Annotated in this window: 36 protein-coding genes and 2 pseudogenes (1 of these 38 running past the window's edge); 16 read left to right on the top strand and 22 right to left on the bottom strand. The window is 57.3% G+C overall.

Annotated elements, in window-relative coordinates; all coding sequences use genetic code 11:
* A protein-coding gene (locus D3M70_RS03860; protein WP_120124501.1) for a hypothetical protein crosses the window boundary here: on the top strand, positions 1 to 366 show its 3' portion. Its footprint begins 30 nt before the window's first position; only the last 366 of its 396 coding nucleotides appear in the window; its start codon lies beyond the left edge, outside the window; its stop codon occupies positions 364 to 366.
* Between the two features lie 711 nt (positions 367 to 1077).
* Positions 1078 to 1773, top strand: a complete 696-nt coding sequence (locus D3M70_RS03850; protein ID WP_120124497.1) for a hypothetical protein — start codon at positions 1078 to 1080, stop codon at positions 1771 to 1773.
* 156 nt (positions 1774 to 1929) lie between these two features.
* On the opposite strand, the gene D3M70_RS03845 is transcribed toward D3M70_RS03850, so the two are convergent.
* Complete coding sequence (locus D3M70_RS03845; protein ID WP_120124496.1) at positions 1930 to 2928, bottom strand: tyrosine-type recombinase/integrase; 999 nt, start codon at positions 2926 to 2928, stop codon at positions 1930 to 1932.
* Positions 2929 to 3435: 507 nt separating this feature from the next.
* Between D3M70_RS03845 and hrpB (D3M70_RS03840) the strand changes: the two genes are divergently transcribed.
* Positions 3436 to 5958: an ATP-dependent helicase HrpB gene (gene hrpB / locus D3M70_RS03840; RefSeq protein WP_120124494.1), complete on the top strand. Its 2523-nt coding sequence runs from the start codon at positions 3436 to 3438 to the stop codon at positions 5956 to 5958.
* A 48-nt stretch (positions 5959 to 6006) separates the two neighbouring features.
* Here hrpB (D3M70_RS03840) and D3M70_RS03835 read toward each other — a convergent pair whose 3' ends face one another.
* From D3M70_RS03835 to D3M70_RS03820, 4 genes are read right to left on the bottom strand one after another with little or no spacing between them, the layout of a single operon-like run.
* Positions 6007 to 7401: a site-specific integrase gene (locus tag D3M70_RS03835; RefSeq protein ID WP_120124493.1), complete on the bottom strand. Its 1395-nt coding sequence runs from the start codon at positions 7399 to 7401 to the stop codon at positions 6007 to 6009.
* Entirely contained in the window at positions 7388 to 8002 is a 615-nt protein-coding gene (locus D3M70_RS03830) for a hypothetical protein (protein ID WP_120124491.1), read from the bottom strand. The genes D3M70_RS03835 and D3M70_RS03830 overlap by 14 nt, the downstream gene beginning before the upstream one ends.
* Entirely contained in the window at positions 7989 to 10085 is a 2097-nt protein-coding gene (locus tag D3M70_RS03825; RefSeq protein WP_120124489.1) for a site-specific recombinase, read from the bottom strand. Before D3M70_RS03825 ends, D3M70_RS03830 begins: the two co-directional genes overlap by 14 nt.
* The gene (locus D3M70_RS03820) at positions 10072 to 12375 is read right to left on the bottom strand and encodes a hypothetical protein (RefSeq protein ID WP_256659688.1); all 2304 of its coding nucleotides are present in this window, start codon (positions 12373 to 12375) and stop codon (positions 10072 to 10074) included. Before D3M70_RS03820 ends, D3M70_RS03825 begins: the two co-directional genes overlap by 14 nt.
* Positions 12376 to 12440: 65 nt before the next feature.
* On the opposite strand from D3M70_RS03820, the pseudogene hrpB (D3M70_RS03815) reads away from it, so the two are divergent.
* Positions 12441 to 14591 (top strand): annotated as a pseudogene (gene hrpB, locus D3M70_RS03815) (ATP-dependent helicase HrpB); the annotation flags it as partial.
* A 374-nt stretch (positions 14592 to 14965) separates the two neighbouring features.
* Here hrpB (D3M70_RS03815) and D3M70_RS03810 read toward each other — a convergent pair.
* Positions 14966 to 16057, bottom strand: coding sequence for an endonuclease/exonuclease/phosphatase family protein (locus D3M70_RS03810; protein ID WP_120124487.1), 1092 nt, complete (start codon positions 16055 to 16057; stop codon positions 14966 to 14968).
* Between the two features lie 9 nt (positions 16058 to 16066).
* Complete coding sequence (locus D3M70_RS03805) at positions 16067 to 16726, bottom strand: YciC family protein (protein WP_120124486.1); 660 nt, start codon at positions 16724 to 16726, stop codon at positions 16067 to 16069.
* Positions 16727 to 16916: 190 nt separating this feature from the next.
* On the opposite strand from D3M70_RS03805, the gene D3M70_RS03800 reads away from it, so the two are divergent.
* From D3M70_RS03800 to D3M70_RS03780, 5 genes are all read left to right on the top strand, one after another.
* Positions 16917 to 17717 (top strand): DUF2076 domain-containing protein, encoded by an 801-nt coding sequence (locus D3M70_RS03800; RefSeq protein WP_120124484.1) that lies wholly within the window; start codon positions 16917 to 16919, stop codon positions 17715 to 17717.
* 256 nt (positions 17718 to 17973) lie between these two features.
* Positions 17974 to 18453, top strand: a complete 480-nt coding sequence (locus D3M70_RS03795; RefSeq protein WP_120124482.1) for an NYN domain-containing protein — start codon at positions 17974 to 17976, stop codon at positions 18451 to 18453.
* Between the two features lie 136 nt (positions 18454 to 18589).
* Positions 18590 to 19204 carry a PolC-type DNA polymerase III gene (locus D3M70_RS03790; protein ID WP_120124582.1) on the top strand — a complete coding sequence of 205 codons (615 nt, stop codon included), beginning with the start codon at positions 18590 to 18592 and terminating at the stop codon, positions 19202 to 19204.
* Between the two features lie 148 nt (positions 19205 to 19352).
* Entirely contained in the window at positions 19353 to 20252 is a 900-nt protein-coding gene (yedA, locus tag D3M70_RS03785; RefSeq protein ID WP_120124481.1) for a drug/metabolite exporter YedA, read from the top strand.
* A 60-nt stretch (positions 20253 to 20312) separates the two neighbouring features.
* On the top strand, positions 20313 to 21647 hold the full coding sequence (locus D3M70_RS03780; RefSeq protein WP_120124479.1) for a DEAD/DEAH box helicase: 1335 nt from the start codon (positions 20313 to 20315) through the stop codon (positions 21645 to 21647).
* A gap of 40 nt (positions 21648 to 21687) precedes the next feature.
* On the opposite strand, the gene D3M70_RS03775 is transcribed toward D3M70_RS03780, so the two are convergent.
* Both D3M70_RS03775 and gmd read right to left on the bottom strand, forming a co-directional pair.
* Positions 21688 to 22584, bottom strand: coding sequence for a GDP-mannose 4,6-dehydratase (locus tag D3M70_RS03775; protein ID WP_120124478.1), 897 nt, complete (start codon positions 22582 to 22584; stop codon positions 21688 to 21690).
* On the bottom strand, positions 22584 to 23615 hold the full coding sequence (gmd, locus tag D3M70_RS03770) for a GDP-mannose 4,6-dehydratase (protein ID WP_120124476.1): 1032 nt from the start codon (positions 23613 to 23615) through the stop codon (positions 22584 to 22586). Before gmd ends, D3M70_RS03775 begins: the two co-directional genes overlap by 1 nt.
* A 481-nt stretch (positions 23616 to 24096) precedes the next feature.
* On the opposite strand from gmd, the gene rfbB reads away from it, so the two are divergent.
* The 5 genes and pseudogenes from rfbB to D3M70_RS32585 form a co-directional block, all read left to right on the top strand.
* Positions 24097 to 25173 carry a dTDP-glucose 4,6-dehydratase gene (rfbB, locus tag D3M70_RS03765; RefSeq protein WP_120124474.1) on the top strand — a complete coding sequence of 359 codons (1077 nt, stop codon included), beginning with the start codon at positions 24097 to 24099 and terminating at the stop codon, positions 25171 to 25173.
* A complete protein-coding gene (gene rfbD, locus D3M70_RS03760) occupies positions 25170 to 26075 on the top strand; it encodes a dTDP-4-dehydrorhamnose reductase (protein WP_120124473.1) in 906 nt (301 codons plus the stop codon). The genes rfbB and rfbD overlap by 4 nt, the downstream gene beginning before the upstream one ends.
* Positions 26072 to 26962, top strand: coding sequence for a glucose-1-phosphate thymidylyltransferase RfbA (gene rfbA / locus D3M70_RS03755; RefSeq protein WP_120124471.1), 891 nt, complete (start codon positions 26072 to 26074; stop codon positions 26960 to 26962). The genes rfbD and rfbA overlap by 4 nt, the downstream gene beginning before the upstream one ends.
* Positions 26963 to 26998: 36 nt before the next feature.
* Positions 26999 to 27120, top strand: a pseudogene (locus D3M70_RS32590) (glycosyltransferase family 2 protein); the annotation flags it as partial.
* A gap of 1 nt (position 27121) precedes the next feature.
* Positions 27122 to 27870, top strand: a 749-nt coding sequence (locus D3M70_RS32585) for a glycosyltransferase family 2 protein (RefSeq protein ID WP_256659686.1), incomplete at its 5' end; no start/stop codon positions are given.
* A 24-nt stretch (positions 27871 to 27894) separates the two neighbouring features.
* Here the strand turns inward: D3M70_RS32585 and D3M70_RS03745 are convergent.
* The 11 genes from D3M70_RS03745 to D3M70_RS03695 form a co-directional block, all read right to left on the bottom strand.
* Complete coding sequence (locus D3M70_RS03745) at positions 27895 to 28218, bottom strand: hypothetical protein (protein ID WP_120124469.1); 324 nt, start codon at positions 28216 to 28218, stop codon at positions 27895 to 27897.
* A gap of 101 nt (positions 28219 to 28319) precedes the next feature.
* A complete protein-coding gene (locus D3M70_RS03740) occupies positions 28320 to 28532 on the bottom strand; it encodes a hypothetical protein (RefSeq protein WP_120124468.1) in 213 nt (70 codons plus the stop codon).
* A gap of 89 nt (positions 28533 to 28621) precedes the next feature.
* Positions 28622 to 28939 carry a hypothetical protein gene (locus D3M70_RS03735; protein WP_120124466.1) on the bottom strand — a complete coding sequence of 106 codons (318 nt, stop codon included), beginning with the start codon at positions 28937 to 28939 and terminating at the stop codon, positions 28622 to 28624.
* Between the two features lie 241 nt (positions 28940 to 29180).
* The gene (locus tag D3M70_RS03730; protein WP_120124464.1) at positions 29181 to 30113 is read right to left on the bottom strand and encodes an NAD-dependent epimerase/dehydratase family protein; all 933 of its coding nucleotides are present in this window, start codon (positions 30111 to 30113) and stop codon (positions 29181 to 29183) included.
* Positions 30114 to 30115: 2 nt separating this feature from the next.
* Complete coding sequence (locus tag D3M70_RS03725; protein WP_120124463.1) at positions 30116 to 31522, bottom strand: glycosyltransferase; 1407 nt, start codon at positions 31520 to 31522, stop codon at positions 30116 to 30118.
* Between the two features lie 126 nt (positions 31523 to 31648).
* The gene (locus tag D3M70_RS03720; protein ID WP_120124461.1) at positions 31649 to 32980 is read right to left on the bottom strand and encodes a glycosyltransferase family 4 protein; all 1332 of its coding nucleotides are present in this window, start codon (positions 32978 to 32980) and stop codon (positions 31649 to 31651) included.
* The gene (locus D3M70_RS03715; RefSeq protein WP_165869729.1) at positions 32977 to 37470 is read right to left on the bottom strand and encodes a glycosyltransferase; all 4494 of its coding nucleotides are present in this window, start codon (positions 37468 to 37470) and stop codon (positions 32977 to 32979) included. Before D3M70_RS03715 ends, D3M70_RS03720 begins: the two co-directional genes overlap by 4 nt.
* Positions 37471 to 37525: 55 nt before the next feature.
* Positions 37526 to 38860, bottom strand: coding sequence for an ABC transporter ATP-binding protein (locus tag D3M70_RS03710; protein WP_120124458.1), 1335 nt, complete (start codon positions 38858 to 38860; stop codon positions 37526 to 37528).
* Positions 38850 to 39689: an ABC transporter permease gene (locus tag D3M70_RS03705; RefSeq protein ID WP_120124457.1), complete on the bottom strand. Its 840-nt coding sequence runs from the start codon at positions 39687 to 39689 to the stop codon at positions 38850 to 38852. The genes D3M70_RS03710 and D3M70_RS03705 overlap by 11 nt, the downstream gene beginning before the upstream one ends.
* Positions 39689 to 40231, bottom strand: coding sequence for a dTDP-4-dehydrorhamnose 3,5-epimerase (gene rfbC / locus D3M70_RS03700; RefSeq protein WP_120124580.1), 543 nt, complete (start codon positions 40229 to 40231; stop codon positions 39689 to 39691). The genes D3M70_RS03705 and rfbC overlap by 1 nt, the downstream gene beginning before the upstream one ends.
* Before the next feature lie 346 nt (positions 40232 to 40577).
* Positions 40578 to 41306 (bottom strand): glycosyltransferase family 2 protein (locus D3M70_RS03695; RefSeq protein WP_375232916.1); only part of this gene is annotated, 729 nt, incomplete at its 3' end.
* Positions 41307 to 41831: 525 nt separating this feature from the next.
* Between D3M70_RS03695 and lapG the strand changes: the two genes are divergently transcribed.
* A complete protein-coding gene (lapG, locus tag D3M70_RS03690; RefSeq protein WP_375232915.1) occupies positions 41832 to 42527 on the top strand; it encodes a cysteine protease LapG in 696 nt (231 codons plus the stop codon).
* Positions 42528 to 42535: 8 nt separating this feature from the next.
* Complete coding sequence (gene lapD, locus D3M70_RS03685; RefSeq protein ID WP_120124455.1) at positions 42536 to 44482, top strand: cyclic di-GMP receptor LapD; 1947 nt, start codon at positions 42536 to 42538, stop codon at positions 44480 to 44482.
* Positions 44483 to 44679: 197 nt separating this feature from the next.
* Here lapD and D3M70_RS03680 read toward each other — a convergent pair whose 3' ends face one another.
* Together D3M70_RS03680 and D3M70_RS03675 are read right to left on the bottom strand one after the other, a co-directional pair.
* Positions 44680 to 45018 (bottom strand): tryptophan synthase subunit beta, encoded by a 339-nt coding sequence (locus D3M70_RS03680; protein ID WP_120124454.1) that lies wholly within the window; start codon positions 45016 to 45018, stop codon positions 44680 to 44682.
* A gap of 83 nt (positions 45019 to 45101) precedes the next feature.
* Positions 45102 to 57644 carry a tandem-95 repeat protein gene (locus tag D3M70_RS03675; RefSeq protein ID WP_218568399.1) on the bottom strand — a complete coding sequence of 4181 codons (12543 nt, stop codon included), beginning with the start codon at positions 57642 to 57644 and terminating at the stop codon, positions 45102 to 45104.
* Positions 57645 to 57671 lie beyond the last annotated feature (27 nt).

The raw sequence follows: 57671 nt of genomic DNA, 5'->3' as shown, positions 1-57671 counted from the left end.
GCGCTGAGAAGGAAAGCGCTGTGGACGCTCGCTCACCTAATCCCAGGAGATCCAAGTGCCGCTCCCGTGATCGATGCACTTGACGACGTTGATACCCGAGAACGGCTCGACAATTTGTCGGTGCTATGTCTCGGGGACGTCCGCGCCAACGTTCAGTCCGAACCCCACCGTCTTGGCCGGCGCATCATTCGTGACTCAAGCATCCCACAGCCGTGGCGTGAACGCTTCCTGCGTGCGAGCGTAGGATCTACTCGTGTTGCGGAAGGAGCCTACTCAGCTGATTGGGAAAAGTTTCTGCAGGAATGGGAGGCTGAAATGCGATACCTGGAAAAGCATCGTTTAAGCCGGGCATCGGGTACTGATTAAATCAGGATTCCCAAATAGCTGGGGACAAGGGCACTGTGACCGAGGGAGTGAAAGCTATCCACTGACAGTAACTTGCGAGCTGACGAGGTAGGCAAGCGGAGCGCGCAGCCGAAGGCGAAAGACGCGAGGACAAAAGCCCGCAGGGCCAAGACCATCGGGCTTGGTTAACGATGGCCGTCCCCGTGAGGGGCGCGCAAACTATCTACGGGGCTATCGTTTAACGAATTGTTTGTACAGCTCACGCCCAGCAATGATCTGGTCTCGAATTTCTTCAGGATCGATCCTCATGCCCCCTTCTGGCGTGACGTGCAGTGTCTTAAGTGAGTTCGCAGCTGCGATGAATTTCCGCTCTTCTTCCTGCACCCAAGCTGGGCGCTTATCTCTGAAAAACCATCCCATCATCCACCTCCACAAAACCCTAGTGCCGAGTATGGATGATAGAGAATGACAAGCCTAGCTCCTCACATCCCAGGATCATCTTTAAGGCAAGCTCCTCCAAGAGCGCGCTCCGGTCAGAGGTTTGCGTTCAATTAGGCCGTATTCCGTCAACTTGGGTTGAGACAATGCGATCCCTGGTCATGATGATCGGTATTTGCTGGCTTGCTGATGGTTTAGGCTGTGGCAACGTAGCTCAAGTGACTTCCCGCACTTACTATTGAAAGCCAGGTAGGTGAGCGGTGCGGGTAATGGATTCAATACGGAGATAAGCTTTTGACGGACACGCTTAGCGAGGCGGTACCCGGTGCTGCACATTCTGGATACAGGAGGTTTCTGCGCATAGAAGCGGCGACGCTCATCGCAGCTAGCCTCGGCGCCTTCACCATGAGTGGCTACGCGCATTTGGAGAAGTATTACCAGACGCTTAACATCTCGATTGATCGGCTGAATTTTGGAGCGCAAAAGTACGCAATCTACGGTGGAGCGAGCATCGTTTCGTGGATAGCGGCCTTTCTTTTCGGCATCGCAGCAGCGCTGCTGATCGCTGTCATGCTGGCCCTACTCGAACGACCAGGTAACCAATCCCCGAAACCCCAAGCTCTGCCTTCATGGATGGCTAGGTTCGTGACTCGTGCCAGTGAGCTCAGCACGCCGTTGAAGATCACTGCAGCGGCTTTAGCTATCGCTGCCTTTTCGCTGATTTCGTGGTATCTGACTATGCAAATACCCTCCCAAACCGGTCGCAAGGCAGCGCTGACTACAGCCTCGAAATGCGCGGAACGGACGCTGATATACAAAAATCTGGATCGGATCCAGGCATGCCAAATTGCCGAATCTGATGACATGCTCTTCTTGCTCAAACGTAGTCACGTCGACAAGTCGAGTGTCTCGTTCCATACCTTAGAAGTCCCCAAAGAAGGATTGCTAAAGAGTGAAACTCAGGAAGAGGAATTGCGCTTCGATTCATGAGTGAAGGCGGTGGGCGCATTTTAGATGCTGCGAAGGGATGGATTTAACATTAAAGTCAGGGTCTTGATCTATGGTCATGCCGCCGGCGTCACCGGCGGCATGGTTCACGGCAGCCGCGTTGGAAGAACGTCGCCCCTCCCACAAGGATCAGCTTTCTTATGGGTGGCTACGGTCAGAGGGATTCTCATCGCCCGAGATGTAATAGCGCAACGTGTCCGTCGAAACATGGGCTGTCATGAACTGGATCACCTCAAAATACGAATGGTTCACCTCGAGAGACACAAGAATCCTCCGGGCTTCTGAGGCTGATTTGGCCTCGCTGTTCCACCTCGAAAGGATCCTGCGGAGCTCGGCAGTGGTCATGTGGCTTTCAGGGTTGCGCTTCGATCTGAACAAGTAGTCTCCTGGCTGCAGACTTTCCTTGAGGATATGTCCCCTAAGCCAGTAACCGATACCCACCGCTGTTGGAGAGTACCTCCAGCCGACATCCCGCTCTTTATGGATCGGAATCGAAAACAGATGGTCGACTTCAGCTGGTTTGCCGACCTTCAATCCGACGATTTCCAACATCCTGAGTCCTGTGAACAAAATAAGGCTCAACAGGCAGATATCACGGAGATCTCCTTCTTGTTTCACTAACTCCCACAGGCTTTTCCCTTCTCGGCTCAATTGCCCTTTTGCGGAAACCAAAGCGGAGCGAAGTGATCGTCCCGGTGGCATGGGCTGTTCTGGAGCCGATGGCTGATATTCGTGGGCGCCGAACTCATTGGGCTGCTCAGCTAACCGAGGCGTTGGCGCAAATGGAACAGCCTTCGAGAAGACCTTGAGCTGATTCAAGGGCAAGGACTTAACAGCCTTGTCGACATCATCAGAGGAAATGCCGGATGCAGACTCACCGTTGAGGTAGGCGAAGACAGCCGTATTGATGCCGTCAGCGACCTCAGCCAAGGTTGGAACGGATTTATGAGACGTGCCTTTTTCTGCCTCTTGCGAGAGGTCGTGATAGTCGCGATAGCCAAGCCCCTGTGACAAAACGTCTTGCAATGTCATAAGTCGAACAGGGGGCGAGGCAGGCCAGTTTTGCTGAAGCACTCGTGCGATCAGCTTGAAGCCGCGATTCTGGATCAGGTCGGATTGAGCGATAGGGACGCGCATAGCGATCTCCAGTCAGAGTGTCGGCTGCCGTCTGACCATCGTCGAAAGCTTGCGATAAAAGGAGTGTAGCTACTTGGCGTTTGCGTGCCGACCGCTCGATCCAAGAACATCGAATGGGGAAAACTTAGCACAAAGTCGTACTCTGTCTAGAGCAAATCTTTGCTGATCCGACAAGGATCGCGCTTGGTTCTGGAGGTTGGCTACATTGGTGATCGCAGAAGGGGCATGGAAGAGTGTGTCGACATGAGTTCGCTAAAGGGCTTCGGCCCCCTAGTGCTTCACTTGAGTAGGGCTTGATCGCGGGACTGCCTCATGCGCTCAATCTCAATCTCTGACCTGCGGTCTGTGAAAAATCCTAGCCAGAGTGCATTGAGCAAGCTCATGTGCCGATCCTCGTGAGGCGTTGAACCATGATCCTCAGCTTAGCCCACTCACACTGGTGAGAGGCAATCGGCGCCGTCCTAAAGTCGATCATAGGTATACTTCCCGACCAACCCGGGAGCCACCATGATTGCGTTACCTATCGATGCTGCCCTGCCAGCTCTCCTTCAAGCCCTCCAAGACCGTGATGAAGTCGTTCTCCAGGCCCCTCCGGGTGCCGGGAAGACCACTCGCGTTCCGCTCGCACTGCTGAAAGAGGAATGGCTGAACGGCCAGACGATAGTGATGCTCGAGCCGCGTCGGCTTGCAGCTCGAGCAGCCGCTGAGCGAATGGCTGCAGAACTAGGCGAGAAGGTGGGAGAGACTGTCGGTTACCGCATTAGACTGGAAAGCAAAGTGGGGCCAGATACCCTCATCGAGGTGGTCACTGAGGGCATTCTTGCTCGCCGTTTGCAGGCTGATCCCTCCCTTGAAGGCGTAGGTCTGGTCATCTTTGACGAATTCCACCTTCGTAACTTGGACGCCGACTTGGCCTTGGCACTTACGCTCAATGGCCGAGATCTGTTTCGGGATGACACGCCGCTGAAGGTGCTCCTGATGTCGGCAACGCTCGAAGGTGAGCGGCTTTCTAGAATGCTCGATGACGCGCCAATCGTGACCTCTGAGGGACGAATGTTTCCTGTCACGACGGTTTGGGGATCGCCACTCCAGCCTTCCGATTACCTTGATCAGGCTGTCGTTTCGAAATGCCTGGATGCCTTGGACGAGCAGGGCGGTAGCCTGCTGGTCTTCCTCCCTGGCCAGGCAGAGATAAGGCGTGTCCATCAAAGCCTCCAGGATCGCTTGGGAGATCGGAGCGACATTCTGCTGTGCCCATTGCACGGAGAGCTCGATTTGAGTGCCCAGCGCGCGGCAATCGATGCAGCGCCGGCTGGCAAGCGGAAGATCGTGCTGGCCACCAACATCGCCGAGACCAGTGTGACCATTGAGGGGGTTCGTGTGGTGATCGACTCAGGTCTTGAGCGCGTCCCGCGATTCGACCCCCGCAGTGGCATGACCCGTCTGGATACCCAGCGAATCTCGAAGGCGAGTGCTACTCAACGTGCTGGCCGTGCAGGTCGACTTGAGCCTGGCATCTGTTATCGGTTGTGGTCGGAGACGCAAAACGATCAACTACCTGCTTACTCCGCTCCCGAAATCCAACAGGCAGACCTTGCCGGCCTTGCATTGCAACTGAGCAGATGGGGTGTCACGCCCAGCGAGTTGAGCTGGTTGGATGCTCCGCCAAGCGCTGCCTACTCGCAGGCCTGTGACCTGTTGGTACGTCTGGGGGCGCTGGGTGAGGATCGGAAACTCACCAGGCATGGCGGTGACATGGCAGAGCTGCCAGCGCATCCTCGTATTGCCCATTTGCTTCTACGTGGACACTCACTCGGGCTAGGTAAACTCGCCTGCGATATGGCCGCGTTGCTCGGAGAGAAGGACATTCAGCGGGGAGCAGGAGCCGATATCCACAGCCGTCTCGAGATTCTCAGCGGAGAGCAACGCGCCCAGCGTAACGAGAAGGGCAGTGTTCAGCGCGCTCGCCGTCTGGCGGCTCAGTACCGATCATTCCTGCGCCAACCTGTTTTGAACCCGCTCGCAGATCCGAAGCACCCAGGATGGGTCGGGGCGCTGCTAGCTTTCGCCTACCCTGACCGAATCGCTCAGCAACGTCGTGATGGTGGCTCCGAGTATCGTCTCGCCAATGGCCGGGCTGCCTTGTTCGTTGAGAGCGATGCGCTGATGAAGCACCAGTGGCTGGTAATCGCAGACCTAGGAAGTCGCCAAGGACAGCGTGAAGAGCGGATCTATCTCGCGGCAGATCTCGATCCAGGGCTCTTTGAATCCGTACTGCAGGAGCAGGTTGCTCAGGTAGAAGAGCTGGATTGGGATGAGCACGAAGGTGTGCTCAAAGCTGAACGACAGCGTAAGCTGGGTGAGCTCGTCCTGTCGTCTGCGCCCCTGGCGCACCTGGATGATGATCTGCGTGCCAAGGCCCTCATCAACTATATCCGGCGTAAGGGTCTAGAACTGCTGCCTTGGACACCCGAGCTACGACAGTGGCAGGCCCGCATTGAGCTTCTCAGGTGCCTGGAGCTTGAGGAAAAAGGCGAGTCTCATTGGCCAGTTCTCAGCGATCAGGCTCTTCTGGCGTCCATGGCCGAATGGCTTACGCCGTATATCGGGAAGGTTACGAGGTTGAGTCATCTCGGGCAGATTGATTTGACGACAATCCTGCGTACTCTGCTGCCATGGCCATTGCCACAGCAACTCGAGACGCTGGCACCCCAAACGATCCCGGTGCCATCAGGGTCGAACATTCGCATCGACTACGGCGAGCGGCCACCAATCTTGGCTGTCCGGCTGCAGGAGCTGTTCGGGCTTTCGGACACGCCTCGAGTCGCCGGCGGAAGGCAGGTGCTCAAGCTTCATCTGCTGTCGCCTGCCCGGCGCCCCGTGCAGGTTACCCAAGACTTGGCGAATTTCTGGAAGACGACCTACTCGGAAGTCAAAAAGGATCTAAAGGGCAGATACCCGAAGCATTTTTGGCCTGATGATCCGTTGGTCGCGGAGGCTACATCCAGGGCAAAGCCTAGGAAAACCTGATGTTCAACGTTGCCGCAGGGCCGTGGGGTCTCGGCGGGGCGCTGGGGCTCATTTGCGGTACCGTGACAGCTCACGGTCACGCAGCTCTTGGAGCTCACCTCGCTTTTGTGCGTAATCGTCAGGCGATATCTTGCCTTCCTTCATCCTTTTGAACAGGGCATCGTCCTTCTCTTGATAGAGCTTAAGAGTCTGACTTTCGTGAACGCCCTCAACGGTTTTGTTAACGCCTTCTTCGTATTTGAAAACCTTTTGCAAATATGTTCTAAGTGAGCGGAGCGATTTGTGTCCAGTCCATTCTTGAACTTTCTTCAAGAAGACTTCGTCGTTTATCAGTGCTTCTTCAAACTCATCTTTGCTGTTGAATTTATGACGTTCAATCAAAAGCGTGAATAGGTTTCCGATGAATGCATGCCGGAACATGTGTGCGCAGGCCTGTTCCGATATGTGAGCAGCATCTCTCAGGTCTGATATGTTTTTTGTGTGCGTTTCAATTGCTAGTGGGGTTCCAGTTGTTTCGGATATGAACAAATAATCATTTTTTTGTTCGGGGTGTTTTTTCTGGATTTTTTGCCTTTCGCTTATGTACTCCTTGATCTCAAGAAAGGCAATTGCGCTAACTGGGACTTCTCGTATATAAGTTTCGCCGCGCTTAACGGTAATCATATTAAGCATGGGGTATTTCATGAGTTGTGCGTCGCGTATAGCTTTCAATGTTACTGAGGCGGCTTCTGCTCGGCGCGCGCCAGTGTGCTTTAGCAAGGTAATAAGAGCTTTGTCTCTGGCCTTTATAAAGTCTGATTTGTTTGACTTTTCAGCTGCGTCTTCAAGTCTTCTGATGTTGTGCTCTGGAATTGGATCGCGAGTGTGCTCTCTGAAAGGCAGTGGAAAAGAGTGGTGGGTTTCCGCTGATGTGACTTTGTGCTGGCCATTAAAGTTTGATATCACTTGTTCTATGGATGTTCTGATGGTTCCTTTAGGTGATACAAATTTAGGGTCGCCATGGAAGTCACCAACCCACTTCAGGAACTTTAAACACTCTCTACCGATGACTCTAGTGCTTTGATCTATTCGCTTGGGTTTGTCGGCTCTCGTCTTGCTAAGCTCTTCAATAATAGAGATTATAAAGTTCTCAAAGAAATGGTCGTCGATGTGGAAGGGGTCGACTTGCTTTATCCAGCACTGTCTTAAAAGTTGGCTTATATGGCTCGCGTACTGACCTAAGGTGCCTCCCTTACTGTCCTGGATTCGGCCATCTGCAGAAATCTGCTTGTATTTTGTAGAAAGGTGGAGCAAGTAAAGGTTGGCGATCAGGCAGGGAGTACCATTGGGCCACGAAATGTAGGGGAATCTGTGATACGAGTTCGTGTTGGTTTTTCCTAGCGAGACGCTATCGAATAGCTCTACATTGTGTAAAAATTTAACTAATGAGCTATTCGTTTTCATCGCCTGCTCTCTTCGGCTTGATTAATGATATCGATGCGGAGGTTAGGGCCGGAATTTGGTAGTTGTCAGAGTTTAAGCTGGTAATGGCAGTAATCCGGTTGATTAGTTTCTTTCCCCTGTTTGTTCTAGTGGTCTCGTCGGGTGCGTCAAGCACGCTGTCGATTTGAAATCTGACTTCGGATAGAGTCTGTAAAAGTACAAGGTTTGAACGTTTCATGGTCTCAAGAGTGGACGTGAGTTCTGTTATTTTTTTGGAGAGAGCTTCTCTTGTTCTAGAGTTTTTAGGGGATGGCTTGTTCTTTTCAACTCCTATTGCCCTGACTGCACTTTTGCGTAGGTGGTCTATTGCCGTGAATCCCCCAGAGATACGCTCCTCACACCTCGTTTTGAAAGTATTCAGGCTCATAGATAAGATATCTAGTAACTCTCCGTCAATCATGACGTTTGCGCTGAACTTTGCCAGTGAGCTTTGGCTTGCGAGTGCATCTATAATGGTTGTGTCGCAGGCGTACTTGCCAGGATTGGAGATTACGGCGCGCAGTAGCTTTCTTGTACATTCAAGTGATGATGTTTGCTTGTCTTTTAGCTCATTCCAGCTCATTTTTCTTTCTCAGGACGGCAAGAATTTCGACTTCGTATCCCTCATCATTTTGAAGGAATTCAGGTGTCAATTCTAGCTCACCGGTCTCCATGAGGAAGTCGAGGTAACCGGAAAGCTTCTCGGCATCCATCACGGACACCATCCGGGTGCCAAACTTGCCTTCAATGAGATCAATGATGTCCGTGTAATGGGTGGCTCCACCAGACGCTATCCGTTCGCCTAAGGCTTGGGCCATAGTGTTACGCAGCTCCTTTCCTGGGAGCTCCTCGGTGATGTAGTTCCAGATGTGGGCAGGGTCGCCATGGCCGAACATCCACTGGAGAACAGCGACACTGGATCCATAGCCGCTGTTGAGGAACACAAGAGCGAAGAATCTGCGAAGCTGGTGCTGGCGGAGATAGTAGCGACGCCCCTGAGAATCGAGGCCCACTTGGAAATAGTCACAGAACAAATCAATGTTCTTGTAGTACAGGTAGATGTCGCAAGGTGTCAGGTGTGACATCCCGAACACGCCGGGGGACGAAAATAGCGGAAGAGTCTCAGTGATGTACCCGCAGTTCAAAAGCTCTTGCTGAAAGCTTATGACCGTCGAAATCATTTCCGCTGCCAATGGATCAATCGGCCTAGCGTTCGTCGATCTCAGCCCTTTGCGCCCCTTGGATGATTTGGCGAGCGGAGCAATCAGCCATTTCTGATCCTTGCTCAGGCAAACCTTGGGATCCAAGCCTCGGAGTTCGGAACCGCGTTTTGCCATCGTGGCTCCGACCACAATTTGGATTGCCCCAAAATACACTGCGATGAGCTCGAGCAATCCGGCATTGTCTCTCATGCGACTGAAATAAATGGCCTTGCCCTGTTTGCGTTCTTCCGTTGACGTTGTGCCTAAAGAACGAGCTGAAATCCCGAGCTGACTTACCCCTAACTCAGCAATGGCAGGCTCTAAGAGTGAGATCAGCTTTTCATGAGGGATGCTAGTGATGTTGATTTGCCGCTTGAGCGCGTGTTTCGCAACGTTGACGTAGCTCTGCAAGAGATCCGCGCCGTGCTCCAAGTGAAGCTCAATTGCATCCCGCACGGCCTTGAAAATAATATCGGTGGGAACGTTCTTGAAGCGTCCGATTTGCGAGCCAGTGACCTTATAGATGGCTAGCTTCCGAAGGTCTTCAGCGCTTGGAAGCATCAACCCACTCTGAGTCAGCTTTTGCAGTGCGACGAAGCATGTCCTGTACAGTGTCAGATCCCTTTTGGTCATCCGGTCACGGTTGGTCGAAGTGACAGGGACACCTTCAAGCTCACGGGTAAATCTGTCTTCGTACTTGATGAACCCCAAAATTCGGTGCATTGGCTTGAGCCGCCATCTGCCAGCCAGAGTATTGGAGTACAACTGTTGGCTGATTTTCACCGAGTTAACGTTGTACCCACCTGTTGGTATCGAGTGATAAAGCTTCTTGACGAAAAGTGCGGCCCTAACCTGTGGAATGAGTGCCAAGGGGATATCCAGCTCATCAGTTTCAAGCTGCTCAGGGGTGATGACACTCAGGTAGGGATGGGCTTGGAGTGCTTGGCTTATCTCTCCGGCATCGCTCTGCTCCAGGAGCGACAAACAGAATTCCTTAAGCTTCCTGTTCCAGTCATAGGTGCTATTGGACACAACGCTACTGGTTCCAACCCGCGCTAAGATGCCCCGCATTTCATCGTAGGTTAGGCTGCCCAAGCCGTACTCGCACAGCTCCAACGCTTCACCATTTTGAAGGATGTGGTCAATCAATGTCAGAGTGCGCCTGAAATCAGCTGCTTGGGCGTCCATGCTATTTGAATGCCGTTGGCTACCCGAATTTTGGGTACTCACGATCAGCCATGCGCGAAATGCCTTCAAAAGATCGGCGTTCTTCTCGTCAGTAAGCAATGAGCCGTCGTACAGGCGGACTCCCCAATCAAGTGTCTGGTCTTTTTTATATCTGAAATTGTAGAACCACACTCTTGAGTCGAAGCTAGACACCAGCCAAGGCGCGGACATGAATCGGGTAATGTCGCGCCGGTTGAACAGGCTGGCGAATTGGGCGAGGTGCTCAGGATGTTGCATAGATCATCTTCTCAAAGGTGGACGCGTCGTGATTTTCGTACGCGAACTTCAAATGCTGTTGGAGCAGAGGCTTGGAGCTCTTGAGGATGAACTGCTCGACCTTGTCGCAGACCTGTGCCCAGTAGGTGGCTAGGCCTCGAACCTTCTCTGGCTCTGGGCTCTGTTTCACGGCAGCCCTCACAGAAATCAGAGCGGTCATGCTGGCGGGTGATACGGAGACACCAACTTCAACCACTTCACCATCGGCCACCTTGTTTTCCGCCAATGTCCGAAGATTTTCAGGGATTTCCTTGAGCGCGTACCGGCTTAGGAAATTATGGAGTTCTTCAAAGGTGTCAAACTTTGCGGCGCGCAGCAGGAGAGGGCTATCTTTCATCGCTTCACAGATGATTCCCTTCTGAAAAATTCGGATGTATCGAGTGGCGAAAAAATCGTAAATGGCTACCGGTAGGTAGGACTCCATTAGATCTTTGTTGTAGAACGCATGCCCAAGCTTTCTGGCCAGTCGCGTAAGGCTTTGGTTCTTTATGTAGTCCGCTACGGCTGACTGTGCCCGTACTCGAGTGATTGATAATTTTTTGAGGAAGTCTACCAGTTCGTCACCCTGCTTTTCAGAAAAAGGGCCGATCTGTTCGATCAGCATATTTCTAACTGGGAGACGTCCCTCAATTTTGTCTTTAGTAAGCAAATTTGAACTAGCTGGTTTTGGATAGCTAAAGCTGGTTCCTGAGGTTAAAAACAACTTTTGCCAATTCGGATCGTTGTTTTTTTTCAGGTAATCTCGCAACGGCTGAGTGATCTGCTCAGCCATGCGTACCAGTGCAGCAGCTCTGGGGCATAGAAGAATTTTTTGCTCTGAATGCTTGCTGCCCCGCCTGTCCTTGAATCCGACCAGCATGTAGCCTCTATCCGTCTTGTAGAAAGACACTCGTTTGGGGCCATCCCAGATCACCAGGTCTTCGAGAAAACCAGCCGTAATTTCGGGGTGATAAATTGTTAGCAGGCATTGAATAGGAAATAGTGAGTAGGATGTAGGCAGACCTAGGAGCTTCCCCAGTACGGGAAGCCGCTCTCCATATCTCCTGCGGGCGTCGACCGTAACACTCATCCCTTCAGCTTCAAAGGTATGGCAGATATCGTTAAACCCCGTCTTCTCAAAATCGTCGTAATGACGAGATTTTCGATTAACCACTTCCAAGATGGTGCCGGAACGTGCCTGCAGGATCCTATTGCGCTGAGCCCTGCGCAATTTCAATGCTTCAGAGAGCCCATATTTTTCGACAGTCCGAAGATTTCGCTGAACTTCACCATAAAGCAGATCGATGGCTTGGATGTCTGTCACATGAACTGGTACTTCGGTCAGAAGCTTGTCTTTGACTTCAATGCCGTTCTTATTCTGTTTGACATTGCGGTCAGCTCCTGCCTTGCTTAACCCTGGTGGGATAACGAATGCGTCTTCGTCAACATTCCAGATATTGGTTTTAATCAAGGTTCGTACGATAATGAGTCGCATCGTACGGAACGTTTTTCCGTTGAGATTTGCATCTCCGTTGCGTTCATATTCGAGATGCTGATAGTGCCAGAAATATGCTTCGGCAAACTCCTCCATTAATTCGCTGGATTGAAACGTCTCAGCTGGAAAGCGGAAAGCATTGTCGGTGATGAATGCTGCAAGCTTGTTGATCAAGTTTGACTGGCATTTGGCACGTTTTAATGCATCGCGCCTCATCGCCTCATAGAAGGCTTTTGTGAATTTGGGGCCATGGGTTTTATACATGCCTACGAGGCTCAACCACACTGGCTTTCCTTTCTTGGCTTGAATACGCCAGCCGCCCCAGAAATGAACGATTTCAGGGTTGAGTCTTTCCTTGTTCTGCTCCCAAGCATAGGTGTAGCGGTTTGCTGTTTTGGCAGACCAATCGACTGGCTGCAGGTTTGGGATTGCGCTTGCAAGGCTCGCCGCCATAGCGGTCAGCACCCTTGACAGTTTCTGGATATACGCCGTCGATTTGAGGGCGGCCAAGTCGCCGGCATTCAGGCTCCCTAAAAAGATTCTAACCAGCTCTTCGAGCTTCGCTGCTGACACTGTCGCCAACGTCAGGCGCTCATCAAGGCAATGGCATAGGCAGTCGAAGAGGCGGAGCGCCATGCTCTTATGCTCGTCCGCCCCTAGCGTAGGCGCCATCAGCATTCGACATGCAATGTCATCGTCGATGGCCTGAAGTGGGTAGTTCTGGACGTAGGCGCTACTTTTGATGATTGTCAAGGTTTTAGACTTCAACGTATGCATTCTAAGTTCCCGAAGAATAGGACAGCTATCCTTTCTTGACAAGATGTCAAATCAGCAAACTCAGCGAACGCAGTCTTGACGCTGATCTGGCGCTGGCGCTGAGCCTCAACGGCCGCGCGCTGTTTCGCGACGAGCAGCCACTGAAAATCCTACTGATGTCGGCGACGCTTGAAGGTGAGCGCCTTTCCAGTCTGCTCGACGACGCCCCCGTGGTCACCAGCGAAGGTCGCATGTTTCCAGTAACGATGCACTGGGGACGGCCCTTTCAACCCGGCGAGTTCATCGAGCCGCGTGTGGTGCAAACCGTGCTCGACGCACTGGGCAATGAAGAGGGTAGCGTGCTGGTCTTCCTGCCGGGGCAGGCGGAGATTCGTCGGGTCAATCAGCAACTGGCTGAAGCCTTGGGTGAGCACGGCAATGTGATGCTGTGCCCCCTGCATGGCGAACTGGATCTGAGCGCTCAACGTGCAGCCATCGAACCTGCACCCAAGGGCAAGCGCAAGGTGGTGCTGGCGACAAACATCGCCGAAACCAGCCTGACCATCGATGGGGTTCGTGTAGTGGTCGACGCAGGATTGGCGCGGGTGCCGCGATTCGATCCGGGCAGCGGGATGACCCGGCTCGATACTCAGCGTATCTCGCGGGCCAGCGCCACCCAGCGTGCTGGCCGGGCGGGGCGCCTGGAGCCGGGTGTGTGTTATCGCCTGTGGTCCGAGGCGCAGCACGACCAGCTCGCTGCCTATGGCGCAGCGGAAATGCTTCAGGCAGATCTCGCCGGGCTGGCATTGCAGCTGGCGCGGTGGGGTGTCGAGCCGGGGCAACTGGTCTGGCTGGACGTGCCGCCGGCAGTGGCTTACGCGCAGGCGCAGGATCTGCTTGGTCGGTTGGGCGCATTGAGCCGCCAGCCGGGCGAAGACTGGAAACTCACCCCGCACGGCCAGTCGATGGCTGAACTGCCGGCCCATCCCCGGATCGGGCATCTGCTGTTGCGAGGTGAGGCGTTGGGCCTCGGCCCGTTGGCCTGTGACGTCGCGGCATTGCTGGGCGAGCGCGATATCCTGCGCGGGGTGGGGGCCGATCTGCACAGTCGTTTGACGCTATTGGCCGGAACCGAGCGTGCGGCACGGGGTGGTCAAGGTGGCGTTCAGCGAGCCAGACAGCTTTCCCGTCAGTATCGCGGCTACCTCAGAGGCACTGCGAAAAACCCGGTGGCAAACCCTGATCATCCGCGCTGGCTCGGCGCGTTGCTGGCGCTCGCTTACCCTGATCGGGTCGCCCGGCAACGTCGGCCCGGTGGCGCCGAGTACAGGCTGGCGAACGGCCGTGCAGCGCTGTTTGCCGAACCCGATGCGCTGATGAAAGAACCATGGCTGGTGATCGCCGACCTGGGCAGTCGTCAGGGGCAGAAAGAAGAGCGTATCTATCTGGCGGCGGAATTCGATCCCTCGCTGTTCGATTCGGTACTGGTCGAGCAGGTGACGACGTTCGATCAGTTGGACTGGGACGAGCGCGAAGGTGTGTTCCGCGCCGAACGCCAACGCAGGGCCGGTGAGTTGATCATCAGCCGCGAACCACTTAGCGGGCTGGATGATTCCGCGCGTGGTCAGGCCCTGTTGGCGCTGGTGCGGCGCAAGGGACTGGAGCTGATGCCATGGACCCCGGAGTTGCGGCAATGGCAAGCGAGGGTGGGGTTGCTGCGTCAGTTGGATCTGGAAAAACAGGACAGCAGCGAATGGCCGGATGTCAGCAATGATGCGCTGATCGAGCGACTTGAACACTGGCTGCTGCCGTATCTGGGCAAGGTCACGCGCCTGAGCCATTTCGGCAATCTGGACCTCTCGTCAATCCTGCACACTCTGCTCCCCTGGCCGCTACCGCAGCGGCTGGAAGAGCTGGCGCCTCATCATTTGAGTGTGCCATCGGGCTCGTCGGTGCGGCTGGATTACAGCGAGTATCCGCCCATTCTTGCGGTTCGCCTGCAAGAGCTGTTCGGCCTGTCCGACACCCCGCGCATTGCGGGTGGCCGACAAATCGTCAAGCTGCACCTGCTGTCCCCGGCACGGCGCCCGGTGCAGGTGACTCAGGATCTGGCCAACTTCTGGCGCAGTACCTATGCCGAGGTGAAGAAAGACTTGAAGGGACGTTACCCGAAGCACTACTGGCCCGACGATCCGCTGATCGCCGAGCCCACTGCGCGGGTGAAGCCGAGGAAGTGAGCGAGCGCTGTGCATCTGCTTTGATCCCGGGCGCATGCGGTGGGAGATGCTACGGCTCAAACAACCCTCCGATCGTTCTGGTTCTGCCAGATCGATCGTGTTTGCCCGATCTGCTGCCGCTTCGCGCCAGATCGCCGACAAGTCGGGCTCCTACGGCCTTCGGCCAGAATCAAAAGCTCGAATCACACCGCAATCTTGCTCTTGCTCTTGCTCTTGCTCTTGCTCTTGCCCTTGCCCTTGCTTCTGCCGGAGGCGTGGGAGCGTGGCTTGTCCCGCGATCTGGCGCGAAGCGGCAGTAAGACCTGCGCACGCGGTCTGGCTGATACCGCTTTCGACTTATATTCGCCCCGCCCCCGGGCAGACGCGGGATCGTATCAAGGCGCGCCAGGCAACAAAAACCGCCCGATAACAGGCAAATGATCGGAGATCAGCAAGGTGTCCGCCTGACGAACCTGCGCGTCAATGCGCTTCAGTTTCGGGCTGTAGAACAGGTAATCCTGCGTGCGATCCGGTCCGCTGATTCGTGGGTCGTTGGGGAAGCGGGTGTACCACTTGCGCCGCTCCTCGCCATTGGCGTCGTCGTTGCTGGGGATCATCGGGTACTTGTCCCATAGCGCGTGCAGTTCGCTGTCGGGTGCGTATCGTTGGCGCTGTTCGGCGGCCAGTCGCGGGTACTGCCCTTGTGGCAACAGATCGAAATCCCCGCCGCTGATCCACAGTGTTCCGGCCTGTTCGAAGGTGTCGAGCAGCCCGGCGGTCGCGGCGATCTGGCGCTGCGCGGTATCGTCACCCGGCCTGGCGTCGCCCAGATGGGTATTCACCACGGCCAGGTGGCCGCCATCACGCAATGGCAGATAACTCACCAGCAATGCCCGTTTAGGTGCGAACTGCCGACCGATCAGGTTGCCACCGGGGGAGGGCAATTGCAGGCGCTCGGCCTTGTCCAGTTGATAGCGGCTCAGCGTCGCCAGCTTCATGCCGACGCTGCCGAAGATATGCCGGTCGGGGACGAAATCCGATTTCCAGTAAAAGGCCTCGGTGCTGCACGGATAGAGGTCGGTCACCCGTTCCTGCAACAGCGCCAGTTGGTTGGTGTAATCGGTGTTCTTGGCGCCGTCGTTCACTTCTTGCAACAGCACGATGTCCGGGCGCTCGTCGCGGATGACCCGTGCAACTTCATCGAGGTTGTAGGCGATGTCATCGGGGGTAGGGCGCTCGTCCGGGCCGCTGCCGTCGGCCATGTCATACCAGAACACGTAGCGTTTTCCGGCCAGGTACTGAATGTTCCAGGTCATGACCTTCAGCGTCTGGCCGGGCGCCAATGTGGGCGCGGCGGCGTCTTTGGCGTTGCAGCTTACCGGCATGGGCTCGTGTCGGGCCGGATGCCAGGTCTGGCTGTAGATCAAGCCGCCGATCAGCGTGATGACTAACGCAACAGCGATGACGTAACGCAGCAGGCGGGCCATCGAGATTCCTCAGGCCGGCTGCGCGGGCTCGTCGATGAGCATGAACAGCCGGAACATCACCACGCTGATGAACAGTTGCAGGAAGCTGGAAACGCTGTCGACGATCAGCGACAGCATCGGGCTTTGCTGGTCGGGCAGGACGTAGAAGCTCAGGCCTTCGAGCACCGACAACGGAATGTAGACGAAGAGCACGCAGACCAGAATCCGGACGACATGGCCCCGCGTCATCTTGAAGCTCTCGCGCATGGCTTCCAGCGGACCCAGGCCGCGCAATACCAGCAGGTATTCGGAGAACACCAGTTTGATCATGACCCACACGCCGGGAACGATGAACAGCGAGAGGCCCGCCATGATCAACAGCGTGCTCAACGCAGTCAGCACCGCAAAGGTCGGCCACATGCGCAGTGTCGCGGCGAGCAGGTTGCGCTTGGCGGGCGTTTCGCCCCGGGTCTTGGCGTCCAGAAACAGAATCAGCGCGCCGGTGTACAAGGGGTAGAACAATAGTCCGATCAGCAGTTGCCAGCTCGCCGAGCCATCAGATGCCGAGCTGCCCAGCAGTTGTTTGGTCAAGGCCTCGAGGATCACCAGCGGCAGGCACAGCGTGAAGATGCTGGCGAAATTGCGCCGGAAAAAGTAAAGCGAGTCTTGAATGATAGTCAGCGGATTCATGAAAAGATCACAGGCCAAAGCAGGTCGACACTTTAGCGTAGAGCCGTCGAGCGGGCCAATGCGATAGGGAGGCGCGACATTCTTAACTTTTTCTACATCCTATTGAAACGCCCTCGAAACGCCCCATTACTGTTTGTGTCTGACACTCAGGTCAGTCACAGAATTCCTACGGCAATCTAACGAGGTCGCCATGAACAGCGAAGAGCAAACCCTGATCGACGGCTTGTTTGGCAAACTCAAGCAGGCAGAAACCGATTCGGCCCCCCGGGATGCCCAGGCCGAGGCGCTGATCAAGGAGCACCTGACCCGGCAACCCACCGCGCCTTACTACATGGCGCAGGCAATTCTGGTTCAGGAAGTTGCGCTCAAACAGATGGAAACGCAGAACCGTCAGCGCGACGAACAGATTCAGCAGCTGCAAGCCGAGCTTCAGCGAGTCAAAGCTCAGCCAGCGCCTGCGCAAGGGGGTGGCGGATTTTTGTCGAGCATCTTCGGCGGCGGCTCCCGTGAGCCTCAGGCGCAACAACCGGCGTCGTCGTTTTCCCGCCCATCCAGCCCACAACCTTCGGCTGGCGGCTGGCGTGACAACGGTCCTGCCAGTCCTCCACCGTATAACGCGCCACCCCAAGGCAACTATGCCCAGCCGCAGCAACAAGCCCCTGCGGCGCCGATTGGCAGCGGTTTCCTGGGCGGTGCGCTGAAAACCGCAGCGGGCGTGGCCGGCGGTGTAATGCTGGCGGAAGGCATCAGCAGCCTGTTCCACCACAACAGTCAGCCGCAGGAAATTGTCGAGATCATCAAGGAAGAGCCTGCACAGCCTGCCGCCGATAGCGATTTCGGCAGCAGCAGCGGCAGCGGTTGGGGTGACGATCAGCAGCGCGTCACCAGCAACGACAGCTGGGGCAATGACGCAGGCGGTTTCGCTGACACCGATTACGGCAGCGACGACAGCGGCATGTTCGGCGGCGATGACGACGATTCATACGTCTGATTGCTGACCCGTGCGGGAGCCGGCTTGCTGGTGAATGCGGTAGTTTGGTCGCATCTGTGACACCGCTTTCGCCAGCACGCCGGCGCCCACAGCTCGGGGTTCCCCATTCGAAACTTAACGACGCCCCGGTACGGCTCAACCGGATCGACCGCTCACAAATCCAACCCTTCTCTCCAATCCCCTCCCCAAACTGGCATACTGAGCGCCGGTCCGGCTTTCGGGCCTTTGTCGCTTTTCAGCGCATCGAGGAGTTCGGGTGAGAAGAATCGCGGTGTTCGCCGACGTACAGAATCTGTATTACACCGTGCGTCAGGCTCATGGTTGTCATTTCAACTATGCCGCTCTGTGGGCGGACATCAGTCAGCGCGGGCAGATCGTCGAAGCCTATGCCTATGCCATCGATCGCGGCGACAGCAAACAGCAGCAATTCCAGCAGATCCTTCGCAATCTCGGTTTCACCGTCAAACTCAAACCCTATATCCAGCGAAGCGACGGCTCGGCCAAAGGCGACTGGGACGTGGGCATCACCATAGACATCATGGACGTCGCGCCGAATGTCGATGAAGTCGTGCTGGCGTCCGGTGATGGGGATTTCGACCTGCTGCTCGAACGTATCATCAGCAAGCATGGGGTCCAGGCCGTGGCCTACGGTGTCCCTGGGCTGACCGCCAACTCGCTGATCCGCGCCGCCAGTCGCTATGTGCCTATTGAAGGCGGGTTGTTGCTCAAGAGTTGAACGCTGAGATTTACTGTAGGAGCGCGCTTGCCCGCGAAAGACGGGACAGACGTTATAAGTGTGTCAGCCACGGCAACGTTATCGCGGGCAAGCGCGCTCCTACATGGGTACTGCGTCATTTGAAAAAGGTTTTCCCATGCAGGAACGCATCGCCGTCATCGACTTCGAAACCACCGGTATCTCGCCGAACAGCAGTTGCCGGGCGACTGAAATTGCCGTGGTCATCATGGAGCAGGGCGTGATCGTCGAGCGCTATCAGAGCTTGATGAACGCGGGCGTGCGCATTCCGTCATTCATCGAATCGCTGACCGGCATCAGCAACCGCATGCTGCGCACGGCACCGCCGGCCGAGCGGGTCATGAACGAAGTGGCCGAGTTCGTCGGCCTGACGCCGCTGGTCGCCCATAATGCGTCATTCGACCAGAAGTTCTGGGATTACGAGCTATCGCGCATCAAACGCACGCGCGAGCAAAGCTTCGCCTGTTCGATGCTGTTGGCGCGACGCCTGATGCCCAGCGCGCCCAACCACAAGCTCGGCACGTTGACCTCCTGGGCTGGTCTGCCCCATACCGGCAAGGCTCACCGAGCGATGGCCGACGCCGAGATGGCCGCCAACCTGACCGTCCACCTGAGCCATGAACTGCGCAGCACTCACGGCATCAGCGGGGTTTCTCATCAGTTGTTCTGCACGCTGCAAAAGGTCCCGGCAAAGAAAATCGCTGAAGCGATCAGCAAGCACCGCGCAATCTGATTCCCTGGTTCCCTGATTCCCTGATTCCCTGATTCACGTTGTTGATAAAAGTGTACGGGTCGAATAAACATCCGTTGTTACTGACATCTCAGGGGCGGACGTTTCTAGAATCACACCCAATAATAAATTGCCTGTATTCGAGTCTTTCATGCCCGCCGCCCGCCGTTTTCCCCTGTTGCTCATCGGGGCCTTTTTCGCGCTTTACGTGATCTGGGGCTCTACTTATCTCGCCATTCGCATCGGTATCGAAACCTGGCCGCCATTGATGATGGCCGGTGTTCGCTTCACCATCGCCGGCGCGATCCTGTTCGCCTTCATGCGTTTTCGCGGCGCACCCATGCCGACCTGGCAACAATGGAAGGCGGCAGGGATGATCGGTTTTCTGCTGCTGGCCTGTGGCAATGGCGCCGTGACGCTGGCTGAACACGCGGGCGTGGCCTCCGGTGTCGCTGCGCTGGCGGTGGCCGTGGTGCCACTGTTCACCTTGCTGTTCGGCCTGATCTGGGGCCATCGCAATACCCGCCTGGAGTGGGCCGGAATCGTCCTGGGCCTGATTGGCATTGCCTTGCTCAATCTGGGGTCGAACCTGCAGGCGAGCCCCATGGGGGCCGCATTAGTGATCTTTGCGGCCGCCACCTGGTCGTTCGGGTCTGTCTGGAGCCGATACCTGCCGTTGCCGGCCGGACCCATGGCCAGCGCCTGCGAAATGCTGGTGGCGGGTGCACTGATGCTGATCGCAAGCTACGTCAGCGGCGAGCGCATGACTCAATCTCCCGGTCTCTCCGGCTGGCTGGTCATGGCCTATCTGGTGGTGTTCGGCTCCATCGTTGCGTTCAGCTCTTATATGTACCTGCTGAAAAACGTTCGCCCGGCGGCCGCCACCAGTTATGCCTACGTCAACCCCGCCGTTGCGGTGTTGCTGGGCGTGTTGTTCGCTGATGAGCATATCGGGCCAGCGGAAGCGGCGGCCATGACCGTGATCATCAGTGCCGTGGTGCTGATCGGCTTGCCGCAGTGGCGCAAGCAGAAACCGGTGCAAAACGGGTAAACTGCGCGCCATTGTCTATTCACAGACCCTGTGCGCTGACCCTTTTCCAACGGTATTCACATGACATTCGCCTCTCTTGGCCTGATCGAACCCCTGCTGCGCGCGCTCGAAGCGCTCGGCTACCAGACACCAACCCCCGTTCAGGCCAAGGCAATCCCGCCCGTGCTCGAAGGTCGCGACCTGATGGCCGCGGCTCAGACCGGCACCGGCAAAACCGCAGGCTTTGCCTTGCCGCTGCTGCAGCGCCTGACCATGGAGGGGCCGAAGGTCGCCGCCAACTCGGTGCGCGCGCTGGTGCTGGTCCCGACCCGCGAACTGGCCGAGCAGGTTCACGAAGCCATTCGTCAATACGCCGAACATCTGCCGCTTGCAACCTACGCGGTCTATGGCGGCGTCAGCATCAACCCGCAGATGATGAAGCTGCGCCGTGGCGTGGACGTACTGGTTGCAACACCGGGCCGTCTGCTCGATCTGCATCGCCAGAACGCCGTGAAGTTCTCTCAGGTCCAGACCCTGATCCTCGACGAAGCCGACCGCATGCTCGATCTGGGCTTCTCCGAAGAACTGCGCGATATCTACGCCGCACTCCCGAAACGCCGTCAGACCCTGTTGTTCTCCGCGACCTTTTCCGACTCAATCCGCGCACTGGCCGGACAAATGCTCGACAACCCGCTGAGCATCGAAGTCAGCCCGCGCAATGTCGCTGCATCGTCGGTCAAACAATGGGTTGTGACGGTCGACAAGAAGCGCAAGAGCGAACTGTTTATCCACCTGCTGAAAAAACAGCGCTGGAGCCAGGTGCTGGTCTTCGCCAAGACCCGCGTCGGCGTCGATCAACTGGTCGATCGCCTGCAAGGCCTGAGCATCAACGCCGACGGCATCCATGGCGACAAACCCCAAGCCACTCGCCAGCGCGCACTGGATCGCTTCAAGGCTGGCGAAGTGCAGATTCTCGTTGCCACCGATGTTGCCGCTCGCGGGCTGGACATCGACGACCTGCCCACCGTGGTCAACCTCGACCTGCCAATCGTTGCCGAGGACTACGTCCACCGCATCGGTCGCACGGGCCGTGCGGGCCAGACGGGTGAGGCGATCTCGCTGGTCTGTGCCGACGAAGTCGAGCTGCTCAGCTCCATTGAAGTGCTGACCCGTCAGACCTTGCAACGCCGGGAAGAGCCCGACTTCATCCCCGAACACCGCGTCCCGGCCACCGATGCCAGCGGTCAGATTCTGAAGAAGCCGAAAAAACCGAAGAAGCCGAAAACCGGCGGTGGCGGTAAGCGCAACCTCGGCAAATGGGTCGATAGCGGCGAGACCGTCGCCGAAGCCCCAGCGGCCAAGCCTGTGCGCAAGGTCCCGGCTTTCAATACCGGTCCGCGCAAGCGTAAGCCGTGATGTAAAAAAAAAGGGGCTGCTCATTGAGCGGCCCCTTCGTTTATTCCTCGAACAACATCCATTCAAGGGTTTGTTGCAAGGGTGGGGTTTGCCAACCCTGCACCAGCGCTTTGAGTCGGGAGTTGTCCCCACACAGACTGTGTACTTCGTTCTTCCGTACAAACGCAGGGTTCACTTCGACGTGTATCTCATGCCCGGTGATGGTGCGACACAACTCGATCACTTCCCCCAGCGAGTGCGTTTTTCCCGAACTGATGTTCACCACCTGGCCGACAGGACAAGCCTGGAGCAGGCCGCGATAGGCTGCGACCAGTGCGCGCACATCACTGAAGTCGCGCCACACGTCCAGATTCCCAAGTTCTATCGTCTGCGCCCTTCGTCGAAAATGACTGACGATCTTTGGCAGCAGAAAGTTTTCCGCCTGACCTACGCCGGTATAGTTGAACGGGCGAGTGATGATGATCGGATAGCGATCAAACCAGAGCCGGGCCATCCATTCCATGGACAGCTTGCTGACCGCGTAATCGTTGGCCGGCGCAGGCGGCGTGTCCTCATTCAACCGTCCCGAAGAACCGTTGCCATAGACATTTGCACTGCTGGCCAAAAGCACGCAATCGGGCTGTCGGCCGCATCGATCGATGGCTTCGAGCAGGTGGCGTGTACCGATCAGGTTCACCTGATAGAACGCATCCGCCGCGCCATGGCCGACGAATGCCAGCGCCGCCAGGTGAACGACGAGGTCGGGCCGAATGTTGGCCAGGAATGCCGTCAGGCTCACCGGGTCGAGCAAGTCGACCTGGTGATAATCGGCTTCAGTCGACGGCTGAGAACCCATGCCGATCACTTCGCATCCCTGGTTTTTCAGTTCCGCCGCCATGTAACGACCGGTAAAGCCCTGAATGCCCGTAATCAGCACGCGCTTGCCAGCGATATTCATCAGAAGGAAAAACCCTGTTCATTGCGGCGTTGGTCCGCTTCAACCATCATCCGGCACAACTCCTCAAGGTTTGTCTTGGCCTCCCAGCCCAGAACCATCCTGGCCTTTTCCGGATTACCGATCAGTAATTCCACTTCGCTGGGGCGATAGAACCTCGGATTGACCGAAACCAGAGCCTTGCCGGTTCTGGCGTCGTAACCCTGCTCATCCTCCGCGCTGCCTTTCCACTCGATGGCAATGTCCACAGCCTTGAACGCCATGGTGACGAAGTCACGCACAGTTTCGGTGCGGTTCGTGGCCAGCACGAAGGTGTCCGGCGTATCGGCCTTGAGCATGCGCCACATGCCTTCCACATATTCCTTGGCAAACCCCCAGTCGCGTTTTGCATCCAGATTCCCCAGCTCGAGCTTGTCCAGCAAGCCCATCTGGATCTTCACCACCGAATCGGTGATCTTCCGGGTCACGAATTCCCGGCCACGCAACGGCGACTCGTGATTGAACAGGATGCCGCTGGTCGCAAAAATTCCGTACGACTCGCGGTAATTGATGGTCATCCAGTGCGCGTACAGCTTGGCGATCCCGTAGGGACTGCGAGGATAGAAGGGTGTGCTTTCGTCCTGCGGAATCGCCTGGACCTTGCCGAACATCTCCGAGGTGGAGGCCTGATAGAAACGAATGGTCGGGTCGACGATCCTTATCGCTTCCAGCAGGTTGACCGCTCCGATACCGGTGATCTGGGCGGTAGTGATCGGCTGGTCGAACGAAACGCCGACAAAGCTTTGCGCGGCGAGGTTGTAGATTTCCGTGGCCTCAGTGCTCTGCAAAAGCCGGATGCTTGCAGAGAGGTCGGTCAGGTCGTACTCGACCAGATGCAGATTGGGGTGATTACGAATGCCAAGCTCGTCAATGCGCCAGAAATTCACCGAGCTGGTGCGTCGATAGGTCCCGTAAACGCTGTAGCCCTTGCTGAGGAGAAGCTCGCTCAGATAGGCGCCATCCTGTCCTGTGATGCCGGTGACAATCGCTTTCATGGTAGCCGCCTCTGGAGTCTTTCAAGTGTCGTTTGCAGCACGGGCAGTTGAAATAACTACATCAGAAAGTCATTACCGCGACCGAAGCCTACCCAACTGTAGCGTGCTTTTTGATGAATGCCGTAAAACAGAACTCGGCGGTGGCGATGCTTTTGCAAGCAAGATTTGCTCCCGTTCCCTGTATCAATTACGCAACATTGGCTACAGTGGCTGCGTTTGCATTTTGTGGATTTCTCGATACTGCCCTGATTCGGTGGTTGGAGCCCCATGATTGCAGGTGCTTGAACAAGATAATTATTTTCTTGACCGGCTGAATTGTATGTAAAATCAGCCTTCATTTTGTCGCGTAATAAGCTTGCCTCTATTTGGATTGTGGGATGGCAAATGTCGTCGTAGCTGCCGGTGCTGTCCGGGCCGCTGCTCCCATGGATAGGGCGAAGCCTTGTGATGCTTTGTCAGACCCTCAAGGTAGAAAACTCTCGTGAAGATTTTAGTAACAGGCGGTGCTGGCTTCATCGGTTCTGCTGTCGTGCGTCACATCATTTCCAACACCACCGATTCCGTGGTCAACGTCGACAAACTTACCTATGCCGGTAACCTCGAGTCGCTGCAGACGGTCGATCAAAGTGATCGCTACGCGTTCGAACACGTCGATATCTGCAATCGTGAAGACCTTGATCGCGTGTTCCGCGAGCACCAGCCTGATGCTGTGATGCACCTGGCTGCCGAGTCTCATGTCGACCGTTCGATCAGTGGCCCGTCGGAGTTCATCCAGACCAACATCATCGGCACTTACGTCTTGCTCGAAGCCGCCCGTGGCTACTGGACGACGCTCGATGAGGCGCGCAAATCGGCTTTCCGCTTCCACCACATTTCGACCGATGAAGTGTATGGCGACCTGGAAGGGCCGGAAGATCTCTTCACCGAAACGACCCCCTACCAGCCAAGCTCCCCGTACTCGGCGAGCAAGGCAAGCTCCGACCACCTGGTCCGTGCCTGGGCGCGTACCTATGGCTTGCCGACTCTGGTGACCAACTGCTCGAACAACTACGGCCCTTTCCACTTCCCCGAGAAGCTGATCCCGCTGGTCATCCTCAACGCGCTGGAAGGCAAGCCATTGCCGATCTATGGCAAGGGCGACCAGATCCGCGACTGGCTGTTCGTTGAAGACCACGCACGTGCGCTGTACAAGGTCGTGACTGAAGGTGAAGTGGGCCAGACCTACAACATCGGTGGCCACAACGAGAAGCAGAACATCGAAGTCGTGCGCACTGTTTGTGCACTGCTCGACGAACTGCGTCCTGATTCGGCGTTCCGTCCGCACGTCGATCTGCTGACCTACGTCCAGGATCGTCCTGGCCACGACCTTCGCTACGCGATCGACGCCAGCAAGATCCAGCGCGAACTGGGCTGGGTGCCGGAAGAGACCTTCGAATCGGGCATTCGCAAAACCGTGCAGTGGTACCTGGACAATCCGGAGTGGGTTGCTCACGTCAAGAGCGGCAGCTACCAGCAGTGGATCGACAAAAACTACGCCGCGCGTGCTGACAAGGCATGAAGATTCTCCTGCTCGGTAAAAACGGTCAGGTCGGCTGGGAGCTGCAGCGCGCCTTGTGTGTGCTCGGTGAACTGACCGCCCTCGATCGTCATCCGGTGTCGACAGCTTATGGCACGTTGGCAGGGGATTTGTCCGACCTCGTCGGATTGCGCGAAACCATCAGGGCCGTTGCTCCGGATGTCATCGTCAACGCAGCAGCCTATACCGCTGTAGACAAGGCCGAGACCGAGCGTGAACTCGCGCGTACGGTCAACGCCTTGGCGAGCCAGGTGATGGCGGAGGAAGCGAAGCGTCTCGATGCTTTGCTGGTGCATTACTCCACCGACTACGTTTTCGATGGCGCGGGCACCGCTCCCTGGAAAGAGACCGATGCGGTCGCGCCGGTGAATTACTACGGCGCGACCAAGCTCGAAGGCGAAGAGCTCATTGTCGGCTCTGGCTGCAAGCACCTGATCTTCCGCACCAGCTGGGTGTACGCAGCGCGGGGGAACAACTTCGCGAAAACCATGCTGCGACTGGCCAGAGAGCGCACGACGCTCAACGTCATCGCTGACCAGATCGGTGTGCCGACAGGGGCTGAATTGCTGGCCGATGTGGCAGCTGTCGCTCTGCAGAAGACCTTGGTGAATCCGGCCCTTTGCGGCATTTATCATCTGGCGCCAGCCGGTGAAACGTCGTGGCACGCTTACGCGAAATACGTTATTGAATTCGCGCGGGAAAAAGGTGAATTGCTGGCGGTAGAAACAATCGAACCGATAGCGACAACCCAATACCCCACACCCGCAAGCCGCCCGTTGAACTCGCGCCTTGCGACAGAAAAACTGCGCAATGCCTTTTCCCTGCACCTGCCGGATTGGCAAAGTGGTGTAACCCGAATGCTTATGGAAGCTCTGAATAAATGAACACGACCAATCGTAAAGGAATCATTCTGGCCGGCGGTTCGGGGACGCGTCTGCACCCGCTCACTCTGGGTGTCTCCAAGCAAATGCTGCCGATCTACGACAAGCCAATGATTTTCTATCCGTTGTCGGTACTGATGCTGGCCGGCATGCGCGAGATCCTGATCATCTCCACTCCGGATGACCTGCCGTCTTTCCGTAAACTGCTGGGCGACGGCAGCCAGTACGGTATCCAGCTGACCTATGCCGAGCAGCCAAGTCCAGACGGTCTGGCTCAGGCGTTCATCATCGGCGAAGAGTTCATTGGCAACGATCCTTGCTGCCTGATCCTGGGCGACAACATCTTTTATGGCCAGCACTTCTCCGACAACCTGCGCGCTGCTGCAGATCAGAAAGACGGCGCTACCGTATTCGGTTACCACGTCAATGATCCTGAGCGTTTTGGCGTGGTCGAATTCGACAAGAGCGGCCGAGCGCTGAGCATCGAAGAAAAACCGGCCGCACCGAAGTCCAGCTATGCCGTGACTGGTCTGTATTTCTACGACAACGAAGTCGTCGAGATCGCCAAGAACATCAAGCCATCCGAGCGTGGCGAGCTGGAAATCACCGACGTTAACCGCGTGTATCTCGAGAAGAAGGCGCTGACTGTCCAGATGCTGGGCCGCGGCTTTGCCTGGCTCGATACCGGTACCCACGAGTCGTTGCTCGAGGCGAGTCATTTTGTGCACACCATCGAGCAGCGTCAGGGCTGGAAAGTGGCATGCCTTGAAGAGATCGGTTACACCAATGGCTGGATCACTGCAGAGCAGGTCGCTTCCCAGGCTGAAAAGCTGAAGAAGACCGGCTACGGTCAGTACCTGCAAAAACTGCTGGAACACGGCGACATCTAAGTCGCCTCCCATACCCTGAGCAAGGCTGCTGGCAGCATGTCCGCTGATTTTCCCAAAGTCGCTGTGCTGCTGGCCGCCTACAACGGCATGTCCTGGATAGAAGAGCAACTGGCTTCTATCCTCGCCCAGACCGACGTCAGGGTAAGCGTTTACATCAGNCCAGTCACTCCAGCGTGCACCTGTTGCCGCCATCGGGCCCCTTCAAGGGCGCTGCCCGCAACTTCTTCCGCCTTGTCCGCGACGTCGACCTCTCGGCGTACGACTATGTGTCGTTCGCAGATCAGGACGACGTCTGGTATCCGGACAAGCTGCAACGCGCCGTCGCCAGGCTGCGCTCAGACGGCGTGGATGGCTACTCGAGCAATGTCATCGCATTTTGGCCTGACGGCAGAAGAATGCTCGTCGACAAAGCCCAGCCGCAGGTGAAATGGGATTATCTGTTCGAGGCCGCAGGGCCAGGCTGCACCTATGTGCTCACACGTGAGCTGGCGTCTGCGTTCAAACGCATCGTAACGACGCGGTGGGATGACGTTCAGAACGTCGCGCTGCACGACTGGTTCTGTTATGCCTTTGCGCGCAGTCATGGGTACAAGTGGTTCATCGACCCTGTTGCCGGGATGGATTATCGGCAGCATGCGAGCAATCAGTTCGGGGTGAATGCGGGCGCGGCCTCAGCGGTAACACGCGTGAAGCAATTGGCGGATGGCTGGTGGATATCTCAGGTACGCCTGATCTGCGCACTGACCGATGGCAACGGCGCTGCGGTCAGCGAAAGGCCAGAGCTTGCTGGAAGAATGGCCTTTGTTCGACTGGCGATGCTGATGCGCGACTGCCGTAGGCGTCAGCGAGATCAGTTGGCGTTTGTCGCGATCTGTCTCGTGATGGCGGTGTACAACCCTACTGGGTAAAGCGTGGTCTCAGGTCGGGGAGTCTCAAAACCGCGGGAGATCGAATTTGAGCTCCATCACGTTAAGACATAGTTCCAGCGGGCCGCTCAGTTTCTCAGCCGTGAGGTCTTTCGTCGAGGACACGATGTCGCCTGCGAAAATGCGGCCATCGTCTAGCTGTACCGTCGCTTCACCGCCCGCGACGCCGCCTTTGAGATCCTGATATTGCCCAGCACCCAGATTGACGCTGTAAGTGCCCGGAGCGCTGCTTGGCTTCAGGTACAAATCGCCTTGGTTGATGCCTGAGTGATAGCTCAAACAAGCAGGTGACATATCCAACACAAGGTGTTTAATCCTTACAGCCGACATGATCGCTCTCCATACCTAATACCTTGGAAGCGGCAATGAGACACTATATAGAGCTAAATTGCCACCAATAATGTCCAGCAGAGTGATTCTAGAGCGCTCAGTCACTCGAAAAGAGGCGGGTAGGAGAGGGCCTGAACGGCGTTTTCGATCTCCGTTATGGCCAACTCAACATGCTCAGGATCGTATTCAACACCCTCTCGCATGGCGTCGATGGCTGCTGCGCAAACGCTATCCATGTCCAGCGACAGCCCTCTTACCGTAGCGAGCAAGGATTTGAGCGCGATGTCCAATGCAATTTCGCGGTCTTCGGCCATGACAGTTTTCCTCGTTCAGAAACAGTCAGCCTAGAACACTCTGAGGCGGTGCATGGGCGCGGCGCTTGAAACATCGCCCATGAGCAAACTCACTCACTGGGCCTTGGCATGATTTCCATTTTCAGCTTGAAGGTCCGCTCGCTGGTCTGCTCTTCGGGGACGGAGTCTGTTTCTGAGGAGATGATCTCGCCTGTGTAGATGCGGCCATCCTCCATCTGGGCAATGGCGCCCACAGCGCTGTAAGCGCTGCCGAACTGAGAGTATTGGCCTTCGCGCAATATAACGCTGAAGAAGTGAACTTCTTCATCCGGCTCAAGATAGACATCGCCTGAATTAATCCCCGAGTAATAGCTCAGCGGCTCCGGGAATGTGTCTAAAACGAGATGTCGTACCCTGTAGTGTGACATTCTGGAATCCTCTCCAATGCTGATGCTCACCGGCCATGAGACACCAATGTGGGTGAGGATGCCAGAAAATTCCTACGCAATGTGTCGTCGCTAACATGACCGAAGTGGACATCAAAGGCGAAATCATGGAGGCGCCGACCAGCAATGAGCAGACCTGAACTGCCTGAAGCTGGCCTGTGCAAAGGCCTCACAAGCCGTAATGACTACTGTCTCTGGCGACCGGCGACGGCGTACATGCGGGTCACTGCGCGGTATGGCCCAGATACCATTCAATCGTACGCTGCAGACCCTTCTCCAGGTCGTACTGCGCCGACCACCCCATTTCCTGCGCGGCCAGGCTGCAGTCCAGATAGTTGACCGGCACATCGAAAGGCCGCCCCGGTTTGTAGATTCGCTCGATAGGTTTGTCGAGGATCTTTTCCACCAGGTTGATGAGTGTATTAAGGGACGTCCCTACGCCCGCACCTACGTTGAAGGTCTGCTCTTTGCCGGTGTAGGCGAGTGCCTTCGAGAATGCATTTGCGAGGTCGTGGACGTAGATGTAATCGCGGGTAACGGTGCCGTCTCCCCAGATTTCGATCGGTTTTCCTGCGGCTGCCCGGCTGACGAATGCCGCGATCGCGCCTTGTGCGGTCTCGATTCGTTGGCGTTCGCCGTAGGGATTCGCCACCCGCAATGTGACGGGCTCGATCCCGTGAAGCTGGCTGTAGAGATAGAGGTACTTTTCAATCGCCAGCTTGCTGATGCCGTAGGAGACCTCGGGTGTGGTCGGATGAGATTCGGGAACCGGCAGGGATTGTGGGCGGCCGTAAACAGTCCCGCCGGAGGAGATGAAGACGATCTTCTTCATCTTCATCTCGACCATGATGTCCAGCATGTTCAACGTGGCAATGACGTTGGTCTGAATGTCGTAGATCGGATCGTCATTGGAGGACTTTGGCAGTGTCGTGGATACCAGGTGCAGCACGCCGTCCATGCCTTCCATCGCGCAATGCAAGTCGTGCTTGCTCTGGAAATCACCGGTGATCCACTCAACCTTTTCGGTCTCTTCGAACTCGCGATACGGTGCTACGCGTGGCCGTTCGAAGATGCGCAGGCTGTGGCCTTCCCTGATGAGTTGATCAGCGATGGTCGAACCGATGAAACCACCACCCCCGAAAATAACGTATTTCATATCTATTCCATGTTGTCGTATGGCCGCTGTATCAGCCGAGTATACGCACTGTCCAGGGCGCTGGCGTAGGTTTCAAGAGAGCTTCCGGCCATTCTTGCGGCTCGTCGGGACGTTGATCGAGTGTCGATATGCGTCTGTCTTCGCTCATCGAGCAATTGAGCCAATCGGCGACTGTCGCCGGGCGGAAACAGCGAAACATCATCTGCGTCGTCCAGGTACTCGGTGATGCCCACGACATCGCTGGCGATCACAGGCGTGGCGCTCGCGACGGCGTTGAGCAGTACCAGAGGAGCGTTCTCACGCCAGGTTGACGGGATGACGAGCACATCGAGTTCACTGAGTACGTTGCCAATGTCCGCGGATGGAAAAGTCCCGCAGAACCGAACCCGGTGATCGTCCCCCACCATTGTTTTCAAGGTCTGCACGTAAGCTGGATAGTGCTCGACGCTGCCATAGATTCGTACATCCATCTGGCGGTGCTGCACTGATTTCAAGGCTGAAAGCAGAACGTGACAGCCCTTGTGCTCGACCAGCGTACCTATGAACCCGACAGTGAATGGGCGAGCCGTAGCCGAGGTGGCGATGACGTCATGATTGACCGCGGGCTGCTCGATCGCGTAGCGCAGAGGCTGAATCTTTTTCGGTGCGATGCCGCCAGCCAGAAGCGTGGCGTGAAGGGAGCTCGTTGGAGGCAGCAGCAGGTCGATGTTTTCCAGATGGCTGAAAATCCGTGGCTTTCTGTCCTTCAAGTCCGTCGCCAGTCGCTGGAGCTTCGTCGCCTTGGGCAGGCGAAGGGATTGGAGTAACCCTGCAAGGGTCGAAAACACGATACCCGGAAGTACCTTCGCGGCGCGGACCAGAGCATGACGCTCGGTATTGACGAGGATATGCCGCAGGCAGTTTCCGGCGAGGGTTTGCGGACCGGCGCATTCAGGTTCGCCCCAAGGCTTGAGCAGTTGGCATGTGCGGCATGTCAGCCAGTAATCGGTGGGGGTGAAGACCGTCGGAATAGATCGCGCAAAACACTCCCGCAGGCAGGAGAGCGTCAGATTCTTAAAATGGAAGAAATGAACCAGATCTGGAGCGTAACGCTCGAGGATCGCCGCGAAAGCGGGCGAAGTGTCAGGATTGTCGTATTCCTTGACGACTGTTTGGGCATCGAACTGCCCCCGCACGTAAGGGGTGCTAATGCGATAGACAGTGAATCCCTGGAAGTCAGTGACGCTGCTGGAAGCTTCCGGCGAGTCAGTGAGGGCTCCGGTGACGATCTGCACTTCGTAGCCAGCAGCCTGTAGGGCTTTGGCGGTAGAGAGGACCAGAACCTCAGTACCTGCGCTGTAATCCGGAAAGAACTGATGGACGCAAAGCAGAATTCGCGCAGCGGAGGCGCTGTTACCGGGTCTGTTCATGGTGCATTGATCATCTTGCGTTCCTTGCCCGGGAGGTCAGCCCCCTGTCTTCAAATTACCCGTGGCTGGGCTGACCTGGACCTGACGCCCCCTTTGCCGGGCGTCAGGCAATGACCTTTACAACGTTCACTCACCGTACATTGCGAAGGTTTCTCGGGCCATCACTTCAGGCGTTCGTTCGTAGTTCGTGGTCTTCGACATTCCGTAGAGGACATGAGGTTCGGTCACCAAGGCCGCAAGCTGTCTATGCAGATCCGTAGCGCTTCCACGCTCGAAAGACAGTCCGTTCAAACCCGGCTCCAGAAACTCGGTCATCCCCAGAACATCCGACACCAGCACTGGAGTGTGGGTCGCCAACGCGTTGAGCAAGACAAGCGGGCTATTCTCATACCATTTGGATGGAATGACCAGAAGGTCCAGATCGCGGAGGATGTTGACCATGTCTCCCTTGTCGAACGTGCCCAGGAACTCGATATCCCCGCCTTCAGCCTTGCTTCTGAGCTCTTGCATATACGCAGGATCTTGATCGGCCGGGCCGTAGATCTTCAGTTTGGCGCGCTGGGCTGGCAACTGTTGAAAGGCATCGACCAACAGATCGGTGCCCTTGTGCGGCGCGATCTGCCCGATGAAGCCAATGGTGGGTACGTGATCTGCAGGGCGTTCAGGTTTTGGCGAGCGATCAATATCGATACCAAACCACAGCGCGTGCATCGGCACTTTCACATCGTTGGACAGGTACGCCTTCTTGAGGAAGGCCGTGGGGGCTACAGCCCCCTTGTAACCCTGATTGTAAAGCGAGATCAGGGTGTCAGGTCGGCGTGCGATGTCTTCGATGGTACCGTCGATGCTACCGTTTTTCAGGCCCGGCAACTTGCGCAGTGCGGTGGCCGAACTTGCGATCACCTTGGCGGCCAATGGCGATTTCGCATAGCCCATCCAGCCACCCACGTTTGCCCTGGCCGCTTCCTTGATGTAGCACGCTACGCAGTTGGCTCGAGACTTCGACGGACCCGCGCAGAGCGCGCCGTCTGCCGCCTCAAGCTTGTTGTTCAGGCAGAAACCGAAGAAGTCCGTGAACGTGGCGTAGGTGGCGATCCCCAGCGCTGAAGTGACTTCCAGCAATACGGATGTATGGTTGATCAGGTGAGTGACGTGAACGATGTCCGGCTGCAAGTCGGTCAATACCTGGGTCAGCACTGTGCGCATGTCAGGCTGGTAATAGGTTTCCTTGATTCGACCGTGAGGAATCTTGTTCTTGTCCAGGCTGATGACCTTGATGCCCTCATACTCGTAGTGCGAGATGAGTTCTGCGGCCGCGGGTTCGCCTTGAAAAATCGCGGTGACTACGGTGACGTCGTGTCCCCACGAAGCATAGTTTTTCGCCAGCTCAATAGTGTAGGTCTCTGTTCCGTAGAAATGATCTGGAAAAAAACAATGTACAAAAAAGACGATTTTCATTTTTTCTTATCAACCATGATGCCGTTGTAAATGCCCCGATAGCCTTTGATCATTGCCTGAATGGAATAATGATCCTGAGCGCGTTTTCTATGGCGTTCTGCAATTTTCTGACGACGCGGAGTGTCGTTCAGGAGAGATACGATGATGTCAGCCAGCGCATCGGAGTTGCCTGCAGGTGCAAGCAGGGACGGATCATCGACAATTTCACCAATCGCTCCGATATCGAAACCTACGACAGGGACCCGCATGTTCATCGCGAACGGGCTGACCTGGCCGAAGCTTTCTTTCCATACCGGCGCCACGAAGATATTCATCCTCTCGTAGATGCTCGGCAGGCTGGCATAGGACACATAGCCGGTGAATTCGAAGTTTTCCGCGACACCAGCGTCCTCGGTAGCCTTCATGAACTGTTCCATCAGGCTGCCGCCGCCAACGATCAGGACCTTGACGGATGGCTTCTTCTTCACCGCGAGAATGAACGGCATGATCGATTCGGAATTGAGCTTGTCGCTTTCCAGTCGATATACCATGCCGATGCAGTCTTCACTGGCCTTGCGCTTGCTCTTGGATTCGAAGAGCGAGAAGTCGGAGCCTGGGTAGACCGTTACGTGGGCCTTGTCTTGCGGATTACCGAAAACATGCCTGACGTAGTCGCTGACGTAGACGTAGCGTGTGATGGCGTCCGAGTAGAACGGCGCTACCGGGGTGTTGATGTTTTCGATCACCGGAATCCCGAGGATCTCTGCCGCTCTCACCGATTTCGCGTACCAGGGCTCGTCGCAATCACCCCAGTAATGCATGTGGATGAAGTCCGGACGGATCTCCTTGAACGCTTCAATGAAGGGGGCTTCATCGTTCGGGAAGCGGATTTCGTCGATAGGGATGCCGATATACGCCGCAGGCGTCGGCGCATAACTGGTGACGACGCGTTGATCGTACTGATTCCCCAGGTATTCGAAGATATCCACCACCAATCGGGACGAGCCGCCGGTCATGAAGTTGGCAATGATATGCACAACCACCGGACGGTTCTTCTCAGGTTTGCTCGGAAGCTTCACGATGTATCCAGACTCTGGCTCGGTCGCCAGAGCAGGGGTCGGAATGTTCGGAGTCTTGCGCAGGCGGTTCACCATCGGCGATACCATGCTGCGCAGAGGCTTGCGCAGGAACTCTGGCGTCAGCAGGCCGGTCGTGAAGTAGGCAACCTTTGCCAGACCACGCAGTGTCAGCGGCTTGGCCGCGACAGCATCCCGCCACCGCAACAGGCGCGTCTGACGCAACTGGGCGTAGCGTACCTGCTCCTGTTCGAGTGCCTGAAGCAACGATTGCTTCTCTTGGGACAGGTCAGCGATGGACTTGTTAAGGTTGGCTTCGAGCTCGACATGATCGTCACGGCTGATGCTTCTGGCCAGCCATTGGTCATGGGCATGCTGCAAGGCAGCGAGCTGTTGGTTGACCGCCTCGGCGGAGATGTCCTGCTCGTCGATGACCAGATTCAGGCGGGACAGCTCGAATCCCAGCTCGCTCAATTGCAGCTCTTTTTCGCGATGGCTGGCGTTGATCCTGTTGATTTCGTGGCCCAACTCGTTGAGCTGGACATCCTTGTCGTTAATCAACCGATTAAGACGATCAATCTCCTCACCGGAGCGGCTCAGCAGCTCGTCCTTGGCGAAAATAACGGAGTCCAGGCGTTTCTGCTCGGAGCCCAGTTCGCTCAGTTGCAGCTCTTTTTCACGATGACTGGCGTTGATCCGGTTGATTTCGTTGCCCAGTTGATTGAGAAGCGCATCTTTTTCGGCAATCAGCTGATTGATCCGATTGAGGTCTTCACTGGTGCGGTTTTGTATTTCGTCTTTGCTGACGATAACGGAACCCAGTTCGCTCAACTGCAACTCTTTTTCGCGATGACTGGCGTTAATCCGGTTGATTTCATTGCCCAGTTGGTTGAGAAGGGCATCCTTCTCGGCAATCAGGTGATTGATCCGATTGAGTTCCTCACCCGTGCGGCTTAGCAGTTCGTCCTTGCTGGCGATCACGGTGGTGAGACGGTGCACGTCTTGACTGATTTCGTTCAGCAGGCTGTCTTTTGACTCGATCAGGAAGTTCAGACGGTTCAGCTCGAGCTCCGTCCATACATGGGCCGAAGAGGCTTTCTCGTGATTCTGAGCATCGAGGGTGGACTGGCTGAGCATCTTGTTGATGGCAGCGGTCAGGTCTTCGATTTCCTGCCCTTTCTCGTTCAGGCGGTGATCTTTTTCCATGATCACCATATTGAGCCGCTGAAGCTCGATACCTGTTTCGCCAAGCAGACGATCCTTGGTCTCGATCAGCAGGTTGAGGCGTTGAATCTCGATGCCGGTCTGGTTAAGTACCAGATCCTTCTCGATGGTGTTGGCATACAGCGAGTTAGCTTCTCGTTGCGATGCTTCAGTGATGGTCTTGATCGCAACGTCTTTGCTGACCATCAGTTCGTTCAGTCTTGTGATTTCCTGATGTATCGCTTCCGTCTGGCGCAGTTGCGAAACGCGGTCACGATAGAGCTGGTGCCACCATTGAGGTGTCTTGTTGATCGAGTTGTCACTGTACTTGAGGGCGTATGCGCACGAGGCGGCACATTCGACGATGGCGCCGAGCTCATGCAGACCGAAATCAGTAGGGTTTTCGAGCGACCCGTAAGCGGTTTTCCAGTCCAGCTTCAAAGCCTGCTCGGCGGCGGTCACGCCTTGGCGCCAGTACGCTTTGGCTTGCTCGAGATGCTGCTGGCCAGACTCGATCAGGCCCAGATTCAGATAGGCATTGACCTGCTTGGTGATCAGCGTCGGGCTGTAGCGAGTGCAGTCGAATGCAACACAGCGTTGATAGTAGGCAATGGCTTTTTCGCTACGGCCCCACTTCTGCCAGATCTGCGCCAGCAGATAGCAAAGAGAAACCTGCCAGCGGAGCTGCTGCGGCGAGGTCTGCTCAGCGTCCAGATAGGACTGGCACTGGGCGTCGAATGACTCGATGTCTTCAAAGCTGGCTGCTTCATCCCCATACAACTGGTAGCCGAGGACGCACAAGCCCGCGCCTTGGTCGGGTGTGTTGTCCGGCGAATCCAGTGCGACCTGGTAGCTGATCGACTGCAGCAGATCAGGATTGTCGATGCGGTGGCCGATAGTGACCAGACCTTTCACCAGCCATGGATTCTGGTAGTCGTCGAAACGGGTGACGTGCCAGTCCTGATTATCTGGATACAGATCGTAAGTCGTTTCCGTATAGGGCACGGAAGCGCCGTCCAGTGGCGTTTTCATCCCGACCAGCAGGCACCATTCGCATTCAGGATCGTCATTCACCAGGGTGTCGACGCTGGTGCGGAACAGCTGTCGGGTCCCGACAGCCCACTGCTTGTTCCTTTTGAACTGATCCGCAGTCTGGGCGTATGCAGCCTCGACCAGAAAATGCTCCTTGGTCTCTTCCAGAATCTTGGCCCAGGTGTAGACATGGAAGTGGAAGGGGTTGGGGTCTTCGCCTGTTTCATCGGACCAGTCGTTGGGCACCGACAATACGATACGGCCCGTCGGCGTCAGGACGCGGTGGAACTCTGCGAGCAATCCTTTGGGATCCTTGACGTGTTCGAGGGTCTCGAATGACGTGATCAGATCGATGGAATTGTCAGGGATATCGACGATTGCCTCGGGCAACCAGCCTTCCTTGAAAGTCAGACCGGGATTGCTCTGTGCGAAGTTGAGCTGAGCATACTTGGCGGCGTATTCGCTTCCGTCGATGCCGAGCACGCTGCTGGCGTCCGAGCATTTGAGCAGGATGTGCGATCCGTAGCCGAGCCCGCACGCCGCATCGAGGATTCGGTCGCCAGGACGAATGAAGCGACTGGCCAGCATATACCGGATGATGTGAGCGTCGGAGCGACTGCCTGGCTCGCGCGTCATATCCATGTGCAGATCGCGCTCTTCCACCAATGCGGAAAGCGGATATTCCAGTGCCGCCTCTGCCGGCAGTTTCTCGAGAGGGATCGCGACTTTGCCTTGTTCCAGCTGAAGCGCCTGGTAGTCGTTCACGCGGTAGTAGGCCGGGTGTTTGCGAGCGCCGACCTGGAAGAATTCCGCTTCGCATTTCTTGCGGAATGCCGAGGCCTGAGAACACTCTTCCGGCGACAGGTACAGGAATACGTTGGCATCCGAAACACGGAGAATCTGGCGCGCGAACTCGGCCGTTATCGCTTGTCCATCTGGCGTACCGGTTACCAGTACGGTAGTGAACGCGTCATCGGCAAAGGGCAGGGTCTCACCATCCCAATGCTTGAAACAGCCTGAGATTTTCTGTTCGTGCTCGTGCACGCGCGAGCTGTCCAGATCCACGTTGGTGACCTGGACGCCGCGGCTCAAGAAGGTCTGAAGCAGTGACAGATCGGCCGGGCCAACGTGCAAGAGCGGACCGTTGCCACAACTGCTCAGGAGCAGACCGGCGAGCTTGTTGACTTCGTCTCTCTGCAAGGTCGACTCGTCTGCCGCAATAGGGGTAGTTTCAGTGAGGACAGTGGCCATCATATTAACCTTTCAAGGACATAGCTTTCATACGAAGATCCAAAACCCCACCGAAGTGGTACTCACGTGGTTTCGTAGCGATTGAGAAAAAAGCAGCTTCGTCGCGCCAGTGGAGAATGCGTTGTTCGGCGTAATAGGGTTTGCCTTCCTGGGAGATTGCCGCCTGGATTTCGTACAGATTGGCGCCCAGGCTGCACAGGAACTCGAAGTCGACCGTGATTTTCTCGCCAGCCTTGAAGGTTCTCTTCCAGAAATATTCGCCTGAGGTCAGGCCGGAATCGATGGCCATGTCCTGGTTCAGGGTTCCCCACGAATAGATCTTCACGCCCTCTTTGTTGCGCAGTCGTACGCTGATATTCAGGTTCTTGAGGTCGCTGTGGCACAGGCATTCGACTCGTAGAATGGCTGTGTCAGTCGGGTAGAAAACCTGTTTTTCTGCCCCGTCGGCATCAAGGACTTTTACAGAGAGGACTTCCGCATCGAAGTTGCCGAACGAAAACTTGTCCGGCGCTTTGGCAGCGACGTTCTTGTCTGGCAGTGCGGGCGCCTTCTGAGCCTTGTTGGAGACGACTTCAGTGAGGTGCGCCAGATAGGCGCTCTCCTGCTCATGAAGGTCGCGTCGGTAGTCCAGGATCACTTCTGCGGAAGGGCCGATGCTCTGGATTTTTCCCTTCGAAAGGAAAATCGCGCGTTGGGTCAGGGTGCGCACAGATTCTTCGTCATGGGAGACGAAGAGCAGTGTCGTGCCGCTGCTGGTCAGCATTTCAATGCGTTCGTAGCAGCGTTTTTGAAACAGCGCGTCACCCACCGCGAGCGCTTCGTCCACGATCAGGATGTCCGGCTTGAGGTTGGCCTGAACGGAAAACGCCAGTCGGACGAACATGCCGCTCGAATAGGTCTTGACCGGCTGATCAATGAAGTCGCCGATGTCGGCAAACGTGAGGATATCGTCCATCAGCTCGTCGGCTTGATGACGGCTCAACCCGTGGATGGCGCAGTTGAGATAGACGTTCTCTCTCCCACTGAAATCCGGGTTGAAGCCCGATCCCAGCTCCAGCAGAGCCGCTACCCGGCCATTTACGTTGACCGAGCCGGATGTCGGGGACAGTGTCCCGCAGATGATCTGGAGAAGGGTTGACTTGCCGGAACCGTTTTTCCCGATAATGCCAACCGACTCGCCGCGCGCGACCTCGAAATTAATGTCGTTCAGCGCCCAGAATTCTTTCTGTGGCTGCTTGGATGGCAAAAATATCTGAAGGAGACGGTCCTGCGCTTTTTCATACATGTTGAAGCGCTTGGATAGGCCGCGGACACTTATTGCCGCATCTTTAGAGGACATCTGCGAAACCTGCGCGAGTTTTTTGGAAAAAGGCATAGCCAATGATGCAGACGGCTACGCCGATCCCGAAGCTGATTGCCATGCTGTGCCAGTCAGGCGTATGCCCGAACAGCAGGGTAGCTCTGCCGTTCTCGATGATGGCGGTCAACGGGTTGATATAGAGCCACCCCTGATATTCCTCGGGAAGTGCCGAGATGGGGTAGAACACGGGTGACAGGAACAGCAGCGCCGTTACAGCCATGCCCGTGATTTGTCCGATATCTCTGATGTAAGTCCCGAGAGCGGCGAGAAGCCAGGAAATGCCGGTCATCATCAGAACGAGAGGCAGTATGACCAACGGGAAATACAGCGCGGTCATTGGAATCGAGTGGTTGAAAAACAGCTGTGTCGCCAGCAGCACTGACAAGCTCACCCCAAAGTGGAACAACGCGTTCAATGTCGACGTAATCGTCAGCACTTCGATGGGGAATACGACTTTCTTCACGTAGTTGACGTTGCTCAGGATCAACTTGGGCGCGGTATTGATGCATTCAGCGCAAAAGCCGTGAATGATCAAGCCGGCGAAAAGGATCAGCGCGAAGTCTACTTTCGACTCTGAAGGGTCGACAGCTCCGGCAGCCCACCGAGCCTTGAACACGGAAGAAAAGACAAAGGTGTAGATCGTCAGCAGCAGCAGCGGATTGATGAATGACCATGCAACGCCCATCACAGATCCACGATACCGCGACGAAATCTCGCGCTTCGTAAGCTGGAGGATCAGTTGTCGGTTCTGTAGCCCGCTGCGCACCATGTGCCATGGGGAAAGAGGTTGAGCACCGTGCATTTCCATCAATAGGTCTCCGCCCGGCTCAATGGAAGGGCCTGCTGGTCTTTGCTGGAAAGCAATGGTTCGCTGGTGAGCGGCCATTCGATTCCCACCGCTGGATCATTCCACAACAGGTACCTTTCATGCTCTGGCGACCAGTAGTCGGTCGTTTTGTAGGCAACGACGGCATGGCTCGAGGTCACCAGAAATCCGTGTGCGAAACCTTCCGGAATCCAGATCTGATTTTGCTCGTTGCTGCTCAGATGCGCGCCAACCCATTGTCCGAAGGTGGGCGACGATTTGCGCAGATCGACCGCAACATCGAATATTTCCCCTTCAAGCACCCGGATGAGTTTGCCTTGCGGATTAGCGATTTGGTAATGCAGGCCGCGCAGGACCCCTTTGACCGAACGTGACTGGTTGTCCTGGACGAAAACCGGGGCGTGACCGACGAGCTCAGAGAATTTGCGTTCGTTGAAGCTTTCGAAAAAATAACCGCGGTCATCGCTGAATACCGTGGGCTGGAACACGACAACGTCCGGTATCTGAAGGGGTGATGCTTTCATGACAGCTTTTTTCTCCATCCGGGAAAATTTGAATCCATTGAAAATACTTGCGCCGTCGCCAGGATGGGCGTGCAGCGAAAAAAAACACCGAATGTAATACTGTTAGCTGGGTGTTGACAGCTTTTTCCTGCGATTGGTCGACCTATTTCAAAGCTTGTTCAGCAGCGCTGCCGCAATCAGGCTCAAATTGCCGGCAAGGGTCTGTCGATAGACGCCTGTTGCTGCCAGCAACCTGAGTCTTCTGAACAGGGGGCTTCTTCGAGCCAGATCAAACTGTTCGAGCCGCCGGCGATTCTCCCGGCCAAGGTCGCCCTTGTGGTGCATCAGAATGTTCAGATTCATCTCNACGACGCTTTGCCCCTGTATTGGAACCGATGAGGTTACCTGCGTGCTGTCGATAGAACAGTGTTGGCAGCGGGTCGAAAATGATCTTCCCGTCATAACCGCTGACGATCAGATAGGTCAGCCAGTCGTGGGCCACTATCTGGGCATCCGGGCGGGTGCGAGACAGCAGCTCGCGCGCGCGCTGATTGATCAGCATCGTGTTTGCACCGGCCAGGCTCTGAACCAAAGCATTGCGAAAGCTGGGGGGCTTGCTGAACAAGGGCGACAGGCCCAGGTCATTGCCGGTCGCGTCGACGAATTGAGTGCGCGAACAATACAGCGAGGCAGTGTCTTGGGTCTGTTGTCCGATCGCGGCAATGCTTCTGGCGAGCTTGTCCGGCATCCAGATGTCATCCTGATCGCTGAACGCGAAGTAGTCCGCTTTGATCTCGGGATGCTGGATAAGGGAGATGAAGTTCTTGGCAAAACCCTGTCGTGGACCCTGCAAAATGACCAGCCGGGAACCAAGCCGCTGTTGATACTCATGCAGGACATCTAGGGTGGAGTCCGTCGACCCATCGTCAGACGCGTAGACAACCCAGTTCGGGTACGTCTGGAGGATGAACGAATCCAGCTGTTCTCGCAGATATTCCGCGCCATTGAAGGTGCACAGAAGAATTGCAATCAGACTTTTGTGGTTGACTTCCCCAGAGGTGAAGCCAGATGGCAATTCGGCGGTGACGGTTGGCATGGCAGGTCGTTTTTTGGACTCTCGGAGTTTTGTCTGTCCGAAATCGATCTGCGGGATCTTGCTCGGTTCATGGGGGCGGATGATAAGCCAAGAGCCGGGCTGTTGTCATCGCGGCTATACCTGACGGCCGCCCGCTGAGCAGACGGTGGACCGGCCTGTAGAGGGGGCTGACGCTGATTGTTGCCCCCTTTTGGGGCGCTTGAGAGGATGCAGTGTCAGGCGCGGGTTTTGTTACCGGATGAGTGGCTAGTAAGCCTGCGTCGCCCAAGGGCGGTGTCCGGGGCCCGGGGCCGGTTCTCTTGGAAACGGTTCCGCCGAACGTGCCATATGACTGCGCTGGCCCGATGGGGATCGTCGCGACTCCCGCGTTGGGCGCTGAGCTTTCAATGATCCTGGACACGATGTGTGAGTGCTTTTCAGATAGTCAGGATTGGAGGCTCATGATCTCACCACGCCATTGTCTTTTCCCCCGCAACCCCTCACCATCACTTTCCCGTTATCCGTTTGCCTCATGGACTAGACGAATTGGCAGTACGTTCAGCTCATAAGCGCCCTGGTTTTTGGCTGCTTCTGGCGCTTGCACTGACGTGCACGGCGTGTGCGAGCTATCTGAATGCCGATTGGGACTTTTCCCTGATCAGCCGTCGCGCCGAGGCCTTGTATGGGCCGCTCGGGGCAGGGAAGCAGCGGATCGATGCCTGGCAGAACCTGTTGGCGACCGAGAAGCAGGTCAGCGAGATGGACAAGCTGACGGTGGTGAACCAGTTCTTCAATAAACAGATGCGTTATGAAGAGGACATCGACCTGTGGCACGAGGTCGATTACTGGGCCACGCCCATCGAGTCGCTGATCAAGGGCGCCGGAGACTGTGAAGACTACGCCATCGCCAAGTATTTCAGTCTGCGTCGGCTGGGCGTGCCCAGCGAGAAGCTGCTGATCACCTACGTCAAGGCCTTGCGCCTGAATCGCGCGCACATGGTGTTGACCTATTACTCGAGCCCGAACGCCATGCCGCTGGTGCTCGACAGCCTGATCAACGAAATCAAACCCGCCAGCGAACGGCAGGATCTGTTGCCGGTGTATTCCTTCAACGCCGAAGGACTGTGGTTGCCCGGTGCGCAGGGCAACAAGAAAGTGGGCGATACCAAGCGTCTGTCCCGTTGGCAGGACTTGCTGAAGAAAATGACCGCCGAAGGCTTCCCGGCCGAGCCTGAGAATTAGGAGTACTGATGTCTCTGTTCAAGCAATTGTTGATCGCAATCTGTCTGTTTATGGTTGTCGCGTTCGCGGGCAGTTTTGTCGTCAGCCTGGAGAGTTCGCGGGCGCAGTACGTCAATCAGCTGCGTTCGCACGCCCAGGATGCGGCAACTTCGCTGGCCCTGTCGTTGACGGCCAATATCGACGATCCGGCGATGGTCGAGTTGATGGTGACGTCGATTTTCGACAGCGGTTATTACGCGAGCATCCGGGTGGTGGATCTGGCGACGGACGCGGTGATCGTCGAACGCAGTGCAACGCCGGACAATCAGGGCGTGCCCCAGTGGTTCATCAATGCCATCGGGCTTGATCCAGCCGGCGGCGAGGCGATTGTCAGCCGGGGCTGGCAGCAGACGGCGCGGGTCGAGGTGGTCAGCCATCCGATGTTTGCGCTGGCCAAGTTGTGGCAAAGCGCGCTGGGCAGCCTTGGCTGGCTTCTGGCGTGTGGCCTGGTGAGTGCAGTGCTTGGCGCGTTGCTGCTGCGTCGTCAGTTGAAGCCTCTGGATTACATGGTTGCGCAGTCTCAGGCGATTGGTCGTCGCGAGTTTCTGACGTTGCCTGAGTTGCCGCGCACGCCTGAGTTGCGTCGCGTCGTCCAGGCAATGAACCAGATGGTCGAGAAGCTCAAGGCCCTGTTTCAGGAAAGCACCGAGCGCAGCGAGCGCCTGCGCGTCGAGTCCTATCAGGACAGCCTGACGGGGCTGTCCAATCGCCGATATTTCGACATGCAGCTCAAGACCCATGTCAGCAATCAGGAAGAAGAACGCCCCGGTTATCTGCTGCTGTTGCGCGTTCAGGACCTGGCCGGCCTCAACCTGCGTCTGGGCGGCAAGCGCACTGACGCGTTGTTGATCGCCGTCGCTCAGTTGTTGCTCAAACATTGCGAGAAATACCCGGAAACCCGCAACCTCATCAGTCGCTCACGCGGTGGCGAGTTCGCCGTGCTGGCACCGGGGATGGAACGTGACGAGGCGCTGGAACTGGCTCGCGATCTGGAACTGACCTTGCAGGCGCTCGGTGCTACGGGCGCGTCCGATGTTTCTCCGGTCGCTCATATGGGCCTGGCACCTTACAGTCCGGGCGACGCACCGCTGACCTTGCTTTCTCTGGCGGATCAGGCGTTGTCTCAAGCGCAAAACCAAGGTGAACAAACCTGGAGCTGTGTCGAGCACGGCGTGGTGAAGGGCAGTGGGGACGATCAGCATACCTGGCATCGTTTGCTGGATCAGGCGCTGACTCAGGGCGGTTTCGAGTTGTTCTTCCAGCCCGTGGTCGAAACCGGTCATACCGACCGAGTGATGCACTACAAAGTGTTGTCGCGTCTGGTGAACGAGCAGGGGCAGACCGTTCCCGCGGGGCGTTTCCTGCCCTGGATCGAGCGCTTTGGCTGGTCGAGCCGACTGGATCTGTGGATGCTCGGGCAGGTGCTGGCGCATCTGGAGACCCACGACCAGGCGCTGGCGCTGAACCTGTCAGCGGCCACGTTGAATGACACCGCTGCGTTGAATCAGGTATTCGATGCGTTGCGTCAGCATCCAAAACTGAGCGGGCGTCTGACGTTCGAGATCGGTGAAGAGCAATTGCCTGAACAGGAAGTGCTGGAAAAGCTGACCCGTCGTTTGCAAGAGGCCGGTTTCACCTTGGCGTTGCAGCGTTTTGGTGGGCGTTTCAGCATGATCGGCAACCTGGCGCACCTGGGCCTGGCGTATCTGAAGATCGACGGCAGTTATATCCGCGCCATCGACGAGGAAAGCCATAAGCGTCTGTTCATCGAAGCGGTGCAACGCGCAGCGCACAGCATTGACCTGCCGCTGATCGCCGAGCGTGTCGAGACAGAGGGCGAGCGTCAGGTGATCGCGCAGATGGGAATAGAAGGGGTGCAGGGTCAGTTGATTGGTGATCCGGCGCCTTGGAAGTGATCCGGTCGCCTGGATTATGATTCTGGCCGGAGGCCGTGGGAGCTTGGCTTGCCAGCGATCTGCCGGGAACCGGCAGCAAATCCTGCGTGCCCGTTGTGCCTGACCCAGCGAGTTGTCGGGGTTGCTGCCGCTGCGCAGCAGATCGCTGGCAAGCCAAGCTCCTACGCCCTTCGGGCAGAAGCGAAATTGCGTAGCTTTTAAATCAACCGTGTTTCATCGTCATTGATCAGATCGCTCAGGCCGCCCAGTGTTTCCCGGGCCTGGTTGCGGTCCATCAACTTCGCCTGCGCGGCGGCAGGTAGATCCGTGATATTGAGGATGCCTTTGCTGGTCAGCACCTGAATCAAGTCGTCGAGTACCCGGATCATCTCCATGTCACTCAACTTGAGCTGGTTCAGGCTCTTTTCCACCATCTCATCGGCATACCAGGCCTGGATCTCATGATCATCGGCTGGCAGTTGCCCGGTCGCTTCGGCGAACTCCGCCGCCTCCACCCGAACAAGCACTCCATCTGCATCGCGCTGAACGTAAAACATGGCTCATTCCTCAATGAATGCAAAGGCTGGCAACCGTCGGTGACGGCTGCCAGCACAGTACATCAGCTCTTGCGACTCAGCTATCAGTGATGATCGACCTTGATGGTCGGATCGGCACCGTTAACCAGCGAGTTGATCATGGAGTTGTTCCATTGCACGCCTTCCACCTTGATGTGTACATCAGCGGTGTTGGCGACGGCAGTGGCGTTGGCTCCAGCGGTGGTCGTGAACTTCCCGGCGCTGCTGACTTCGATGGTGGTGTCCTTGCCATCGTTGGTGATGTGCAGATACTTGGTCAGATCATTCACGTTGTTACCATTTTCGCCTTGCAGCAGGTCGCTCAGATCGAGCTTGTCGCCCTCGCTCGCATGGAAATCCTTGATCACGTCAAACCCGCCGCTGTTGGTATCGCCTGCCTTCCAGGCGAAGGTATCGGCGCCAGCGCCACCGGTGAGGATGTCGTTGCCTTTACCACCAATCAGAACGTCATTGCCATTACCGCCGTTGAGGATGTCGGTGCCGCCCTGACCGAACAGGATGTCATCGCCATTGCCGCCCAGCAGGCTGTCGTTGCCATCGACCAGGCCGGTGGTGTTGGACGCTGTAGCCAGGTGGCTGACCTCGTCAACGTGGCTGCTGAGGAACTGATGCAGTGCCTTGTCATCGATGGTCGACACATCTTTGTTCAGCGTGTCGGCCGCAAAGGCCTTCAGCGCGGCAGTGCCCTGCAGCGTGTTGTAGCTGATCAGGTCGCCGAACAGGATGTCATTGCCGTCGCCACCGACCAGGCTGTCGTTGCCCGGGCCAATCAACGTTTCGGTGCTCAGGATTGCCGTCGCCAGCTTGCTCGGATCGATATTGGCCTGAGAGTGCGCGTTGGAGTCGTACTGATTCAGGCTGTCGGTGCTCACGCCGCCGTTGATACCGATGGCTTCGACCGCCGTACCGCCGCCCGCGGCCAACAACGCGTTGTAAGCGCTGATCGACTCTTTGGTCACCGTTGTTGTGGTGTCTTGCCCATTACCCGCAAGGTTACCGTTCTTGTCGAGGTAGTAGGTCGGGTAACCGTCGGTGATGAAATACGCCAGGTTCAATGCATTGGTATTGCCGGTTGCGTCCGAGCCATTGAAGAACGTTGCGGTTTTGTTGAACACCGCTTCGTAGTTCGTCCCGCCACCCACGCTCATCGACTTCAGTACGGTTTCCAGACTCGATAGCGCCGAGGAGGAGGACAGGTCAACAGTGACCGCCTTCTGCACGTTCGAGTCGAAGTCCACCAGATTGACCAGAACCTTTCCTGCGTGCGCGGTCGTGGCGGCCGCCTGCAGAGTTGCAAAGGCGTAGCGCAGCTGAGCTACCTCTTTGTCGAGGCTACCGGCCATGCTGCCCGAGGTGTCGACCATGAACGCAATGTTGTAGTTCTGACCCGAGACGAACTTGATCGCACTCATGTCTGCCACTGCGATGTCGTTGGTCGCGGTGCCGGTGAAGGTGCTGGCCCCGGCAGTGCTGTCAGTGGACTTGTAGGTACCGGCGTCGACGATAACGTCGATGCCCTTGGTCGCAGAGGCCGTCGGGACAGCTGCTGGCACGCCAGAGATAATCGCTTCGGTCGCCGTGGCCGTAACGTTCAAGGTGAACTTGCCGTTGTAGTACTCAGGCGTCTTGATGACAAGGCTGGTCAGATCCAGTGCGCCGACGTCTACCGGAGTAGTGGTACTGACGATGGTCACGCTGTGGCCCGCCGCGTCAGTCAGCACGGAGCCCGCAGGGGCGCCGGTGACAGTCACGGTGTGAGTCTCGGAACCGTCCGTGCTGTCGCCGAAGCTTGCTGTCACGCCGCTCAGTTTGATCGGGTTGTTCTCGGTGCCGTGGTTCAGTTCATAAGCGGTGTAGTAACCCTCGCCTGCGACCTGAGGATTCTGCACGAACGTCACACCGTTCAGACCCGAAGCTTTCAGGTCGTCGACCGATGCGTAGAGCGGGACATGTGCACTGTCCAGCGCGACGGAGGTAACGACCTTGGTGCTGTTGTTCGTGTCGCTCAGGCCAATGCTGTAGCTACCCGGACCGGCCTGGTTGTAGTGGTAGATATCCAGCGTGTAGTACCCGGATTTCGAAGCCGTGAAGCCCGCACCCGAAATCACTGCACCCGCACCCCACGTGGCGCTGGCGGCTTGCTCACCACCAACGGTGATCAGCAGGCTGTCATCGGCAGAACCGGTGAAGTTGTAGGTGTGACCCTCTTCCAGATAGATCAGGCCGGACAGCTTGGTACCTGTGCCTTGCGCCACAGAGCTTTCCGTTGCCGAGTCGGCTGTGGTGTGCGTGGTCGGGGCTGTCGCGGTGGTGAAACCGGTCAGAATGGTTTTGCTGTCGGCGCCGTTTCCGCCCGTGCCCATGTTGGTCAGCGTACCGACCCATACGTCCTTGACCAGCCCGGTCGAATGCACCTGAGCGCCGGTCAGGTCTACAACTGGCGTGTCGGCAACCGGTTTCACCGTGATGCTGCCCGTCGCCGTACCTGTGCTGCTCAGGCCCTGGCTGTCGACGGCCTTGTAGGTGAAGCTGGTGCTGCCGCTCCAGTCCGCAGTCGGCTTGAAGTACAGGGTGGCAGTGTTGTCGGTGGCCTTGATGAGACTGTCTGCAGTCACTTCGTTCTGGCCAGCCGCATCGCTGTAGAACTTGCCATTCGCCGCCGTGCTCGCCAGCTTGAAGGAGGCGATGGTTCCGTCGACATCACTGCCGTGCAGCACGGCGGTGATCAGCGGGTTCGGATCTTCATTGCCCACGATATTGGTCGAGCCGTCGCTACCGGTTGCAGCGGAGACGGTCGGCGCATCGTTGGTGCCGGTCACAGTCAGAGTCAGGTGACCCGGGTTGCTCACGGCACCTGCCTTATCGGTCGCTGTGAAGGCGACGTCGAAGGTGATCGACTGGCCCGCACCCAGCTTCTGATAAATCTCGCTGCTGGTGTCGATTGTCCACTTGCCGGTGTTTGCATCGAGCACGAAGCCGGTAGGTGCTTTGCCGGTGACCGCACCGCTGACCGAAGATGTGGTGCCGGTCAGTGCGTAAGTGAGCGTGTCGCCAGTATCAATGTCGCTGGCAACCAGTTGACCCGCATTGTTCGATGCCGCCGCATCTTCGGCAACGCTCTGAACGCTGTTGGTCGCAACTGGTGCATCGTTGGTGCCGGTCACGGTCAGGGTCAGATGCCCCGGGTTGCTGACGGCACCCGCCTTATCGGTCGCGGTGAAGGCGACATCGAAGCTGATCGACTGGCCGACACCCAGCTTCTGATAGACGCTGCTGCTGGTGTCGATTGTCCACTTGCCGGTGTTCGCGTCGAGCACGAAGCCGGTTGGAACATTGCCCGTTGTCGCACCGCTGGCGCTGGTTGTCGTACCGGTTACGGCGTAGGTCAGCTTGTCGCCGGTGTCGATGTCGGTTGCAACCAATTGACCCGCGTTGTTCGGAGCTGTCGCGTCTTCGGCAACACTCTGAACGCTGTTGGTTGCCACTGGCGCATCGTTGGTGCCGGTGAGGGTGATGGTCAGCGTACTGTCGCCAGTAGCGCCGTGTTCGTCGGTCGCGGTGTACGGGATAGTGATGGTTTTGACTTCACCGGCAGCCAGGCTGTCGTACGCAGCGTTGCTGCTGTCGAAGGTCCAGCTGCCGTCGGCCTTGAGGCTGAAACCGTCGACCGCAGCGGTGCCGGTTTTCAGGCCATATGTCAGGTGCGAGCCGTCATCCACATCAGTGGCAACCAGTTGCCCGGTGACCAGCAGCGGCTTGTTGATCAGGTCGCTGAGTTGCTGAGCCGTCGCGCCTTCGGCGGTCAGTGTCCACTTGCCGTTGTTCTCGACCGCGTTGCCGTTGGCGACCAGAGAGTCGGGAGTCACTCCGGTCAGGTTACCGACGGTGAGGGTCGAATCGTTCTGCGAGTCTGTGAGGTTGGCGACACCGACGACGATCTGGTAGGTGCCAGGCGTCGCGAAAGTGTACGAGTAAGTGTGGGTACCCGAAGTGCCGTAGTCGCCCACCGTTGCCACGTTGGAGAGAACCGCAACCTGCTGGCCGTTGACCTGTACGAATGCGAAGTCGTTGAACGGCGAGTAGTCCTTGGCGGTGAAGTTCCAGTCGAAGGACACCGTCTGGTTGGCCGAGGTGGTGGTGAAGGTGGCGACCAGTGCCGAGCCATCGGTGGCTGCGCTGTTATTGATGCCGGTAGTGATGTGTTGCGCTTCGACGGCCGAGGCGGTGGCCGCCTGGGCAATCGGTGCATCGTTGGTGCCGGTAACAGTCAGGGTCAGGTTCGAGGTGCTGGTAGCACCGGCCTTGTCGGTGACGGTGAACGGCACGGTGTAGGTAACACTGTCGTTCACACCGAGATGCTGATAGGCCTGATTGCTGGCATCCAGCGTCCACTTGCCGGAAGCGTCGACGCTGAAGCCTGCCGGTTTGTCGGTATTTTTGACGGTATAAGTCAAGGCGTCGTTGCTGTCGACGTCCGTCGCTTGCAGCTGCCCGCTGACGATGGTGTCTTCAGCGACAGTCTTGGTGGTGGCGGTTGCCACTGGCGCATCGTTGGTGCCGGTCACGGTCAGCGTCAGATGACCAGGAGCGCTGGCGCCTGCCTTGTCAGTCGCGGTGAACGCGACGTCGAAGGTGATCGACTGGCCAACCCCCAGCTTCTGATAAACGCTGCTGCTGGTGTCGATGCTCCACTTGCCGGTGTTCGCATCCAGCACGAAGCCGCTCGGAGCTTTTCCTGTGATGGCGCCACTGGTTGCAGAGGTGGTGCCAGTCACGGCATAGGTCAGTGCGTCACCTGCATCGACGTCGGTGGCGGTCAGTTGACCCGCGTTGTTCGGTGCTACCGCGTCTTCTGCGACGCTCTGAGCGACGTTGCTCGCAACCGGCGCATCGTTGACTGCCACGACGTTCACAGTAACGGTCGTGGTGTCGAAGCCGCCGTGGCCATCGGTCACGGTGTAGCTGAACTTCACCTCACCGTTGACATCTTTGGCCGGGGTGAAAATCACGTTGCCGGTGGCGTCCATGATTACGGAACCGACGACCTTGGTGCCCGACGCGTCATAGACAGCGGACGCGACTTTCGGATCGTGGCCTTGCAGCGAACTGATGCTCAGTTTATCGCCGTCGACATCGGTGTCGTTGGTCAGCAGGGTAGTGGCCTTGATGACCAGCGGCTGATCTTCGAGCGTGGTCAGGGTGTCGTGACCCAGAACGGCTGCGCCGCTGGTGCCCAATACGCTGAACGGGCCCACAACGTTGCCGTTCACGGAGGCGACTTCGACCTTCAGTTGCGCCTGTCCACCCTGATCCCAATAAACGATCTGGATATCGTGGGCGCCGCCGGTTGTCAGAGTGAAGTCCGTGGTGCGTGCGGTTGGCGACTGGTTGGCGTTGTACGAAGCCACCTGCTTGCCATCGATCAAGACGATGTAACCGTCGTCCGCCGTGATTTTCAGCTTGTAGCTGCCCGCGTCCATGCTGACCTTGCCGGCCAGCTCGATGATGGCATCGGTCGAGGTGGTTTGCGCAGTACCCGCCGTGTACACCAGCGAGGTCTTGTCGCCGCCCAGGAAAGTATCCAGGTTGCCGGTCTGGCCCAGGTTGTTGCCGAACGAACCACCGTAGTTGATTTTCGTTGCATCAAAGGTGGCATCGGCCTTGTGCGAGGCGACGAAGTCCAGCGCCTGCTGGATGGTGCCCAGGTTTGGTCCGTTCTTGTTGGCGCCGCTGTCGTTGTAGGCGTAGTAGTTGCCTTGCAGGCTTGCCACTGGCGCGGCCGCGAAGTGGTCAGGCAGTGCGACCGGTGCGTCGTTCACACCCTTGAGGGTCAGCGTGCTTTGCGCGGGGTCGGAGCTCACGCCGTTGACGTTGTTGCTGTCATTGCCCGTGTCCGTAACGGTCACAGTGACGTTGCGGGTGCCGTCCTGCAGCGCCTGGTTGTCGTTGCTGTAGGTGATCGCTTTGATCACCGACTCATAGTCGGCGCGGTCGGCATTACCCGACAGCGTGACAACCAGGTTGGTGCCGCTCTGGACAGCCGTGTAGTCAAGGGTCACGCCGTTGACGGTCACAGTGCCGGTGACGCCAGGGCTGCCGGCGGTGCCGGTGCCTACTGTGCCACTGACGTTGATCGAACCGCCCAGCTTGTCGTGGCCTGCGTCGTAGTTGCTCAGAGTGACGGTCGCGCTCTGCAGCTGTTTGCCGGCAACGCTGTTGTCTACGTCGGTGATGCTCAGGCTGCCTACCAACTGAGTGGAGCCAGTCTGGTCTTCGGTATACAGGCTGTTGCCAGCGGTCACGGTCGGGGCATCGTTGACCGTGGTGATGTGGATCGTCGAAACCGTGTCGGAAACAGCAGTGCCGTCGCTGACGCTGATGGTGATGGTGCGGTTTTCGGTGTTCGGGTTGTGCGTCGAGTTGTCGAAGGTGATCGATTTGATCGCCGTCTCGTACTGAGCAGCGGTGCCCGGACCGAAGGTGATGACCTTGCCTGTGACGTTGCCGTCGACATCGGAGATATCGGTTGTGGTGTATTGCAGATCGGCAGCATTGACCACGTTCAGGATGTCGCCATCGTGGAAGTTGGTCAGGGTGACTGTCGCGCTTGCCAGCGTGCCGTTGTCTGGATCGGTGATGGTAATGTCAGCTGCGATCTGGCCCGGGCCCTTGCCTGGTGCAGTCACATCGCCGCCCACCAGGGTTTCGTTACAGGTATTGCCGTAATCGTTGTAGCCACGGTAATGACCCAAGATCGGAGCGTCATTGACGGCGACCACGGTGATTTCACCGTGGGCCAGGACCGAGTCCTTGGTGCCGACATTGTTGCCTTTGGCGCCAGTGTCGGTGACGGTGATTTCCACACCGCGAGTGCCCGCAGTCGGGTTGTCGCCCGGCGCGCTGAACTTGATCGACTCGATCAGTGCCTTGTACTGCTGGATGGTGGCGATACCGTTGATGGTAAAGCCGGTGACCACGCCATTGACCGTTGTCGGTGTCACAGTGACGCCAGTCGGTGCACTGCCGGTGAAGGTCAGCAGCTCGCCGGTTTGCATGCCGGTGACGTTGACGACCGCCTTGCCCAGCGTGCTGTTGTCGACATCGTCCAGGTTCAGGTTGCTGACAACCGAAGTCGCGCTGTCGCCTTCAGTGAAGGTCACGCTATCGGTATGCACGGTCGGAACATCGTTGACCGTTGTGATGCGGATGGTCGATGTCGTCGACGCGATGTTATCCACAGCACCACCGTCGTCGATGGAGATGTTGATGATGCGGTTGTCTTTGACCGGGTTGTGCGAAGAGCTGTCGAAGGTGATCGACGAAATCGCAGTCTGGTACTGGGCAGCGGTGCCCGGACCAAAGGTGATGGTCTGGCTGGTGACGTGACCCAGCGCATCTTTGGTCTCGGTGACGTTGTAAGTCAGCCCGGCATCCTTGACCACATTGAGGATGTCACCCTCCTTGAAGTTGGTCAGGGTGACAGTCGCGCTCTTGAGCGTGGTGCTGTCGATGTCCTTGAGGGTGAAGTCGCGAGCGATCTGGCCCGGCCCTTTGCCTGCTTCATGGACGTTGCCGCCCACCAGGGTTTCGTTCCAGGTGTTGCCGAACTCTTTGCCAGTACCGGTGTGACCGATTTGCGCAGCGTCGTTGACCGGCGTGACGTTGACGGTCAAGGTCTGGCTGGTCGATGCCGCGCTGCCATTGCTCGACTCGGTGGACGTCGAGGTCACGGTCAGGGCGATCGTGCCGTTGGCGTCTTTGGCCGGGGTAATGGTCAGCGTGCTGAGGTCCCAGCCAGTGACGGAAACCTTGCTGTTGTCGGCGCCGGCAGTGAAAGTGTGACCGGCAGTGCCATCAGTCAGCACAGCGCCCTTAGGGATGCCGCTGATGACCGTGCTCAGGTTTTCCGAGCCATCGGTGTCGGTCAGTGCTGGGGAGATGTCCAGGTGGATCGCGGTGTCTTCGTCGCCGGTTGCAGTCTTGACGGTAAGGTCTGGCGCGTCAGCGACCGCAATCACATGCACGGTGAAGTCCAGCGGAGTGCTGACGGCTGCAGCGGCGCCGTCTTTGGCGGTCGCGATCAGGGTCAGCGCGACATCGCCGCTGAAGTTGTGCGGTGCGGTGAACTTCAGCGTGCTGGCGTTCCAGTTGGTGATGTCCACCGAAGCATTATTCGCATCAGCGGTGAAGGTGTGCCCTGGGGTGCCGTCGGTGATGACCGAGCCTTTCGGCAGACCGTTGACGGTCAGCGTCAGGGTTTCCGAACCGTCAATGTCGGTGCTGGCGGCATGAACCGCCGACAGCAGGATTGGCTGGTCTTCCAGACCCGTGTTGGCGTTCTGGGTCACCGAAATGTTGTCCAGAATGCCGCCGGTGGAGTTGCTGTCCGCGGCCTTGAATTCAAGGTGAGCGGTGCCGTCCGCGGTGACCGGAACCTGGAAGGTGTAGGTTTTCAGGCCCAACTGGTTCGAGTTCAGCGTGCCGATCAGGGTGGTGCCCCAGAACACATTGATGACGGAGTTATCCAGAGCGCCCGCACGCGGCGAGTAGTCGACCGACACGGTGTAGGTCTGACCGGCCTTGGCCGAGAACTCGGTCCACAGGTTGCTGGCGTCGCCGGTGTTGCGTTCCAGTTCGATGACCTGGTTGCCAGCTTTCGGATCGGTCACGCCATACACGCTGGCTTTGCCGATTTCGACGGTGCCGCCCGCGTTGTCGGTGTGCCATTGGCCGTTGCTGAACTGGCTGACTGGAATGGGTTTCCAGTCGCCGATGGCGGTGGTGTTGCCCTGGAAGTCGATGGTTCTGACGAAGCCATCGGTGTCCATGGTCAGGGACGGCGTGTCGGTGACCGGAGCCACGGTGACGCTGCCGCTCACGACAGGCGAAGCAAGAACGTTCTGACCGTTGGAAGCCAGGCCGTTGTCCACTGCCTTGTAGGTGAAGTTGTTGGTGCCGCTCCAGTCCGCATCCGGCACGAAGTAGATGGTCGCGCTGTTGCCGGACGCCGCGATATTGCTGGTGGCGTCGAGCAGGACGGTGTGGTCCGCGTCGGCGTAGAACTTGCCGTGCGCGCCCAGATCAACCAGGTTGAAGTGGTCGATGTGGCCGTCGATATCACCACCGTTCAGGGTGATGGAAATAGCAGGAGTGGTCTTGCCAGCGTCTTCGTCGCCGCTGCCTTGAGCGCCCGCGACGACTGTCGGAGCGTCGTTGACCGGGATGACCTTGATCACCGCCTGTGCAGGTGCTGAGTCAACCACCCCGTCGTTGACGGTGACGGTGACCACACGGTTCACGGCCGAAGGATCGTCACTGGTGTTGATGAAGCGCAGCGATTTCAGTACGTCGTTGTACTCGGCTTGAGTGGCGTCGCCGGTCAGGGTGAACACCAGCTTGCCGTCAACTGTCGCCGAGGTGACGTTGATCTTCGCGTCAGTGCTGGCGAAGTACAGGTTGTCGCCCGGTTGCGGGTTGGTGAAAGTGACCGTCGCACCTTTCAGATTCGGGCTGTCCGGGTCATTGATCGTCATGTATGGCATGACTTTCAACGCGCTGCCGTTCTCGGTGAAGCTGGTGGTGCTGGCGGTGCCACCGGCCGGGCCGTTGAGGTCCAGAACCGGCGCGTCGTTGACGGCGGTTACCGAGATGGTGCTGGTCGCTACATTCGACAGATTGTATTGCGCCGAGCCGTCATTCACTTGAACCGTGATGACGCGGTCAATTGTGCTTGGATTATCGCTGGTGTTCTTGTACATGACCGATTCGATCATCGCCTTGTACTGATCCAGTGTCGCTTCGCCGGTCAGGGTGACGGTGATCTTGCCATCGGTGGTGCGGGTGTCGCTGACAACGGCGTGGATACCGAACTTGTCGGTAGCCGTCAGTACGTCAAAGGCCTGAGCGTTGGTCAGGGTGATGGTCGCACCTTTGAGCGTGCCGTTGTCCGGGTCGATGATGCTGAGGTTGGCGCTGGAAATGCTGACGCCTGTGCCGTTCTCGGTGAAGTCAACACTATAGCCAGTGCCGGTCGCTGCCGGGCTGCTGTCCAGGTCCAGAACCGGTGCATCGTTGACCGCAACGACGGTGATCTTGCCGTCCACCAGAACCGAAGTCTCGGTGCCGACGTTGTCGCCTTTGAGGCCCGTGTCGGTGACGCTGATCTGCACGCCACGGTCGCCTGGCGTCGGGTTGTCTCCGGATGCCACGACCTGGATCGACTGGATCAGGGCCTGATAGTTGGCGACGCTGGCGTTGCCGGTCAGGGTGATGGTCATCGTGCCATTGGCGTCCGGGCCAGAAACGCTGTAGTCGATGCCCAGATCGGTCTTGCCGCCGCCAAGGTCATGGCCGGAGCCGATCAGGTCGTTAGGCGACATGTGGGTCAGAGTGATGACCGCGCCGCTCAGCTGAGAATTGTCCACGTCCTTGATGACCAGGCCATTGGCGATAGACACCGGGTCGTGGTTTTCCACGTAGGTGTTGTTGCCGACGACCACTTCTGGCTTGTCGTTGACAGCCGTCACGTTGATGGTGGTGGTCGTGGTGTTCGACTGGCTGTTGAGGATCTCGCCATCGTTCACGGTGATGGTGATCTTGCGCGGCGTGGTGTCCGGGTTTTCGCTGGTGCTGCTGTAAGTGATCGACTGGATCATCTTCTGGTACGAAGCCAGGTCAGCAGAGCCGCTCAACACGACGGTGATCTTGCCGTTCAGAACACGGGTGTCGATCACGGTAGCGTGGATGCCGAACTGGTCCGCCGCCGCCAGAGCGTCACCGGCCTTGGCGTTGGTCAGGGTGATGACCGCGCCTTTCATGTTGGTGTTGTCGACATCGCCGATCTTGACGTTGTTGCTGGCGATGCTGACGCCCGGCGCATTTTCGGTGTACGCGGTGGTGAAGCCGGTGCCCGAAGCGTTCGAGTCCAGATCCACGGTCGGCGCGTCGTTCACCGGGATAACGGTGACATTGGCGGTGGCAACGTTGGAGCTGTTCTCGCCATCGTTGACCTGAACGGTGATCGCGCGGTTGCCGCCGACCGGGTCATCGCCTTCGCTGACGAACGCCACGGATTTCAATACGGCCGCGTATTCAGCCTGGGTAGCAGCACCTTTGAGGGTGTAGACCAGTTGGCCGTTGACGGTTTCCGAGGTGATGGTGATCTTGCTGTTGGTCGTGTCGAACACCAGCTTGTCGCCGACCTGCGCATCCTTGATGGTCACGGTGGCGCTTTGCAGGTTCGGGCTGTCCGGGTCGCTCAAGGTCAGCAGCGGCATCAGTTTGACCGGCGCTGCGTTTTCAACATACGGCAGGGTGACCGTGTTGTTGCCCGGGAAGAACGGACCGTTGAGGTCGACAACTGGTGCGTCGTTCACGGCCGTCACGCTGACGGTGGTGGTCGCGACGTTGGACAGGTTGTGCTCGGACTGGCCGTCATTGACCTGCACGGTGACGGTGCGGTCAGCACTGCCTGGGTTGTCGGTGGTGTTCTTGAAGGTGATCGACTGGATCGCTTTTTCGTAAGAAGCAACGCTCGCATCACCGCTCAGGGTGATGGTGATCTTGCCATTCACGATACCGCTGTTGGTTACCTTGATGCCGAACTGGCTGGCGATCCCCAGAACGTCGCCAGTCTGGGCGTTGCTCAGGGTGATGGTCGCGCCTTTGAGCGTGGTGTTGTCCGGGTCGGCGATAGCCACGGTGCCCATGATGTTGAGCGCCTTGCCGTTCTCGACGTAGGTCACGGCGTTACCGGTCTGCAAGGCGCCATCGGCCGAGTTCAGATCCAGAACCGGTGCATCGTTGACCGCAGTCACGTGAACGGTACTGGTGACTGGAACGGAGTCATTCTGGCCGTCGTTCACAGTCACGGTGATATTGCGATCGACAACGCGTGGGTCGTCACTGCCATTGTGGAAGGTGATCGACTTGATCACGGCTTCGTATTCGGCAGACGTTGCAGCACCGGTCAGGGTCAGCACAATCTGGCCGTTGACGGTGGTCGTGATGGCGGTGATGTTCGCGTTCGGACTGCCAATGACCAGCGTGTCGGAGTCCTGAGCGTTGGTCAGGGTGACTTTGGCGCCTTGCAGGTTCGGGCTGTCGACGTCGCTGACTTTTATGTCGGCTGCGATCGGTACGCCGGCGTTGTTGCCTTCGGTGAAGGTGACTTCGCTGTTGACGCCGTCCGCATTGCCATTCAGATCAACAACCGGCAAAGCATCGTTGTCGATGATGGTGGTGGTGACGCTGCCGTTGGTACTGCTGACCACGACATTCTCGAAGTTGCCGCCAGTGATGGCGCCAATCGAAACAGTGACGTTTTCAACGCCTTCCGGAAGGGTGTCGTTGATGGTCGCCAGGTCGAAGGTCACGCTGCTGGCGTTGGCCGGAATCTTCACGCTCACGACTTGGGTGTAGTCGCTGCCGTCGGCGGCGGTGCCGCTGTAGGTCAGGTTGATGGTGACTTCGGTCTGCGCCGGGTTGCTCAGGCTGATGGTGTAGGTCGCAGCCTGACCTTCGGTCACTTCAGTGCTGCCGGTGATGCTGGCAACCGTGGTGTCGACGGTGTCAGTGATCTGCACCACGGCTGGCGTCGTGTCGGTCGCCAGGTT

The organism is Pseudomonas sp. LS-2 (genome assembly GCF_003605735.1).
Taxonomy (GTDB): domain Bacteria; phylum Pseudomonadota; class Gammaproteobacteria; order Pseudomonadales; family Pseudomonadaceae; genus Aquipseudomonas.
This window is presented reverse-complemented; position numbering and strand designations above follow the sequence as displayed.

What these genes read in the sequence shown, in the direction of transcription:
- D3M70_RS03790 (WP_120124582.1), top strand. Translation starts at nt 18,590, where the DNA reads ATGCAGGAACGCATCGCCGTCATCGACTTCGAAACCACCGGTATCTCG.
- D3M70_RS03735 (WP_120124466.1), bottom strand. Translation starts at nt 28,939, where the DNA reads ATGTCACACTACAGGGTACGACATCTCGTTTTAGACACATTCCCGGAG.
- D3M70_RS03745 (WP_120124469.1), bottom strand. Translation starts at nt 28,218, where the DNA reads ATGTCGGCTGTAAGGATTAAACACCTTGTGTTGGATATGTCACCTGCT.
- D3M70_RS03805 (WP_120124486.1), bottom strand. Translation starts at nt 16,726, where the DNA reads ATGAATCCGCTGACTATCATTCAAGACTCGCTTTACTTTTTCCGGCGC.
- D3M70_RS03740 (WP_120124468.1), bottom strand. Translation starts at nt 28,532, where the DNA reads ATGGCCGAAGACCGCGAAATTGCATTGGACATCGCGCTCAAATCCTTG.
- D3M70_RS03835 (WP_120124493.1), bottom strand. Translation starts at nt 7,401, where the DNA reads ATGAAAACGAATAGCTCATTAGTTAAATTTTTACACAATGTAGAGCTA.
- D3M70_RS03710 (WP_120124458.1), bottom strand. Translation starts at nt 38,860, where the DNA reads ATGTCCTCTAAAGATGCGGCAATAAGTGTCCGCGGCCTATCCAAGCGC.
- hrpB (WP_120124494.1), top strand. Translation starts at nt 3,436, where the DNA reads ATGATTGCGTTACCTATCGATGCTGCCCTGCCAGCTCTCCTTCAAGCC.
- D3M70_RS03720 (WP_120124461.1), bottom strand. Translation starts at nt 32,980, where the DNA reads ATGAAAATCGTCTTTTTTGTACATTGTTTTTTTCCAGATCATTTCTAC.
- D3M70_RS03705 (WP_120124457.1), bottom strand. Translation starts at nt 39,689, where the DNA reads ATGGAAATGCACGGTGCTCAACCTCTTTCCCCATGGCACATGGTGCGC.
- rfbC (WP_120124580.1), bottom strand. Translation starts at nt 40,231, where the DNA reads ATGAAAGCATCACCCCTTCAGATACCGGACGTTGTCGTGTTCCAGCCC.
- yedA (WP_120124481.1), top strand. Translation starts at nt 19,353, where the DNA reads ATGCCCGCCGCCCGCCGTTTTCCCCTGTTGCTCATCGGGGCCTTTTTC.
- D3M70_RS03730 (WP_120124464.1), bottom strand. Translation starts at nt 30,113, where the DNA reads ATGAAATACGTTATTTTCGGGGGTGGTGGTTTCATCGGTTCGACCATC.
- D3M70_RS03725 (WP_120124463.1), bottom strand. Translation starts at nt 31,522, where the DNA reads ATGAACAGACCCGGTAACAGCGCCTCCGCTGCGCGAATTCTGCTTTGC.
- D3M70_RS03775 (WP_120124478.1), bottom strand. Translation starts at nt 22,584, where the DNA reads ATGAATATCGCTGGCAAGCGCGTGCTGATTACGGGCATTCAGGGCTTT.
- D3M70_RS03820 (WP_256659688.1), bottom strand. Translation starts at nt 12,375, where the DNA reads ATGCATACGTTGAAGTCTAAAACCTTGACAATCATCAAAAGTAGCGCC.
- D3M70_RS03825 (WP_120124489.1), bottom strand. Translation starts at nt 10,085, where the DNA reads ATGCAACATCCTGAGCACCTCGCCCAATTCGCCAGCCTGTTCAACCGG.
- D3M70_RS03680 (WP_120124454.1), bottom strand. Translation starts at nt 45,018, where the DNA reads ATGTTTTACGTTCAGCGCGATGCAGATGGAGTGCTTGTTCGGGTGGAG.
- gmd (WP_120124476.1), bottom strand. Translation starts at nt 23,615, where the DNA reads ATGAAAGCGATTGTCACCGGCATCACAGGACAGGATGGCGCCTATCTG.
- D3M70_RS03830 (WP_120124491.1), bottom strand. Translation starts at nt 8,002, where the DNA reads ATGAGCTGGAATGAGCTAAAAGACAAGCAAACATCATCACTTGAATGT.
- rfbD (WP_120124473.1), top strand. Translation starts at nt 25,170, where the DNA reads ATGAAGATTCTCCTGCTCGGTAAAAACGGTCAGGTCGGCTGGGAGCTG.
- D3M70_RS03780 (WP_120124479.1), top strand. Translation starts at nt 20,313, where the DNA reads ATGACATTCGCCTCTCTTGGCCTGATCGAACCCCTGCTGCGCGCGCTC.
- rfbA (WP_120124471.1), top strand. Translation starts at nt 26,072, where the DNA reads ATGAACACGACCAATCGTAAAGGAATCATTCTGGCCGGCGGTTCGGGG.
- lapD (WP_120124455.1), top strand. Translation starts at nt 42,536, where the DNA reads ATGTCTCTGTTCAAGCAATTGTTGATCGCAATCTGTCTGTTTATGGTT.
- D3M70_RS03845 (WP_120124496.1), bottom strand. Translation starts at nt 2,928, where the DNA reads ATGCGCGTCCCTATCGCTCAATCCGACCTGATCCAGAATCGCGGCTTC.
- D3M70_RS03800 (WP_120124484.1), top strand. Translation starts at nt 16,917, where the DNA reads ATGAACAGCGAAGAGCAAACCCTGATCGACGGCTTGTTTGGCAAACTC.
- D3M70_RS03810 (WP_120124487.1), bottom strand. Translation starts at nt 16,057, where the DNA reads ATGGCCCGCCTGCTGCGTTACGTCATCGCTGTTGCGTTAGTCATCACG.